Origin of the sequence: Sphingomonas sp. 2SG (assembly GCF_005503285.1) — a bacterium.
Taxonomy (GTDB): Bacteria; Pseudomonadota; Alphaproteobacteria; order Sphingomonadales; family Sphingomonadaceae; genus Sphingomonas; species Sphingomonas taxi.
Genome location: NZ_SCMZ01000027.1, coordinates 1 through 57671, shown reverse-complemented (window position 1 = coordinate 57671; position 57671 = coordinate 1). Strand labels below are relative to the sequence as shown.

The following is a 57671-nucleotide window of genomic DNA, read 5'->3' as shown; positions in this document are numbered from 1 at the left end:
CGGCAATGGCAGGTGGTGGCGATCTGTCGAACGGGAACGGACTTGTCGCTGGACGGTTGACCGCCTAGCTCCATCCTATGACCAGCGTACTCCCCCAATCCGCCGCGGCGCTGGTCGATCCCCAGGGTCGCACCATCCGCTATCTGCGCATCTCGGTCACCGACCGGTGCGACCTGCGCTGCCGCTATTGCATGGCCGAGCAGATGACCTTCCTGCCGCGTGCCAAGTTGCTGAGCCTCGACGAGATCGCGATCATCGCCGAGCGGTTCATCGCGCGCGGCGTGACCAAGATCCGCCTGTCGGGCGGCGAGCCGCTGGTGCGCCGCGACGTCGGCGATCTGGTGCGGCGGCTCGGCCGCCACGTCGGCGCCGGGCTCGACGAGCTGACGATGACGACCAATGCGACGCGGCTCGACCAGCATGCGCAGGAGATGGTCGACGCCGGCATCCGCCGGATCAACGTCAGCCTCGACAGCCTCGACGCCGAGCGCTTCCGCTACATCACCCGCCACGGCGACCTCGACCAGGTGCTGCGCGGTATCGCCGCGGCGAAGGCGGCGGGGCTCGCGGTCAAGATCAACATGGTCGCACTCGCCGGGCTCAACGAGGCCGAAATCCCGGCGATGCTGCGCTGGTGCGTAGAAGAAGGCCACGATCTGTCGCTGATCGAGACGATGCCGCTCGGCGCGATCGACGAGGATCGCACCGATCGCTTCGTGCCGCTGACCCGCGTGCTCGCCGATCTCCAGACGCAATTCGCGCTACACCGCGACTCGCATCGCACCGGCGGCCCCGCGCGCTATTGGCGGGTCGAGGGGACGGCGACGAAGCTCGGCCTGATCTCGCCGCTCACCGCCAATTTCTGCGACGGCTGCAACCGCGTGCGGCTGACCACCGAGGGCAAGCTCTATCTGTGCCTCGGCCATGACGATCAGGTCGATCTCAAGGCGGCGCTGCGCGACGGCGGCATCGACGGGCTCGACGCGGCGATCGATCTCGGCCTCACCCGCAAGCCGGCGAGGCACGATTTCCGCATCGGCCGCGATGCCGCGCCCGCGGTCGCCCGCCACATGAGCGTCACCGGCGGATGAGCTACGAGCGGCGGGCGCTGGTCGCCTCCCCGACGGCCCCCGCGCAGGCCGCGGCGGCGGAGCTTGCCGACGCGCTCGACTGGGTCGATCCCGCCGAGGCCGACGTGATCATCGCGCTGGGCGGCGACGGTTTCATGTTGCAGACGCTGCACGGCCTGCTCGACCGGCGCGCCGCGCCGGTGCCGGTGTTCGGGATGAACCTCGGCACGGTCGGCTTCCTGATGAACGAATGGCGCCGCCACGGCATCGGCGAGCGGCTCGACCGCGCCAAATCGTTCAAGGTGACGCCGCTCGCCGCGACGATCACCGGCATCGACGGCCGCGTCCATCGCGCGCCGGCGATCAACGAGGTGTCGCTGCTGCGCGAGACGCGGCAGACCGCGAAGCTGGAAGTGACCGTCAACGACCGCGTCGTCATGCCCGAACTCGCCTGCGACGGTATCCTCGTCGCGACGCCGGCGGGGTCGACCGCCTACAATCTGTCGGCGCAGGGGCCGATCCTGCCGCTCGGCTCGAACATGCTGGCGCTGACCCCGATCAGCCCGTTCCGGCCGCGGCGCTGGCGCGGCGCGATCCTGCCCGACAAGGCGCGGATCACGCTGCGCGTGCTCGACCCCGCCAAGCGCCCGGTCTCGGCGGTCGCCGACCAGCGCGAGTTCCGCGACGTCGCCGAGGTGGCGATCTGCATGGACCGCGCGCGCGAGCTGACCTTGCTGTTCGACCCCGAGCACGCGCTCGACGACCGCATCACGATGGAGCAGTTCGTCTCCTGACACGAAGCTGTGGAAAAAGGTGACAACGGGGTTGCACTCCGATTTCTGGCGGCTATAGACCCCCTCCACGACGCAACGTTCCCTGATAGCTCAGCGGTAGAGCTCTCGACTGTTAATCGAGCGGCCGTAGGTTCGAATCCTACTCAGGGAGCCATTTCCCCCCATTGCGGGGTCGGCGTCGGTCTAACCCCCTCCCCATTCCGATGCCTCGGCAGTGCACCGGACAGCTGGTCGGACGTCGCTCGCTTGTGCGATGTCGGACGACCGCCATGGCCGCGAGTCGAATTCCCATCAATATAGTATAAGTTTGTTGCTCCCGGCCGACGGATCGACACGATGGCGGCGTGCCGAGGGCGATACGCCCGGGCATCAAGCCATCTAAGGGGGAACGAGATGAGTGCTTCACGTGCGCGGCGACGCGCCTGCATCGCACTGATGCCGATCATGGTGCTGGTGCCGGGCCTGGCGACGGCGCAGAACGGGCGGCCCGAGACGGGACAGGTCGATACGGACCAGCCGCAGGAAGGCGGCGAGATCGTCGTCAGCGGCCGGCGCATCTCACAGGCGACGCAGGCGATCGGCGAGGATCGGACGACCAGCACGGTCGCGGTGACCCGCGACGCGCTGCTTTCGGCACCCTCGGGCATCTCGGGACTGAAGATGCTGGAGGCGCTGCCGGGCTTCAACGTGCAGACCGACGGTGCGCTCGGCCTCTACGAGTTCGGCAACAGCGTGCAGGTGCGCGCCTTCAACCTCGACCAGATCGGTTTCGTCGTGGACGGCATTCCCACCGGGCGCAGCGACGCGTTCGGCGGCAGCCCGGTGTTCCGCTATGTCGACAATGAGAATCTCGCGGTCGTGGAGGCGTCGCCCGGCGCCGGCGGCGTCACCGCGCCGAGTTATGCGTCGCTCGGCCCGATCGTGTCCTATCGCTCGATCGCGCCGCAGGACGAGGCGGGCGCCTTCGCCGCGCAGACGCTCGGCGACTATGGGCTCAAACGCACCTTCGTGCGGCTGAGCAGCGGCCGGATCGGACCGGTCGCGGCGTTCGTCAGCCGGACCAAGCTCGACAGCGACCTGTGGCGCGGCGCGGGCAGCGTCGACCGCGAACATTGGGAGGCGGCGGCGCAGATCGAGCTGGGCGGCGACAGCTGGGCACGGCTGAAGTTCGTCAGCAACGATTTCTTCGACTATGACTCGCCCACCCTGTCGCGTACCGACTATCTGTCGGCGACTCCCGATCTTGGTGGCAAGACCGGCCGCGACCGGGGCTATATCGGCAGCGTGCCGGAGTATGCGCCGGTCACCGGCGGACCGCGCTATTCGAACGCCAATTATACCTACAATTCGCATCTCGCGATCAACGTCCGCCATGACCGGCTCTACGGCGGCACGGCGCATGCCGGCATCGCCGATGGCGTGCAGCTGGAGACGACGGTCTATTGGGAAGACAAATCCGGCTATGGCGTATCGCCCGACAGTTATGCCAACAGCCTGACGCGCTATCGCCAGCAGGCCGCGCTGGGTCAGGCCGTGGTGGCGCCGCGCGGCACGCAATTCGGCTATTCGGGAGTCGGCGGCGACCGCTACGGCATCGTCGAAGCGCTGCATGCCGATCTCGGCGCGCACGCGATCGATCTGGGCATCTGGGCGGAAAGCGATCGCTATCACCGCACGCAGCTGCGCTACAACACGACCGACGGGTCGCCGGCCAGCGCCGCCAATTACGGCGAAGTGGTGTATCGCCGCCGCGACTATCGGTCGCGACGCGAGACGACGCAGGTCTTCCTGCGCGACCGGATCGCCCTCTCGCCCGCGGTCAGCCTCGACCTTGGCATCAAGGGGCTGGACCTCGACTATCAGCAGCGCGGCTATCGCGACTTCAACGATTATGCGCGCGTCGTGGCGGACACGGTGCGACCCGGCTGGGGCCCGCATTACAATCGCGCGCATTATCGCGACGCCTTCCTGCCGACCGCCGGCCTGTTGCTGCGGCTGCCCGACGACCACAGCCAGATGTTCGCCTCATATTCGGAGAATCTCGCGCTGCCCAAGGGCATGGACGATATCTATGCGGTCGCGCTTAACAGCTCGGCGGCGGTGGTGGCGGCGCCCGCGCCCGAACGGTCGCGCAACGCGGAGCTGGGCATCCGCACCAACCAGCGCGAACTCTTCGCATCGCTGACCGGCTATTACACGCGCTTCGACAATCGCATCCAGGCGATCGCCGCTATCCTGCCCGGCACCACCACCGTCACCGAGACCTTCTACCAGAATGTCGGACGGACGCGCGCCTATGGCGTCGAGCTGCTAGGCAATTACCGGCCCGCATGGACCGGCGGTCTTGCCTACGCCAACCTCAACGTCACCTGGAACAACGCCACTTTCCTTGACGATATCGCGGCCAGCCCGACCGCTTTCGCGACCGTCGGCAAGACGATCCCCGACAGTGCGCGCTGGATCGTGTCGGGCGGGCTGACGGTGGAACCGGCGAGCTGGCTGGTGGCGAACCTCTCCGCCAAATATACCAGCCGGCGCCAGTCGACCTTCGTCAACGCGCCCGGATCGCAGGTGCCCGGCTTCACCGTCGTATCCGCCTATGTCGATATCGGCGACGGCATCAGCATCGGGCCGATCCGCACCATCCGCCTGCGGCTGAACGTCGACAATCTGTTCGACAAGGACGCTTTGTCCTTCATCTCGCCGGCGGTGACGGGCGACGGACTGTTCCGGCCGCTCAGCCCGCGGACGGTGCAGGCGACGCTGTCGGTAGGATTATGACCGCCGGACCGCGCGAAAGCGTGAGGCGATGGACTGCCGTCACCTTGGCATGCGGCGGTGTGCCACAGCGCTGACCGGTGCTGCGCCCGATGACAAGGTGACGATCCGCGTCATGCGAGGACCCGCCGGGCGCCGGCGGGTCCCGCCCCCACATCAGAATTTGATCGTCAGGTTGCTGTAGTAATAGCCACCGTTGATGCCGAACGGCGCCCAATTGTTGGTCGTGGCGACGCCGTTGCCGCTCGCGGCCAGCCCGGCGGCGTAAGTGATCGGGTCGACCTTGGTCGGATAGACGTTGAACAGATTGTTCGCGCCGATTGATATGCCGATCGCGCTGGTGATCGCATAGTGAATGTCGAGGTCGACGATCAGCGCCTCGTCGACGACGTTACGAACGAAATTGCTGGTGCCGCCGCCGTCGATCCAGGCCGACGACGGGCCATAGAGCGTACCGCGCAAGTCGATCGCCCAGCCATCCTTACGAAAGACATTGTCGAGCGACAGCTTATAGTCGGGCGCGGCGGTTTCGAGATAGGAGATCGCGGTCAGGTCCAGATAGCGCTGACCCGACGCGGCAATCTGGGGCGACGGGGCGGCCAGCTTCGTCAGGCGGGTCCGGCCGTAATTGCCCATCAAGGTCAGGTCGAGCGTCGCCGACCCGGGCAGCGGCAGATCGTAATTGACGACCAGATCGACGCCTTTGGTCCGGCTGTCCGCGCCATTGACGAAGGTTGAGATCGACGTCGACGTCACGGTCTGGTCGATGACGTTGCCGTTCGCGATGATCGCGTCGGTCACCGCCTGCGAGCGCACCGTCCGGACACCGTTGATCGTCTGCAGGCCGTAGACGGTGCCGGTACTGACGATCCGGTCGCGAAGATCGATCCGGTAGAGGTCCAGCGTGGCGTTGAGCCGGTGGGCCGGACGAAGAACCAGACCGGCGCTGACATTGGTCGACTTCTCCGGTCGCAATCCGGTGATTCCGAGCAACCGCGCCGCGGCGCCGTTCGCGGGCAGATTGACGCCGGCAGAGGTCGGCGACACCTTGGTGGCCGAATAATATTCTTCCGCCAGGGTCGGCGCGCGGAAACCGGTGCTGATCGTGCCGCGCAGCGCGAGGGCGGGCGAGGTATCGTAGCGGGCGGTGAGTTTGCCGACGCGCGTGTCGCCGAAGTCGCTGAAATGCTCGAAGCGTCCGGCGGCATCGAGCTGGAGCCGCGCGACCGGCTCCGCCGCCAGATCGACATAGGCCGCGACGTTGCGCCGCCGGTGCGTGCCGGCGTCGGTCAGCGCGAAACCGGGATAGGCCTGCACGCCGGTCTTGTAGCGCGATGGCGCGTCGCCGGCGCGGATACCATAGCTTTCCTGTCGATATTCCGCGCCGATTGCGACGTTGAGCGGCCCCGCCAGCCCGATCTCGATCGGACGGCTGATATCGAGCGTATTGCTCCATTGGCTGGCGACGAAATCGCCGACGTGAAAGTCGGTCGGGCTGGTGCCGGTGTCCGCGATCAGCGAGCTATTGGCGGAATGAATGTTGCGGATCCGATTGATATCCTTGCCATAGGTAGACGCCAAATCCCAATGCCAGCCGGCCAGTTCGCCGCGCGCCCCGCCGGTGACGGACAGATCGTCCTCGTCGTCGGTCAACACCGGCGTAAAGCCCTGTGGCCAGAGCGTCGGCGCGATATTGGGAAAGCGATAGTTCTGGCGCGACTGGCCGAAGCGATGACCGTAATTGCCGAAGGAATAGAGTTCCACGCTACCCAGATCTAGCCCGGCATTGTAGCTCAACAGCGACAGCTCATATTTGGAGTCGCCGTAGATACGGTTGAGATGCGGATAGCCGGGAATTAACGGCAGCGCCGGATTGGCACGGTTGGCGGCGGTGAAGACCCGCTGATCGGGCCCGCCGCGATCGCTATAATCGTGATAGCGATGCTCGCCGGTCACGTTCAGGAAGGCCGACGACGACCCCAGCCCGATATTGGCTGCGCCGCCCAGCGTCTCGCCATCGCCCTCGCCATAGGCGCCGCCGGTCGCGGTGAGCAGGCCGCCGCGGTGGTTCTTCTTGAGGATGACGTTGATGACGCCGGCAATCGCATCGGTACCATATTGCGCCGCGGCGCCGTCGGTGAGTACCTCGACATGATCGATCGCGCTGACCGGGATGAAGCTGAGGTCTGCTGCCGCCGCACCGACGAAGCCGCCGGTCGTGGCCACCGTGAGGTTGGACGTGCCGTGCCGACGCTTGCCGTCGATCAGGATGAGCGCGTGATTGGCGCTCAACCCGCGCAGTCGCAGCGACAGTTTAAGGTTGCCGGCATCACCGCCAAAGGCCTGCACGTTCAGCGACGGCACGATGCGGTTGAGTGCCTGCACGAGGCCGGGCTGGCCGGTGCGGACGAGACTGCTGCTGTCGACCAACTGGATCGGCGCCGGACTGTCGGCAGCACGGGTGCCGGTCAGCCGCGTACCGGTGACGACGATGTCGTCGCTTCCGTCAGCCGTCGCGGCCGACGCGGTGTCGGACGGCTTGCGATCGGTGGCATGAACGATGGTGGCCGACATTGCCGATGCCAGCAACGCGACGCGCACGATGGTGAAGATGGCCAAAGCTGTTCCCCCTTGTCTGGCCCCCCAGCCGCCGTCTGCCGATCTCGCGGCGCGACGGTGTGGGAGGGCAAAGGGACGATGATCTTTTAAATGCCAGATCAACAAAACAGCAATTCTTCTCCAATATACATTTCGGCTTTACATATCATGACTTGGGAAAAACTGTCTTTTATTGGCAGTTATCGAATATCATATTGTCAGAACACCGTCGAAAACTGTCCGGCTCACCGTACTATGATGAGATTCCCCGACGAACAGCGGGAGGAGAATGGAGTGGCAAATTCCGAAAACGGGCACATCGACCAATGAAGGCGCCGGCGGTCGTATCGTCAGCTCCTGTCCTGATCGCGATAGCTTTCGTGGCAGCCTTTGCAGGTCTTGCCGATCGTCGCGGTCGCGGCGCCGACCGCCGCGACGTCGCCTCTGCCCGTGATCGCGGTATAGCCGGCCGCAGCCCTTAGGAAATCAGCGCGCTTGGCCTCGAAGTCGGCCCGGTTCTGCCAGATGGCGGGCTTTGCCGAGGTCTGCAGTCCCTGCCCGGCCTGCGATCCGGCGGGAAACCAATTCTCCTTGCCTTGCTGTCGCGCCAGCCGCTCGACCACCGGCGCATTGGCCCTGATGACGGCGAGGTCGGGACTGCCGGATTTGAGCTGGTCGTTGATCGCCTTGAACGCCTTGCCGATCTCCCGATAGTGCGCCTGTCGCGTGGCGATCACGTCATTGACGCCGCCCGCCACCGCGGCCGTACCCGCCAGCAGCATGATGATCGTCGGCAGGCCCCGGGTCAGTCGTTTACAGAACATCGTCTCTCTCGCTCGATAAGGGGGGAATGGATGGCGCGGTCAGCCTGTCCGCACGACGGCGAGGACGAGAACCGCGACGACGATCAAAGCCGCAGCGCCGTGCCACCAGCGGTCGAGCCGCAGCGGCTCGACCCGTTCGACCAGATGCTTGCGGCCGGTGAGCATCGGGCCGATCAGATTGTCGCGCCGAACGATCAGATAGAAGAGGATCGCGACGACATGGATCGCGACCAGCGCCTGCAACGCCCTGAAGATGCGGCCATGCCATTCCGACAGCAGCCGACCGGTGTCGAAGCTGACCCAGGCCGATAGTGGCCCCGATTCCAACCCATCGATATCGGTCACGAACAGCCCGATCAGGCATTGCGTCAGCAACAGCGCGAGCAGCAGGACGATGGCGATCGCGCCCAGTGGATTGTGCCCGACCCGGGTCGCGGACGTGCGCCGCAGCAACGTGCGCGCATAGCGGATCGTGGCGGCGGGGCCGGTGACGAAATGGGAGAATCGCGCGGTGGTACTGCCGGCGAAGCCCCAATAGATGCGGAACAGCACCAGCGTGAGCAGCCCATAGCCGGCATAACGGTGCCATTCCAGATTGCCGCCATGTGTGTACCAGGAGACGGCGAAGAGCAGCACGATCAGCCAATGGACCAGGCGTACCCACCCGTCCCATATCACCGCCGTCTCCGCCGGCGGGGCCGCCATGTCGCTGACCGATGCCGTCCGATCACCCCCTTCGGCCAGTACCGGGCCAATCGTTGCCGGGTCGGCGGAGCCTGGATCGCCGCCCATTATCGTAGCTCCTTCAATTGCTCGATGATCGCCGCGCGCTCGGCCGGGTCGGGCGAATGGACGTCCATCTCCGTACCCGGCGCGAAGGCCTGCGGGTCGGCGAGATAGCGATCGAGCATCTCCGGCGACCAGATACCGCCCTTCGCCTTCAACGCCGTGGAATAGGCGTAATCCGATCGACTTGCCGTCGGCCGACCGACGATACCGATCAGCGACGGCGCAAGGCCGCCGTCGCCATCACCCGCCACGCCGTGACACCGCGCGCAGCGATTCTCGAACAGCACCGCGCCGCGCGGTCGCGGATCGACATGCTGGGCATTTGCGGCGGCGACCACGCACAGCACCACCGCGCCGCCGGGCAGCATCAGCGTCCATCCGACCGGCATCGATCCGACCCCACATTGCTTCCGGTGCAATGCAGCGCCGGAACCGGCACAGTCCGCGTCCGCCGCATCACTTCGCCGCGACCCGCACGGCAGACCCAGCGGATGCGACGGCAGGCGCCGGCTCCGCGAGCAACTGCTCGATGCGACCGGTGAAATCCTGCTGGAGCTGGGCGTGATAGCTGCCGCTGGCCGGTGACGCGAAGCCGGAGTGAACCGCCCTCACCTTGCCGTCGCGACCGATGAAGATCGTCGCGGGCCAGGTGTCGAGATGCGCGAGCTGTGGCACCTTCTCCCACATCTGGGCGGGCGATCCCGCCTCCAGATAAGTGTATTTGACGCCATATTGCTTCACGAACGCCTTCTGCCGCTTCAGCGTGTCCTGCTGCTCGGGCTCCTCGAAGTTGAGCGCGACGATCGCCAGCCCGCGATCGCGATATTGCTTATCCAGCTTGACCAGATATTGCGCCTCGTCGTGGCAATTGGGGCACCAGGTGCCAGTAACGACCGCCACCACCACCTTGCCCTTGAAGCGGGGATCCTCGTTGGTGACGATACGGCCGTCATTGTCGGGGAAGGCGAATTTGAACTTCTCGTTCGGATTGGTGACCGTGGTATGGGTGAGGAAGCCATCCGGCTCGGCAAAGCCCTTCGCCCGCGCGACGGCGGGGCGATAGGCGACCAGCGTCTTCGCATAGCGGCCGTCCGGTGCCGCATCCGACGCATAATCGCTGGCGACGGGCGCCGCCTCGCCGGCCGCCGCGACCTTCGGCCGCTCCACTTGCTGCTGGATGTCGAGCGCGCCGTCCACCCTGGGCGTCACGACGATCACGCCGGGGCGGCTGCCGTCGAAATGGCTGAGCACCCATTTGCCGTCGCGGAAGCTGCCCGCATAGGCGCCGGTGTCGCCGTCGATGCGCAGGATCGACGCAGCGACATCCGCCCCCTGTTGCTGCACGACGAAGCGGAATGCCTTCTCGCCCTTCGACGAGGGCGTGGCGAGCGGGATTTCCCAATTGCCCGCGATCGCCGGCGCCTTCACCGCGGCTGGCGGCGCATCGACGTGGCGAACGGCGTGGAAGGCATAGTCGGCGCTCGTCTCGCGATTCTGCGCGACGACGGTGCCGTCCAGATTGCCGCCCTGCAGCTTCGCATCGATGGTGGTAAGATAATGATCGACGTTCAGCACCAGTTTGCCGTCGCGGAAGGTGGCGCTGGTGGTGCCGTCATAGGGCTTGAAGCCATCGTAGAAGACACCCTTCAGCCCCTCCCCGTCCGGCGCGATGTCGAGGCGGAAGGGAATGTCGACACCGTTGCGCGACAGGACCGCGTCCCATCGCCCGATGACGGCGGATGCATTCGGCTCGGCGCCGATCACGGGGGCGCCGGCGAGGAGTGCGGCGGCGAATGCGGTGGCTTTGAAAATCATCGTCATGATGGTCTCCTATCGCGTGGTGGATGATGGATGGGCCGTTACGTCTTCAGGATCGTGCGCACGTTCGACGGGCCGGTGGCGGCGGCGTGGCGGCGCCATGCCGGCGGCAGGTCCGGCTTGGTGTCGATCAGGATCGACAGGATGGCCTCGCGATCCGCCGCCGACAAACTGGCGAAATCGGCGTTCCGGTCGCCGCCGGTCAGGATTTCGAGCAAGCGCCGGTAAACATAACCTTTGGCCGGCTCGGGGATCGCGTCGAACGCGGCGGAATAGATCAGGTAGCTGCACGGATAGTGGAAGATCCGGTCGTGCAGGTCGAAGTCGCGGAGCGAGCGGCCTTTCCGGTCGCGCGGACCTTGCGCTGCGAACGTGCGCGCAAATGCGGAGGCGGCGATCGTCCTGCGCCGGTCCAGCCCGCCGAGCGGCGTCTCGCCCGAGAAGAGCAGATAGCGGATCAGTTGCTCGGCGGGGCGCCGGATCATCTCCTGCGTCGCGGGCGGCAATGATTCGAGCGCCGGCGGGGTCGCTGCGACCTTGCCGCCCGCTGCCAGCATGTGCAGCGCGATCCGTGTCTGGTAGTTGGTCAATGTGATGAGATTGTGCATCTGCGTCTGGTGGCCGAGCACCAGCAGCGCGACCTGATCGCTGGTCGACGTCAGATAGGCGGCGGCGTCGAAGCGGGTGCTAATCGGTCCCAACGCCGGCAAGCGCCGGTCCGCCGGCGTGACTGCCGCAGCGGCCGGCAAGGTCGCGGCATTGGCCATCGTCGCCGACGCCAGCGCGCCGGTCACGTACCAGCCGCCCCAGCGCTCGCCGAGCGGGCTTTTCTGGTCGGTGATATATTGCGGTGCGCGTGGTGTCAGCGTGCCGGTCGGCGCCGGGTAGACCGAGCGTAGCAGCACCCCCGGCACTCCGCGCGTACCGGCGGCGATATGGCATTGGGTACAGTCCAGCTCGGCGCGCTGGAATCGCGGCCGGGCGGTGTCGACATCGTCCAGCAGGTAGAAGATCGCCCCCTGCATCGGATCGAAGGAGATCAGCTCCACCGTTTTTCCCTGATGCACCGAGCCGACATAGACGTCGTCGTTGTAGTAGAGCGCCCGGGGGTGATCGGCGGAGATGCGGGTGAACTGGAAACTGGTTTTCGAAAACACCAGCGTCTGCGAGCTGACCGGGATGCCGAGCAGCTTGAGCACCGCGGGCAGGTAGCCGCGGTCCTTGTCATAGGCGAGCGTCGCCCGGCCCTCGTCGAGCGCCTTCTGCGCCAGCGCGACGGGATCGCGGACCGGATCGCGATAGCGGATCGGCTCATCGCTGAACGGAACATAGCCCTGGTTCTGCACCGCGATCTGCGCGTCGGCGTAACCGATCATATGCCGGGTGGCGACGACGCCACCGAGCGTCAGCGTCGCCACCACGAGCGACAGCGGCCCGATAACCGCGGCCATGGGATCGCGTCGTGCCTCGGCACCGGATCGGGGGGAGCGAACCACGCCTCCCATCGCTCAGGCGACGATCTCGACCGGTGCCGCGATATGCACCGTTCGCGGCGGCAGGCAGATACGGCCGTCGCAGGACTGGTAGCGGATGGTGACCGGTACCTGCTGGCGTCCCGGTGCCAGTCCGGCGCGAAGCCGCACCGGCACGGTCAGGCTGACGGCATGGGCATGCGTCGGCGTGACGAAACCGAAGGCGGGATCGAACGCGTTGATCGAACTGCTGCCGCTGGCCGCACCGTCGGCTCGAGCGACCGCATTCGGGTCGAGCGAGACGCGCAGCGGCGTCGGACCGTTGGCCGCCTGCTTCAGCCCATAGACGTGCCAGCCGTCGCGGATCGTGCCGCGGACGGTGATGACGACGCGGCGCCCGGACCGTGCCGCGACGATCGGCGCCGCGACCCAGTCGACCGTAGCCTCCGCATCGGCGGCGCGAACCGGCGCTCCGCCCTCCGCAGCTAGCCCGAGCATGACCGCGACGAGGCTTATCCCGAACCGCGCCCGGCGGCGAAGGCGTGGCGCGGCACCGACCAGATTTGCCTTCGGCAAGCGAGGGACGTTAATCTCCGTCACGCGAGCACCTCCATTCGCTACGACCGGCCATTCTGACGGAACCGGGACGGAGGGCCTGTCCCGGCCACGCTCCGCCCCCCGCATCCTACGGAGCGTCGCGCCGATCGCCTGATAGAAATTCTATAATTCCTATTAGATCGATAGGGTATCGATGTTTTGTCATGACGAGGGAATGCCTTGGCCCGGCGATCGGGCTTTCCTGAAGGATCGGCAAAGCTGGGCTTTAAGTGCTCCAGACGGAACTATGTTATCATATGGTATTGGTAGGGATTAAGTCAGACGATACCGCCGATGTCGCGGCGAACAATGCGGAGGATATGCGACCACCATGGCCTATCGCCTGAGCATCCTCGACAAGGCCCTGATCCCCGAGGGGGTCGCCGCGCCCGATGCGCTCGACGGCACCGTCAAGCTTGCGGTGCGCGCGGACCAGCTCGGCTATCATCGCTATTGGTTCGCCGAACATCACGGCATGGCGACGCTGGGCAGCTCGGCGCCCGAGACGCTCGCGGCCTTCGTGCTCGCGCGCACGCGGCGGATCCGGGTCGGCTCGGGCGGCGTGATGCTGCAACATTATCCGCCGTACAAGGTCGCCGAGACGTTCAACCTGCTCGCCGCGCTTGCGCCGGGGCGGGTCGATCTGGGGATCGGCAAGGCGCCGGGCGGCCTCCCCAATGCGACGCGGGCGCTCCGCGCCAACCAGCAGGGTGCGGCGGCGCAGGATTTCGCGGCGAAGCTGCGCGACCTCGATGCCTTCGTCACCGGCGCACTGCCCGACGACCATCCCTATGCCGGCGCGATCGCCGCGCCGCGCCCGGAGGAGCCGGCGAACCGCATCCTGCTCGGCGCCAGCGTCGAGAGTGCGGCGCTCGCCGGCGCGCTCGGCTGGGACTTTTGCTATGCCGGCCATTTCGATGGCGATCCCGAACGGATGGGCCGCGCCTTCGACGTGTATCGGGCGGCGACGGGCCGGTCGCCGCTGCTCGCGCTCGTCGCCTTCGCCGCGGAAACCGAGGCGAAGGCCCAGCGCCACGTCGGGCCGCTGCGGCTCTACCGCGTACGGCTCGCCGACGGGCAGACGGTCAACCTGCCCAATCTCGATGCCGCCGCCGAATTCGCGCGGCAGGCGGGCGTCGCCGATTATACGACCGAGGAGATCGTGCCGAACGTGCTGTCGGGCACCGGAGCGCAGATCCGCGCCGAGCTCGACCGGTTGCACGCCGCGTTCGGCGTCGACGAATTCGTCATCGACACGCCGGTCGCCGGGTTCGCGCAGCGGCTCGATTCGATCGAGCGGCTCGCGCCGCTGACCCTGTCCCCCGCCCGCGCCTTCGAAACGCGCGCGGCCTGACCCCCTTCACGCCAGGAGCGAATGCGATGAGCAGCCGGTCTTCGATCCCCTTCGGCCTCATGCTGCACGGTCCCGGCGGCCACATGCATGCCTGGAAGCACCCGAGCAATCCGGCCGACGCCAGCATCAACCTGCCGTTCCTCACCGGACAGGCGCTCAAGGCCGAGGCGAACGGCATCGCTTTCGCCTTCGTCGCCGACGGGCTCTACATCAACGAAAAGTCGATTCCCCACTTCCTCAACCGGTTCGAGCCGCTGACCATCCTGTCCGCATTGGCCACTTCGACCAGCCGGATCGGCCTCGCCGGCACCGTATCGACCTCGTACAGCGATCCGTTCACCGTCGCGCGGCAATTCGCCTCGCTCGATCTCATCAGCGGCGGCCGCGCCGGATGGAACGTCGTCACCTCGCCGCTCGAGGGATCGGGCCGCAATTACGGGCGCGCGCATCCCGATCACGCGCTGCGCTACGAGATCGCCGACGAATATCTCACCGTGGCGCAAGGGCTGTGGGATTCGTGGGACGACGACGCCTTCCCGCGCGACCGGACGAGCGGCACCTATGTCGACAAGGCGCGCTTCCGCCGGCTCGACCACAAGGGGCGGTTCTTCGCGGTCGAGGGGCCGCTCAACATCGGCCGGTCGCCGCAGGGGCAGCCGGTCATCTTCCAGGCGGGATCGTCCGAGGCGGGGATCGGGCTCGCCGGCAAGTTCGCCGATGCGGTGTTCACCGGTCCGGCGACGCACGACGAGGCGACGCGCTTCCGCGCGCAGGTCCGGGCAAGCGCGGTGGTGCATGGCCGATCCGCGGATCACGTCAGGATCTTCCCCGGCATCGCCGTGGTCACCGGCGCGACGGACGCGGCGGCGGAGGCGAAATTCGAGACGATCCGCAACCTGCTGACGATCGAGGATGCACTCGACTATCTCGGCCGCTTCTTCGACCATCATGATTTCAGCGCCTATCCGCTCGACGACCCCTTTCCCGATCTGGGCGAGATCGGCGCGAACAGCTTCCGCTCGACCACCGACCGGATCAAGGCGGAGGCGCGCGCGCTCGGCCTCACGCTGCGCGAGGTGGCGCTGCGCTCGGCGACGCCGCGACCGCATTTCCTCGGCAGCGGCGAAAAGGTCGCCGACGAGATCATCCGCTGGGTCGATACCGGCGCGGCGGACGGCTTCATCCTCGGCTTTCCCGTTGCCGGCGAAGGGCTCGACGATTTCGTGACGCATGTGCTGCCGGCACTCGAAGCGCGCGGACGCTACGACCGGGTGCTGCACGGCACGACGCTGCGCGACCATCTCGGCCTGCCCTATCGCGAAAGCCGCCATGCGGCACCGGCGACGGACGCCACCGATACGCGGCGCAGCGCATGACCGATACCGTGCTTCGCCGCAACGTCGCGCCCGTCCATGCCGCGATCGAGACGTTCATCGACGAATCGATCGCGCTGCGGCACGATTTCCATCGCCACCCCGAACTGGCGTGGGACGAACATCGCACCGGCGGGCGCGTCGCCGAGCTGCTGCGCGGCTGGGGCTATGCGGTCACCACCGGGGTCGGCGGCACCGGGCTGGTCGGAACGCTCACGCGCGGCGACGGGACGCGGTCGCTCGGCATCCGCGCGGACATGGACGCGCTGCCGATCGAGGAGGCGAGCGGGCTCGAGTTCGCCAGCGAGGCACCGGGCCGGATGCACGCCTGCGGCCATGACGGTCATACGACGATCCTGCTCACCGCGGCGCGCTATCTCGCCGAACAGGGCACATTCTCGGGTACGCTGCATCTGATCTTCCAGCCTGCCGAGGAGATCGGCCAGGGCGCGAAGCGGATGATCGCCGACGGCCTGTTCGAGCGGTTTCCCTGCGACGCGGTCTATGGCCTGCACAATTGGCCGGGCCTGCCCGCGGGCAAGCTCGGCTTCGTCGACGGGCCGGCGATGGCCTCGGTCGACTGGATCGGCATCCGCGTCGTCGGCAAGGGCGGCCATGGCGCCGCACCGCACGAGACGGTCGACCCGGTCGTCGCCGCCGCGCATCTGATCACCGCCTTGCAGACGATCGTGTCGCGCAACGTCGCGCCGCTCGACACCGCCGTGGTGACGGTCGGCTCGATCCACGGCGGCGACGCGGCCAATGTCATCCCCGATCACGTCGATCTCAAGCTGACCGTCCGCACCTTCCGCCCCGAGGTGCGCGACGCGTTGCAGGCGCGCATTCCCGAGCTCGCGCGGCAGGTGCTCGCCGGCTTCGGCGCGACCGCCGAGATCGAGCAGCGGCCCGGTTTCCCCAGCGTCATCAACCATCCCGCCGAAACCGCCTTCGCGCGCGATGTCGCGACCGGATTGTTCGGCGCGGAGGGGCTGATCGCCGACCTCGCGCCGCGCACCGCGAGCGAGGATTTCGCCTTCATGCTGCAGGCGCGGCCGGGCAGCTTCCTGTTCGTCGGCACCGGCGACGGCGCGCCGCTGCACAGCCCGCGCTACCGCTTCAACGATGCCGTCATCGCGCCCGCCGCCGCCTTCTGGGCGCGGCTCGCCGAGACCTATCTGTCCTAAATCCGGAGGATCGTCCGATGTCCACCGCCCCTGCCACGTTGCATGCCGGCGCCGCCGCCGCGCCGCCGGGATTTGAACAGGACCGGATCGTCCCATCGTCGCCGCGCGATCCGCTCGCCCACCCACTGCTCGAAGGCTTGCTCGGCGAATACGACCGTCGTTACGGCGACCTGCCCGATCATGCCGGTGCCGCCGAACAGGAGGTCTATCACCGCTATCCGGCGGAGGCGTTCGAGCCACCGCACGGCGCCTTCCTGCTCCTCCTGCGCGACGGCGAGCCCATCGCGGGCGGCGGCTTCATGCGCCACGCCGATCCGCTCACCGCCGAGCTCAAGCGGATCTGGACCGCCGACCGCCACCGGCGGCAGGGGCTGGCGATCCGCATCGTCACCGCGCTGGAGGCGGAGGCGGCACGGCTGGGCTATACGCGCGTCTTCCTCACCACCGGCTTCCGCCAGCCCGAGGCGGCGGCGCTCTACCACCGGCTCGGCTATACGCCGCTCTACGATCCGCAGGCCGATCTCGCCGTGCTGTTCAAGCTGCCCTTCGAAAAGGCGCTGGCGAAGACGGTGCGCGACGCATGACCGCCGCCGTGCTGCCGTCCGATCACCACGCCGCGACCGGCCGCTACGACCATCTGCGCATCGTCCCGGCGCGCTATCCGGCGCGGACTGCAGGAACGGTCATCGCGGTGATCCTGATCGCGTCGATCGCCGCGTCGATCCTCGGCAATCCGCGCTGGGGCTGGCCGGTGTTCGCGCAATGGTTTCTGTCGGAACCGGTGATCGCCGGGCTGGGGCGGACGCTGCTGCTGACGGTGCTCGGCACGCTGTTCGGGTCGCTGCTCGGCACCACGCTGGCACTGGCGCGCGTGTCGGGATCGCCGCTGCTCGCCGGCGTGGCGTGGGGCTATATCTGGCTGTTCCGCTCGATCCCGCTGATCGTGTTGCTGCTGTTGCTCAACAATCTCGGCTATCTCTATGCGACGATCGGCCTCGGCGTCCCGCTGACCGGGATCACCTTCGCGTCCTGGTCGACGACCGCGCTGATCAGCCCGTTCAGCGCCGCGGTGATCGGGCTGACGCTCAACCAGGCGGCCTTTTCGTCGGAGATCATCCGCGGCGGCATCCTGTCGGTCGATCATGGCCAGCGCGAGGCCGCCGCCGCGCTCGGCCTGCCGCGCCGCCGTCAGATCTTCGGCATCGTGCTGCCGCAGGCGATGCGCAGCATCCTGCCGCCCGCGTTCAACGAGATCATCAATCTCGCGAAGGGGACGTCGGTCGTCTACATCCTCGCGCTGCCCGAATTGTTCTACACGGTGCAGGTCATCTACCGGCGCAACCTCGACGTCGTGCCGCTGCTGATGGTGGCAACGGTCTGGTATCTCATCATCCTCACCGCGCTGTCGGTGGTGCAGCGGCGGATCGAGCGGCGGTTCGCGCGCGGGGCCGCCGGCACGACAGCGCGCGTGTCCTCACCCTCGCCCGCCCGCCCGCAGGCGGCAACGCCGCGGGTGCCGCTGCCGTTCGTGCGCGGCGGCACGGTGGTGGTAGAGCGCGTCGCCAAGAGCTTCGGCGCGTTGCGCGTGCTCGACGACGTGTCGTTCACCGCGCCATCGGGCAGCGTCACCGTCATCCTCGGCCGCTCGGGTTCGGGCAAGTCGACGCTGCTGCGAACGATCAACCATCTCGAACGCGTCGACGAGGGGTTCATCGCGGTCGACGGCGCGCTGATTGGCTACCGCCAGCAGGGCGAGCTGCTGTTCGAGCTCAAGGAGCCCGAGATTCTGCGCCGCCGTGTCGACGTCGGCATGGTGTTCCAAGGCTTCAACCTGTTTCCGCATCTTACCGTGCTGGAGAATGTGATCGAGGCCCCGGTCAGCGCGCGCGGCCGCCCGCGTGCCGAGGTCGAGGTGGAGGCGCGCGAATGGCTCGCGCGCGTCGGCCTGTCCGAGAAGGCGGACGCCTATCCGCGCCACCTGTCGGGCGGCCAGCAGCAACGCGTCGCGATCGCCCGCGCGCTCGCGCTCAAACCCAAGGTATTGCTGTTCGACGAGCCGACCTCGGCGCTCGACCCCGAACTGGTCGGCGAGGTGCTCGACGTCATCAAGGAGCTGGCGCGATCGGGCACGACGCTGATCATCGTCACGCACGAGATCGGGTTCGCACGCGAGGTCGCCGATACGATCGTGTTCATGGACGCCGGCCGCATCGTCGAGACCGGCCGGCCCGACCAGATCCTCACCCGGCCGCGCGAGGCGCGGACCGCCGAATTCCTCTCCAAGGTCCTCTGAATGCGGCTGATCCTCACCACGATCCTTGCGCTGACGCTCGTCTCGCCGGGCTGCAAGCCGCCGCCCGATGCGGCAGGGCCGCAGGACGCACCACCGATCCGCGCGAAGAAGGTCGATGCGGTGATCGCGCGGCTGCCCAAGCCGCTGCGTCTCGCCGAACCGGGGACGCTGACCGTCGCGATGACGGTCGGGCAATTGCCGCTCGCCGATTTCGCCGCCGACGGCACCACGGTGATCGGCACCGAGCCCGACACCGCGCGACTGATCGCCGACAGCCTCGGATTGAAACTGCATGTCGTCCCGGTCGCCTGGGCGGATTGGCCGCTCGGGCTGGAATCGGGCAAATATGACGCGGTGCTGTCGAACGTGACGGTGACCGAGGAGCGCAAGGCCAAGTTCGATTTCTCGACCTATCGCAACGACCTGCTCGGCATCTACACGCGCAGCGACGGGCCGGTGAAGGCGGTCAACGCGCCGCGGGACATCGCCGGCCTGTCGGTCGCGGTGGGCGCGAGCACCAACCAGTCGCAGATCCTCGATCGCTGGAACGCGCAGAATATCGCCGCCGGGCTGAAGCCTGCGAAACCGCAATATTATGACGATACCGGGATCATGCGGCTGGCGTTGCTGTCTGGCCGCGTCGACGTGTCGTTCGACCCGAACTCCACCTCCGCCTGGGCGGCGCGCGACGGCAAGACGCGCAAGGTCGGCAGCTTTTCGGGCGGCTGGCCGCTGGCCGCGCAGGTCGCGGTGGCCACGCGCAAGGGATCGGGACTCGCCGAGCCGATCACCGCGGCGCTCAACGCGCAGATCGCCAACGGCACCTACGCGCGGCTGCTCAAACGCTGGGGCCTCGAGGCGGAAGCGATCGACCGGTCGCAGACGAACCCGCCCGGGCTGCCGAAGAGCTGAACGACAGGATCGCGGCTCGCCTAAAGCCGTCCGGCGCCCCACGCGGCGTTCGTCAGTGGACGCATGCGCCCTCGCGAGCGTCGCGGCGCGCGGCGTAGCGGTGCAGGATCCACCGTGCGACCAGACCGATGACGATCGTACCGAAGCTGGTCAGCGCGCCGATCGGGCCGACATGGACGACGCTGGCGCGAAGGATGTAGAGCGCGACTCCGGCGAAGATCGCCGACAACAATAGCGCGAACGGCATGCGATACGGCCGCACCGCCGCCGGGCGCTTGCGGCGCAGGATCGGCACGGCGAGCGCGCTGAGCGTCAGGAACAGCCAATAGACCGGCGACATATAGTCGACCATCGTCGCAAAGCCGGTCGGCGTCAGGGCACCCCACACGATCAGCAGCAGCGTGATGACGGTCTGGAGCAGGATCGCCGCGCGCGGCACGCCGCGCGACAGGTCCCAGCCGGCGAGCCGTTCCAGCCCGGGCGTGTCGGCGGCCGCGGCATAAAGCGTGCGCCCCCCGACGATGAGCAGCGCGTTGAGCACCGCCATCGTCGCCAGTCCGACCGCGGCGACCATGATCGTTTCGCCCGTGCGCCCGAATACGGCGAGCATCACCGCGGCGGCAGGCGCGTCGCTGGTCGCGAGACCGGCGCTGCCCAGGACCTGCAGATAGGCCCAGTTGGCGACGAGGTAGAGTGCGGTGACCGCGCTCATCCCACCGATCAGCGCGCGGGTCATGTCGCGCGGCCGTCGCACCTCGGCCGAGAGCGTCGCGGCGTCGTTGAAGCCGCCATAAGCCAGCATGACATAGACCATCGCCACGCCGAAATCGGGTGTGCGATACGAGCCGGAGGCCGGATGATGCCCCACGCCGCCCTGCAACGTCAGCCACAATGCGGCGCCGCCGACCGCGAGCAGCGCGACGACGTCGAGCAGGACGAACACCACTTCGCTGCGCGCACTCGTCCGTAACCCACGCAGGTTGATCGCGCTGAGCGCAACGACGAGGGTGCCCGCGAGGATCGCGCGCGCAGTGCCGTCCATCGGGATCATCTCGCCGAGATAATCGGTCCCGACGAAGGCGAGCATCGCGGCCGAGGCGGTGAAGATCACCGCAAAGCGCGACCAGGCGAACAGGAACGCGATGGTGTCGCCATAGGCCTCCTTGAGGAAGCGATAATCGCCACCGGGATGCGGAAAGGCCGAACTCAGTTCGGCGTAACACAGCGCCCCGATCAGCGCGACGATGCCGCCGATCGTCCAGGCGGCATAGACGGCGGATGCGGATCCCAGTGCGCTGCCGACGAACGACGCCGAGCGGAAGATACCGGCGCCGACGACCATGCCCATCACCACCGACGACGCCTGCCAGGGGCCGATCAACCGGCGCAGCGGCATGTCGCGCTCGGCGCCGGTCGGCAAGAAAGACCCGGATTCCGTCATGTACGTCCCCGTTCAGCCCCAGCCGAAGGGCCGGGAAGTTTTTGTTACGGGTCCGTTATCAATCCTTGCCAATTCCGACCAGTCAAATGGGATATCGGATTGCAAGACGACGATGGGGGACATGATGAGGATGATGCGGCAGCGGCTGCTCGTCGGGGTCGCGGCCATATGGCTGGTCGCCGGCGGCAGCGCACGGGCGCAGGAAGCGCACCCGGATGACGACGGCGAGGCTGCCCGGGCGGATATCACCGTCATCGGCACGCGCGCCGCGGGACGCGGCACCACCGACAGCCCGGTTCCGATCGATGTGATCCGCGGCGACGCGATCCGTCAGGCCGGCGCGAACGGCGAACTCGCCCAATCGCTCGCCACGTTGCTGCCCGCGTTCAACTTCCCGCGCCAGTCGAATTCGGGCGTCGGCGACACCGTGCGCGCGGCGCAGTTGCGCGGTCTTTCGCCCGATCAGATCCTCGTGCTGGTCAACGGCAAACGCTATCATCCCACCGCGACGACGGCGCTCGACGCCAAGATCGGCCGCGGCACGGCGCCAGTGGATTTCAACACGCTACCCGTCGGCGGCGTCGCGAGGCTCGACGTGCTGCGCGACGGGGCGGGCGCGCAATATGGCTCGGATGCGATCGCCGGCGTCGTCGATATCGGTCTCGACCGGCTCGACCATGGCGCCGCCGCCGGCATCACATATGGCGGAAACGTCACCCGGCCCGATGCGCTCGACCGGACGCTGCACGACGGGCGCACCGCCGTCATCGACCTGAAGGCCGGCACGCGGCTCGGCGAGACCGGCTTTCTTACCCTCGGCGGCGATTATGGCCGGCAGCAAGGCACCAACCGCGCCGGCTATGATCGCGGCGGCCAATATCTGTCGAACGGCAGCTATGCCGATCCGCGCAATGACGCATTTTTCGGGCGGCGGCTGTTCAAGGTCGGCGATCCGCGGGTCGACAGCGGCCATCTGTGGTTCAATGCCGAAAGCGCGGGCGACGACGGCGTGACGCTCTACAGCTTCGGCATCCTGCATCTGCGCGAAGCGGCCGGCGCCAATTTCTTCCGCTGGCCGGTCATCGTCGACGGCAAGGGCGACGATTATGTCGCGCCCGGCCAGCCGGGCAACGGGTTCCTCCCGCAAAGCCTCGTCCGCAACGGCGACCTTTCGGTCACCGCTGGCGTGCGCGGCATATTCGGCGGGTGGAAGGTCGATGGCAGCGTCACCTATGGCGGCAACTGGATCCGCTATCGGCTGCGCGACTCGCTCAATTATTCGCTCGGTGCCGCCAGCCCGACCGCCTTCCTGCTGTCCCGAACCCGCTCGGATCAGCTCGTCGGCAATCTCGACGTGTCGCGGGACTATGACCTCGGGCTGGCCTCGCCCGTCACGCTGGCGGCGGGCCTCGAATATCGGCATGAGCGCTGGCGCTCCCGCCCCGGGGATGCCGCCTCCTATGCGGTCGGACCGCTCGCCGATCCGGCGTCGCTGGGATTGCAGCCGGGGGCCCAGGCCGGTCCGGGGTTGACCCCGGACGATGCCCGCTCGCTGGGGCGCGACGTCGTGGCCGGCTATGCCGAAGCCTCCGCCGACCTGCTGCCGGGCGTGCTGGCGGATGTGGCGGGACGGATCGAACATTATTCGGATGCGGGCACCGCGGTGGCGGGGAAGGCCGCCGTGCGCTGGGCGATCGCACCCGGCCTCGCGGTGCGCGGATCGGTGTCGAACAGCTTCCGCGCGCCGGGCCTCGCGCAGCTCGGCACCTCTGCCACCTCGCTCAGTTTCGGCGAGGGCGGGCAGCTGCGCCGCGTCTCGACGCTGCCGGTGGACAGTCCGGCGGCGCGCGGACTGGGCGCGCGCGACCTGCGACCCGAGCGCAGCGTCAACCTGTCGGGCGGGATCACCACCACGCCGGTGCCGGGACTGCGGCTGTCGGTCGATGTCTTCCAGATCCTGATCGACGATCGCATCACACTGTCGGAACGCTTCGATCTGTCCGCCGTGACGCCGTCGCGGCGCAGCGCGCTCGGCCTCGCCACCTATGATGCGATCAATTTCTTCACCAACGCGGTCGACCTGAAGACGCGCGGGATCGATGCGGTCGCGGACTATCGCCGCACCTACGGCGGCACCACGATCGGACTAAGCGCAGCCTATAGCTATGCCAGGAACACGATCCGTCGCGTCACCGCGCCGCCGGCGCAACTCGCCGCCAACGGCATCGGCGGCGGGCTGATCGGGCTGGAGGAGACCAATACGCTGGAGACCGCCGCACCACGCGACAAGATCATCCTGTCGGCGGATGCGGCCCGTGGCGCGGTCTCCGGTCTCGTGCGCGGCGTCCGCTTTGGATCCGTCGAACACGTCTTCGATTTCGGCGGCGGCTTCACGCCGCGGCAGCGGTTCGGGGCGGCATGGTCGCTCGATGCCGAGCTGTCGCTGGCCGTGCGCCGCGGACTGACCGTGAGCGTCGGGGGAAACAACCTGCTCGACCGCTATCCCGATCGGTCGATCGACGATTTCAACGGCGCGGGCAATCTGGCGTACGACCCCTTGTCGCCGATCGGGATCAACGGCCGCTTCCTCTATGTACGCGCGCGGGTGACCTTATGATCCTCCCGAGCCTCGTCGCGGCGATCACTGGTCGCGGCGCAGATTGCGCCGGACGGAGCGCAGGACCGTGCCGCCCATCTGCTGGTGGACCTCGTGGCGATCCCGTCAGTCAACGGCAAGCCCGCCGTAAGGGCAGTCGCCGAGAGGCACGCGCATAAATCCTGCAAGCCGGCTTCACACCGACGGGAGTCCCGTTCCTGTTCTATAGGCAAACGATCGCGCCCATCTTGCGCCCGCGTGCCGAACGGCCATGCGGGGGTGTGATCTTGTTGCCCGGTCATTTGGACGTGGTCTGGCGCATCGCGCGGAACCTGCTGCAGATATGATCTTCCGATTAACCTTATGGATTATGGATCAGCGCAGCGTTTTCTCCGGAGCGCGTTGTCCATCGGCTTGCTCAGGCGACCGACCGGCAGGCTGTCGGCGCGCGTCTCGACGCGCGTCACGCCAAGAACGAGGCGGCGATATCCGCGTCGCCATGCCCGGCCGCGATCACCCGGCGAAAGCGTTCCAGCCCCGCCGCCGCCAGATCGACCTGCACCCCGGTCGCCGTCGCCGCATCGATAACGAGCTGCGCATCCTTGGCGCCATTCTCGACCGAGAAGCTCGGCGCGAAATCGCCCGCCAGCATCGCCTTGCCCTTGGCGTGGAGATAGCCATAGTCGAGCGGCCCGCCCGCCACCGCCTCGAACAGCAAGGCCGGGTCGACGCCCGCCGCGATGCTCGACGCGACGCCGGAGGGCTATTGAGGACATGACCATGCACAAGGGCTTGATCGCACTCACCATTCCGTTGCTAGCCGCCGCAGCTGAGCCGCCCCGCGACTGGTCGGCAACGCTGCGGGCCGATGCGATCGCGTTCCACGACGCGATAGCGGCGAACCATCCGGGCCCGGTCAATCGCCTCGACCCCCGTTTCACCGAGCGCAATGATGCCGGGCTCGCACTGGCGCTGCGCCGGGCGGCGAACGCACGCGACTATCCTGCCTATCTGTGGGCGATGCGCGCTTATGTCGCTGGCTTCGACGACGGCCATGTCGCGTTCGATGTCAACCAGCCGGTGCCGCTGCCGCTGCGCTGGCCGGGTTTCCTCACCACGGTCGACGGTGCCGAGCGGGCGGTGGTTGTCACCCGCGCCGACGACGTTGCCCTGCCGCTTGGCGCCGAGCTGGTAAGCTGCGACGGCATCCCCGCGAAGACCCTCGCCATGCGGAACGTCGGCGATTTCCGCGGCCGCTGGAGTCTTTTCAGCCAGCGGGCCTCAACCGCGGGCCGCCTGTTCATCGACGCGGGCAACCCGTACGTCCGTCGCCCCGCACGCTGCCGCTTCACGGTAGACGGCAGATCGCGCGAGGTCGTGTTGCAATGGCGCGACCTGCCCGACGCTGAGTTCGACACCCGCTTCGCGGCGGCGAGCCCGCGCGCGCATCCCGAGATCGGCGGGACGACGCTGCCCGATGGCACTCGCTGGTTCACGCTCTCAGGTTTTGACAGCGACCCTATGAGTAAGGATGCCAAAGCTCTGGTGCCGCTAATCGCCAGCATGAAGGTCGATGCCGCAGGGCTCGCGGCGGCGCCGCGCATCGTGCTCGACCTGCGCGGCAACAATGGCGGCTCGTCCGACTGGTCGAGACAGGTCGCGACGATCCTATGGGGCGCCGCTGCGATTCGGAGGCTGCCATCGGATAGCGACGCGGTCGACTGGCGCGTGTCGCCAGGCAATCTTGCGACGATCGACGGCTATCGCTCCGCCTGGCGAGCGGCGCCGGACGCTTCGCCCGAGGCGATGCGCTGGGGGGATCGTGTCTCTGCGGGGCTCAACAGCGCGCTCGCGCGCGGCGACACGCTGTGGCGGGAGGCCGACGAGGAGGCCGCGGCGCCGGCCACCGATATTGGGGCTCCCGTGCTGCCGCCGAAGGGCCGGGTGTACGTGCTGACCGACCTCGGCTGCGCGTCCGCCTGCCTCGACGCGGTTGACCTGTGGACTGCGCTCGGCGCGGTGCAGATCGGGCAGGAGACGGGCGCCGACTCGCTCTATATGGACATCCGCCGCGTCCCCCTGCCGAGCGGCTTCGCGCAGGCGATCGTGCCGATGAAGGTCTATCGCGGCCGCAAGCGCGGATCGAACGTCCCTGCGGTGCCGGTTCACCGTTACACCGGCGACATGCGCGACACTCCCGCGCTGCAACGATGGGTCGCGAGCCTCTCGTGAGCGCACTGGACTGGGGCGCCAGGGAAAGGCGGATCCGAGCGCTGCGAATGCCATAATTTGCCCGGGCGAGGTGGCGCGCGGTCGACAGATCGGTGCGCGATCGCCAAGTGTAGCCGAGCTGGAGCGCTCGGTCGCTCTCTACGCAGTCTTGCCCTATCGGAATGGCCGGCCCGACGAGCGGCAAAGCGAGGGCTGCTCTCCCGCACTCGCCGCCACTGCGCTATCCTGCGGCAATGGCTAGGAAGAAGCGCTACCTGACCGCGACGATGGCCGACGGCTATGTAAAGACGATCGGCCCCACGGCTGCGCCTTTCACCCATTACTGGCGTATCGTCGCGCATCTTCACAATGGCAGGACCGAGGTGTTCTGGGGTCACACAGCATCCGCAAAGGAGGCGGCCAGCAAGAAGGCCTTACTGGAAGAAGCGGCGAAGCGGCACGGATGGAGGCGTTTCGACTTTGAGGTCGTCGAACTTGAAGAGCATTCCCGCCTCAAGCTTCGCGGTTCAGCTTAATTACAGTGAACGGCGCTCGGTCGAGCAGGCTGAGCAGCCGGGCACGGCGATCTCATTCAAGCTGTCAGATGTGCCCGCTGACGAGTACGATCCGCCTAATCGTGACGAGTGACCACAGCGCCTCGCGGGTTACTGTCCGCCCCCGCCTTTCGACGGGAGCCGACAGCCGTGTTCAGAAGCGCGCCGGCTGCGCATAGCGGGTACGCTCCTCGCGCACCTGATCGAGCGTATAGGCAGGAGCATCCGGGTCGAACGAGTTCCAACCGTTCTCGCGATAGCTGGCGCCGCGAGTCGCTGCCGTCACCGAGCCGTTCCGGTCGAGCACGGCTTCGGCTTCGCCGACCAGCGCGTCCGGCACTTTGGCGCTGACCAGCGAACCGCCGCGACGAACCCCCTCGGCATAGACGTGAGCGTCGTTCTCGTCATGCCCGGCGTCCTTGAGCGCGCCGACGATGGTGCCCGTCGCCGCGCCACCCGCCGCGCCGATGCCGGCTCCGGCGGCCGTTGCCGCAAGCCAACCGGCAGCGACGATCGGCCCGAGCCCCGGGATGGCGAGAAGCCCGAGGCCTGCGAGCAGACCGCCCGCGCCACCAAGCATCGCGCCGGTCGATGCGCCGCGGCTGACATCGCCGTGATCGTTGACTCCCTCATCATCATGCGTGGCATGGTCGGCATGATGCCCGTCGGCGTTGCTGGCAACGATGCTCAGATCATCGTGCGCAATCCCGAGTTGCTCCAGATCGCGGACTGCGGCAGTGGCATCCGCATAATGGTCGAACAGGCGCGTAACGGTCTGTGACATAACATCTCTCCTCATCAATTCGGTCAGCGCGTCGTGATGTTGCCCTTGTAGTCCAGCATCACCGTGAGCTGCTTTCCGCCCTTCGTCGCCGCACCCTGCCAAAGGCCATTCTGCTTGGTCAGCTTCGAAGCGAGCTTGTAGCCCGCTTTCGCAAAGCGACCGCGCGCCTGATCCTCAGTAAACGAATTGGCGCCCTTGGCAGGCGCTGCGACGCTATGCGGCGCGCCGTTCTTTACCGCCGGGTTATGGGAGCCGGCCTGGGTCTGCGCCGGCGCGGCGCTGGCGAACAGGGCGACGGCCGAGGCGGCCACCAGATATCGAACCATAAACTCTCCTGGGTTGATGTTGTGGTCTTCATGCGGGGTCTGCGACCGGCCCGCGTTCGGGGGACCGATCGACGGTTCCGCACGGGCGTCGGCCCGACCGTGTCGCCCGCCCCTTTCGGGCGGGACGCACGGCCGGGCTGTCGCTCAGCGCACCGCGCCGCGGCGAAAGAGATTGATGATCGCCAGCAGCACCACCGCGCCCAACAGCGACACCACCACGGACTGGATGCTGATCACGCCGCTGGTGATCGGTGCGCCGCCGATCAGCGGCGTAATCAGGAAGCCCGCGAGCATGGCGCCGACGATGCCGACGACGATGTTGAGGAATATCCCCTGCTGGCCGTCGGTGCGCATGATCATGCTCGCCACCCAGCCGATCAATCCGCCGACGATAAGAAGTACAATCAGTCCCATGGTGGTTCCTTCACATCATGATTTCGTGGTCGCTCAACGGGCGACGGCACGATGATGTTCAGATCGGCACCGGATCGCAGGCCGGGGCTATTGGTGCGCCAGCACTAATCGGACTAGTGCCGATCGGGAACGTCGACGCTGCCCGAGCGCTTGTAAGACCATGGCTTCACCCGCATCCTCGCCGACGTTCCGCCACCTCAAACAGCTTATGGCGCAATTGCTGGACGGCGTGATCCTGCTCGATGCCACCGGCGTGATCCTGAGTGCCAACGCCGCGGCACTGCGCATGCACGGGATCGAAAAGCTCGAAGATCTGGGTATGACCGCCGAGGGCTATGCCGAACGCTTCACGCTCCGCTCCGGCACTGGCCGGCGGCTCAAGCGCCGCGAGTATCCGCTGTTCCGGCTGCTCGCCGGGGAAAGCTTTCCGGACGAAATCGTCGAGGTGATGCCGGCCGGCGAAGACGAGGTGCGCTGGGTGCATCAGGTTCGCGATGTCACGATGGATGTGGATGGGGGAGAGCCGGACTATCTCGCGCTCGTTCTCTGCGATGTCTCCGCACGATTCGATGCCGAAGCACGGTTCAAGGCGATGTTCCAGGCGAACCCGGCACCGGCGCTGGTCGTGCGCCTGTCCGATCTGCGCGTGATGCGGGCCAATCAGGGATTCCAGTCGCTGACAGGGTTCAGGGAGGACGACCTTAGGGGCAAGGCGCTGTTCGGCCTGGAGCTGCTCGACGGCCTCGCGGACGCAAAAGAGGTCAGGGCGTTGATCGAGGAGGGACGGGTCGTACCCCAGGCCGAAGCCGAATTGCTCACGGCGGATGGATCGCGGCGGCTGGTCTTGTTCGCCGGCCAACCGATCGACGTCACGCAAGAGGACGCGCTGCTGCTCACCTTCGCCGACCTTCAGCCGCGACGCGAGGCGGAACAGGCGCTCGCCGCCAGCGAACGACATCTTCTGACCGTGTTCGAGATGGCCCCCGTCGCCATGGCGGTCACGCAAGGCGCCGACGGGTCGATCACCCGCGTCAACGCGGCGTTCCGGGCACTGACGGGATATGACAGCGCAGAGCTGACCGCGCTGACGACGGATGGCCAGGGCGTGTGGGACGTGCGCGACGCCTATCACGCAGCGGACCGGCTCGTCGCGGAACACGGCACGCTGCGACATTACGAAGCGCGTCTGCGGTCACGTGCGGGCGGATTGATCGACTGCCTCGTTTCGGGCGAATCCATCAACGTCGATGGCACGGATTGCGTGCTGTGGGTCTATCAGGACGTGACCGAGCGCCGCCGCGACGAACTCGAACTGGCCAGAGCCATCGACGAGGTGATGCAGGATACGAGCTGGTTGAGCCGATCGATCCTCGACAAGCTCGCCACCCTCCGCCGCCCACAGACGCAATCCCCCGCCGAAGATCTTAGTTCCCGCGAGCGGGAGGTGCTCGGCCTGATCTGCGACGATCTGGACGATAGCGCCATTGCCGAGCGCCTGAGCCTGTCGCGCAACACCGTGCGCAACCACGTCGCGAGGATCTACTCCAAATTGGGGGTGAGCCGGCGCAGCGGCGCCGTCATCTGGGGCCGGGAACGCGGAATGGGCTCCCACGGCTCATAGCGGCAGGCTGGAGATGACGTCCGCATCACCGCCGACATAGAAGATCGAACCCCGCATTACCTGCGGCAGCGCGCCAAGGTCGATCCGTTCTTGTCAGCGGGCACGATGTCGGCGGTCCCATGGGCAAAGACGATGACGGGGTGGCGGAACCCGTCCGCCATCCGCCTTAACGGATTGATGCCTAAAGTTGATGGATACCAGATGTCGCAGACGTTGCCCTCACGGTCGCACGCACTGTTCGACACGGTGGTTGTCGTCGCCCATGGACCATCCGCGGCGTAGCGCCGCTCAATCGGCCCGTTCGGCTGGTACGTCGCCGCTGTGACCGGCTGGATCAGGGCCACCGCAATCAACGCACCTATCAATGACCAACGCATTGTCCCGTCTCCTTGTCAGGGAGTTATCCTCTCAGCCAGCCTCTCCGGGCCGTTCCTATTGTTTCGTGAGCCAGCCGTGCGCGCCGAGCCAGCCGAGCAGCGCCTGGTTCCAGCCGACGCTGGTCGTGCCGGCCTTGCCGTCGAAGCCGAAGCCGTGGCCGCCATGTTCGTAGACGTGCAACTCGACCAGGCGTCCTGCGCGGCGCCAGCTGTCGGGCAGGCCGTAGCCCTGCTTTCCAAAAAGCTCGTCGTCGCTCGCCACCGCAACGAACAGCGGCGGTGCGTTCGGGGATACGGTGGTCGGCGCCATGGAGGGATAGATGGCGGCGAACAGGTCCGGAGCCGTTCCGGGGGCAGCGGCCCTTACCAGATCCACGCCCATGATCGCTCCCGCCGAAAAGCCAACATACGCGACGCGCTTGGGGTCGATGCCCCATTGCGCGGCGCGGGTTCGCACCAGTCCCATCGCCGCCTGTGCATCGGCGAGTGCCGGCGCGGGCGCGCGGATGTCCGCCCCCCCTTTCGCGCCCGCCATAGCGGCGGCCGCGAAACGGGCGAGTGCCGCCTGCTTGAACGCCTCCATCGCCGCGGGCGTGGGATCCAGACGATATTTGAGGACGAAAGCGGCGATACCGTGATCCGCGAACCAGCGCGCGGGCTTCATCGCTTCCGCTTCCATCGACTCCATCACGAAGCCGCCACCAGGCGCGATAACGACCGCGGCGCCCGTCGCCTTGTCCTTGGCGGGCAGAACGGGCAGCAGCGTCGCGGTCGACACGTTGCGCACGGTCGGACGGCCGGCGAGCGTGAACCAGCTTTCCGCCGGCATGCCGGGCACCCCGCCGGTGCCGAGCGGAATAGCGCCGGACTGCGCCGGTGTCGCCATCGGCGCGACCGGAATGCCCTGCGCAGAGGCGGACATCGGACAAACGAGCGCGACCAAAGCGCTGACGATGCGGTTACACAACATCGGATAATCCTTTGCTAAAGAGGGTTAGCGCCACTGCCGCGCTGGAAGGGTCACGGTGACGGCAGGGCCGAGATCCGTGGCGGACCGGCCAAGCGCGAAGCGATAGGTTCCCGCGGCCATACTCCAGCGGCCGCCCTTACTATCGGCGAGCAGGCGCAGTTCGATGGGGATGGTTGCAGTTGCGATCGCGCCTGACCCGACAGCCACCTTGGCAAACCCGGCAAGGCGCAGCGTACGTCCGGCGGGCGTGGAAACGAGGTAGAGCTGGGCCACGTCGCTGCCTGCGCGCATCCCCGTATTGCGGATCGTCGCGGTCGCTCGGGGGTTCGCACCACCGACGATCTTTACCGCGCCGTGCTCGAAGGTCGTATAGCCGAGGCCAAACCCGAACGGGAACAGCGGCACCGCCCCCTTGCGTGCGAACCAGCGATAGCCGACGTCCGCGCCCTCGATGTTGTAATCGATCGGATAGCTCTTGCCCGCCGCTAACCCGGCGGCGAAATCGCGGTCGATCATCCCCGCATAAGGTAGCGCCGGCCGCGGCAGCTGCTCGATCGAGGCCGGGAACGTTACCGGCAACCGACCCGACGGGTTCACGTCGCCGAACAGCGTCGCCGCGATCGCATCGCCGCCCTTCGCGCCGCCATACCACGCCTCGAGCACTGCCCCCGTCCGCTCGAGCCAGGGCATCAACACCGGGCCGCCGGTTTCTAGCACGACGATCGTCTTGGGATTGGCAGCGGCGACCACGGCGATCGTCGTGTCCTGCCCCCCAGGCAGCGACAGATCGGGCACGTCGGCACCCTCGCTCATCCACTGCGTTGCGAAGACGATGGCGACGTCGGCGCGGCGCGCGACCGCGGCGGCCTCAGCAGGATAACGCCCATCGACGAACGTCACCTTCGCCTTGGGCGCCAGCGCACGGATCGCTGCGAGCGGCGCGGTGCCGTGGAAGGTCTGGTTGTTGTATTTGGCGAGGGGGCCTTCGCCGCCCATCGGCAATGATACCGCCGGCCCTCCGACGGGCTGGACCTGCGTTGATCCGCCGCCCGACAGAACGCCGGCATCGGCATAGCCACCGATCACCACGATCGAGCCCACGTCCTTCGACAGCGGCAACAGCGCGTTCCGGTTGCGCAGCAGCACGATGCCCTCGTCCTCGACCGCACGGGCGATCGCGGCGTTTGCGGCAAAATCGATCGGCGCCTTCACCGGCGGGTTAGCATCCAGCCCGATCGCATAAATCGAGCGCAGGATGCGCCTGTTCATGTCGGCGACGCGACCGGCGTAGGCGGGATCGCGCGCCGCGGCCGCCGCCAGCGGCGCGCCGAAGAACACCTGCTTGTCGATTTGCGCACCCGATTGCTGGTCGAGTCCGGCGAGCGCGAAATCGGTGGCGCCGACGGCGCCCCAGTCCGACATCACGAAGCCGGGATAGCGCCAATCCCGCTTCAGCACGCGGTTGAGCAGATAGTCGCTGCCGCACGCCGGCGCGCCCTCAACGCGGTTGTAGGCGCACATGACCGCACCGGGCTTACCCTGGTCAATCGCGATCTCGAAGGCGAGCAGGTCGCTCATGCGAAAGGCATCGTCGGCGATCCTGCCGTCCACCGCATGCCGCCCGGTCTCCTGCGCATTGAGGGCGAAATGCTTGACCGTGGAAAGGACGTGTTGCGACTGCACGCCGTCGATCGCTGCGCCGCCCAGCACGCCGGAATGCAGCGGATCCTCACCGAAATATTCGAACGTTCGCCCGTTGCGCGGATCGCGCATCAGGTTAATCCCGCCGCCCAGCAGCACGTTGAAGCCCTTCGCACGCGCCTCGCCCGCGATCATCGCGCCGCCACGACGGATCAAATCGGGGTTCCACGTAGACCCCATCGCCGTCGCCGACGGCAATGCCGTCGCGCCGTCCTTGCGCAGTCCCGCGATGTACGACACGCCCAGGCTCGCATCGGTTTCAACCAGTGCCGGCACGTCGAGCCGCGGGATGCCGGTGACATAGCCCGCGCCCAGCACTGCCTCGGCTGGTATCGTCACGTTCGGGATCAGCGGGATTGCCCACAGGCCGCGGGTCAGCACCGTCCGTTCATCGGGCTGCATGCGCCGTTCGGTTTCGGCTGCACGTCGATCGGCGTTCGCTTCGCTGGTTTGCGGGGACCGGGCGGTTTGCGCGCCCGCCGATCCGGCGGAGCCCAGCAGGACGGCAAGCGCCACTGCGCGGGTGTACCGAAATGTCATCATACCTACTCCCGATCGCGCGGTCACTTGCATACGCGCTTGACAGTATGTTTCAGACAGACAATGCTTGTTGTCAAGCGGCACGGACCGCGAATTGGGTGAGGAAAAGACGATGCGTGGATTGGCGCTGCTGATTGGTTCAAGCGTGCTGGCATGGGCCGGTAGTGCGCAGGCACAGACCGCTCCGGCGACCGATGCTCAGGCTACGGCGCCGCAGGCCGACGCGAGCTCTGCCGACGGCGACATCGTCGTCACCGCACAGCGCCGCACGGAAAACCTGCGCGACGTCCCCATCGCAATCACCGTCGTCAACGGCCAATCGCTGCGCGAAACCGGTGCCAACCAGCTGGCCGACATCACCCAGCGCGCCCCTAGCCTCAACTTCACCGCCACCCCTGGGGTGCCTAATTTCGCGATCCGCGGCGTCGGCACCAACTCTTTCGACTATGGCATCGAGTCCGCGGTCGGTATCGCCGTCGACGACGTCAACATCACGCTACCGCGCTACGTCCCGCTCAATTCGCTGGCGGATGTCGAGCGCGTTGAGGTGCTGCGCGGGCCGCAGGGGCTGCTGTTTGGAAAGAACACCACCGCCGGCCTTATTTCGATCACCACCGCGCGGCCAGAGCTCGGCACGTGGAGCAGCAGCGGCCGCGTGCAGGCCGGCAGTCGCGACCAGGTTCAGTCACAGGCAGTGGTGAACGTGCCGATCGGCGATACCATGGCGTTGCGCGTTGTCGGCGGATATCAGTATCAGAAGCCCTCGACGCAATTGGTCGGCCCTGGCCGGCTCGACCCGGTGCGGCGCTGGTTTGGCACCGGCAAATTGCTGTGGAAGCCGACCGACCGACTGACTCTTTACGCGATCGTCGACAACCAGAACAACAGCGGGATCGAAGCCTATTCGACGATCCGCAAATTCGGCGGCAACGACCCGACGCCAATTCCCGCCGCGTTCCGCCCGCTGGCGCCTGCCAATTTCGTCTTCGCGCGAAACACTGCGCTAGGCGTCGTCGCCTCCCCTACAAACAACAAGACCGCGATCGGCAGCACCAACGTCGTGCGCGACGAGAAGAGCTTCGGCGCACAGCTGTCAGTCAATTACGATGCGGGTCCAGTGGCGATCACGTCGGTCACCGCCTATCGAAACCTGAAGGCGCGTGCGAACAACGATGTCGATCAGACGCCGGTACCTTTCTTCGACACCAACATCGCCAATTCGCAGTCCTATCAGCTGTCGGAGGAGCTCCGCCTTTCCAATGCGGGCCATGGGTTCGTCGACTATACCGCAGGCCTCTATTTCTTCCGCCAGCATATCGACGCGCAGATTTTGCAGGATGGTACGTTCGGCGTTTTCCCCGCCAGCTTCCCCGTGCGCCTGTCGCCGGTCAATGGGCAATCGAACTTCAACTACACGACAAAAAGCTATGCCGGCTTCGCGCAGCTGACCTTCAACCTGACCTCGCAGCTCCGTCTGATTGCCGGCGGTCGCTACACGCGCGACGAGATCGACTCGACGACCACCGTCACCGCGGTACCGGGCGTGTGTAACCTCGTCACCTTCCTGCTCAGCGGCGGCCGGCGCTGCATCGGCGCCCTCGCCGCGCCCATTTTGGCGGGTCGCAACGCCAACGGCTTCTCAGGGCGCGCGGGCATCGAATATGCGATAGCGCCAACGGCCAATCTCTACGCCACCTACACGGGCGGCTATAAGGGGCCGGCAATCAGCTCTGCGGCAGGGGTCGCATTCAACGTCGACCCGGAAAAGGTCGACGCTTACGAGATCGGCGGGAAATTTGACCTGCTCGACCGCAAGCTGAGCCTCAACGTCGCCGGCTTCATCAACAACTTTCGCGATTTTCAAGCGCAAGTCTTTGATCCTACGCTAAATGGCGGCCTGGGCTCATTCCGCACCGGCAACGCGAGCGAACTGAAGACCCGCGGCGTCGAGGCGGAGGCGATCGTCCGACCCGCGCGCGGCATCAGCTTCAACGGCGGCATCACCTATCTCGACGCGCAATACGGCAATTATAACGTCGCCTGCTTCTCCGGACAGACCGCCGCGCAAGGCTGCACACTCGCTGGCCCCAGTTTCAATGCCGCGGGCACGCCACTGGTCGGCGCCTCGAAGTGGACAACAAGCCTCGCCGCCAACATCGATCAGCCGATCGGAAACGACCTGAAGGTCTTTGTGACCGCCGACTGGCGGTATCGCAGCCGCTTCTTTTACGCCATCAACGATCCCAATACGATCCAGTCGGGCTATTCACTGGTCAACGGGACGATCGGTATCGGCGACATCGGCGATCACGCCCGCTTCAGTGCGTTCGTCCGGAACCTGTTCGACAAGCGCTACGCCGCTGCCATCTTCCCCGGCAACTTCTCCGCCGGACAATATGTACAGACTTTGCCTGACAATGCCTTCCGCCGGATCGGTGGCGCATTCGAGTGGCGCTTCTGATACGTAAGGCCTTGTCTCGTGCAGCGTGACCGGCTCATGCTTTTATGAAATGAGACGATGATGATGAGCGAAACGAGGCCTAAGCGACGGACGCAGGAACAGCGAACGGCGGAAACCCGCGCGGCGCTCTTCGAGGCAGCAGTGCGCGCGATCAGCCGGCTAGGATACACGCGCGCCAGCAACGCGATCATTGCCGACGAGGCTGGGATTAGCCGCGGCGCAATAACCCATCATTTCGCGTCCCGCGCCGCTTTCATCGCCGAGGTGGTGCGTTGGGTCTTTGACGCAGAGGTGGTCGCCTATCGAGAACTGCAACGCGAGCGGCAGATCGGATCGCGCGTTTCGGATTGGCCGCGCATTTCCTGGGAGGTGTTGTCGCGGCCATCGGGCATGGCGGTCCTCGAGATCTTCGTCGCCTCGCGCAGCGACCCCGATTTGGCGACGCTCATCAAGCCCGTGCAAAGCGCGATTGAAGAGTTGGCAGCAAAGGCATTCCGCGACCGGCTCGGAACCACCGTCGTTGATAATTCGGCGATCCGCCTAGTCGTCTGGGCGATGCGCGGGATGTCACTGGGGCGCGAGTTCATCGATGATCCCCAGGCAATGCAGGAGTCGGTGAACTTGCTCGCGTCGCTGCTGGAGCGAGCGGCCCCCAACGGCACGCTGGAGGAGCTGCTGCCGTTGCCAAGGGGCTGACGCTGGATCAACCGCGACGGCGACCAATGATGTGCCAATAGCCCACCGGCATGAGACGTTCGATCACAGCGACCAATTTGGCATCCTGCCCGACCAGAATACGTGGCTGGCGCCGTTCGATACCGCGCACGATGATCTCTCCCGCCTGATCTGCATCGAGGCGCAACACCTTCTGGAAATGCGCCTGTTGCCTGGCGGCCTCGACCGCATCTACCGCCGCGGCCGCACGGGCATTCGTCGCGATGCCGGTCCGCACGCCACCGGGATGAACGACGCTCACCCCGACCGGCGACCCCGCCGCCTCCAATTCATGGCGCAGCGCCTCCGAAAATCCGCGTACCGCGAATTTTGCTGCAGCATAGGCGCTTTGACCCGGGGGTGCGATCAGGCCGAACAGGCTCGACAGGTTGACGATCTGCGCCTGCGGCCGCCGCTCGAGCACAGGCAGGAACGCCCGGGTCATCCGCACCACACCCTGAAGATTGATTTCAAGCAGCCAGTCGAACTCCGCCTCGGTCAACTGGGCAAACGTCCCTGCCAACGCTACGCCGGCGTTATTGATTACGACATCGACCACGCCATGCGCTGCCGCGACCTCGTCGGGAAAGCGCGCGACGGCGCTCCGATCTGCCACGTCGACCCGATGGCAGGTCACGCGAACGGCATCGCCGATCAGCCCCGCAGTTTCGGCAAGGCCGGCCTCGTTGATATCTGCGATGGCAACATCGCAGCCCCGAGCCGCCATTGATCGCGCGATCGCACGCCCGATCCCGCTTGCCGCACCGGTGACGACCGCTACCTTGCCGTCCAGCATCAGTCGAGCGCTCATACCGCCACCCCCGTTGGCGTCGTTCGCGCATAGCTAAAGCGCAACACGCCATCGTCCATTTGCCCCGTGCGCAGCGCCCAAAGATCTTGCACGTAGTTCTGCTGCACCCGCCAAGGCGCACGAGCGCCCTGGCGCGGAAGCAGCGCGGCGGCACGCTGGACGTAACCGGAAGTCAGGTCGAGGATCGGCGGCTCGTCGGTTGGCGCTGCGGGCGCAACTGGTACCACGCTCGTCGCACCGCGGGCCGCCATATGATCCAGTAGACGGCGGACGAACTGCGAAGTCAGGTCGCACTTCAGCGTCCATGATGCGTTGGTATAACCGATTGCGAAGGCAAGGTTCGGCACCCCGTCCAGCATCGCGCCCTTGTAGAGCAGCCGGCGTCCCGGATCGACGACCTCGCCATCGACCGTGATCCGCGCCCCTCCCATGAGCTGAACCTTCAAGCCGGTGGCGGTGACGACGATGTCCGCCTCCACCGCCCCGCCCGACGCGAGGCGCAGGCCGCCCGGTTCGAACGCCGCGACCTCGTCGGTCACGATCGACGCTTGTCCCTTGCGGAGCACCTTGAACAGATCCCCATCCGGCACCAGGCACAGCCGCTGATCCCAAGGATCGTAGCGTGGTGTCAGATGCGTCTCTATGTCGAAATCGGGACCCAGCATCGCGCGCTGATGCTGCGCGATCTTCTGCTTCAACACATGCGGCTTGCGACGCGCCATTGTGTAGACGAAGCTGCCGTAGAGGATATTCTTCCAGCGAATTGCCGCCTCCGCCGCGCGTGCAGGCAGCCAACGTCGCATGGTTCGTGCATGCATGTCTCGCGACGAGCGCGAGACGATATATGTCGGCGACCGCTGTACCATGGTGACGTGCGCGGCCCCCATTTCTGCAAGCGCCGGCACCAACGTAACCGCGGTTGCACCAGATCCGATCACGACGATGCGGCGATCTGCGATGGTGAGCGCGTTGGGCCAGAATTGCGGATGAACGATCTGTCCCGCAAACGTCGCCATACCCGGCCACGTCGGCGCATGTCCGGCGGCATAATCGTAATAGCCTGAACACAAGAACAGGAACCGGCAGGCAACCTGCCGCACGTCGCCCGCCGCTTCGTACGTCACCGTCCATACAGCGTCCGCCGACGACCAGTCGGCTGCGGTAACGCGATGCTTCAGGCGGATGCCCCGATCTATGCCGTACTCGGCGGCAGTATCGCAGATATAATCGCGGATGTCGGCGCCGGCAGCGATCGAGCGGTCGCGCGTCCATGGCCGAAACGGAAACCCCAGCGTCGCCATGTCTGAGTCAGATCTCAGGCCGGGGTAGCGGAACAGATCCCATGTGCCGCCGATCGCATCACGCGCTTCGAAGATCGCCCAGCGACGATGCGCTTTGCCCTTCGAGATCCAATAAGCGGCGTCGATGCCGGACAGTCCCGCCCCTACGATCAGAACGTCAAGTCGCTCCATATCCGTCTCCGCTCATCCTCGCGGCATATAAGTGACAATGCTGGTTGTCATTGTCAATTGGACTATGGAAGGAGCATGACGACAACGACTGTAAAACGCTGGACCGGCAGATCGCTTGATGCGCGCCGGGCCGAACGACGCGAAATGCTGATCGCGGCAGGCGTGCGCCTCTACGGAACGCAAGGGTTCCACGGCACCGGTGTCCGGGCGATCTGCCGCGAGGCCGGCCTGACCGAGCGTTATTTCTACGAAAGCTTCGCGAATGGCGAGGAACTGCTGCTGGCGGCTTTCAGCGAGGTGATCCAGGCGCTCCTCACCCAAATAGTTGAAGCCGACGAACCGGGCAAATCTGCCGAGCATCGCGTCCGGCGGATGCTAGGCGCCTATTATGCCGCCCTGCGCGCGCATCCGGCGGCCGCGCGGGTGTTTCTGATCGAGATTGTCGGGGTGTCGCCCGAAATCGACGATGCGATCCGCCAGTCCATGCATGATCTGTCGTCCCCGCTGTTCGCTGCGCTGGCCTCAGATCAGAACGGCCATTGGCGTGGGGACCCCTTATTACGGCGTGGGATTGAGGGCGGTCTTCTCCATATCGCGTTGGACTGGGGAGCTAACAACTATATTCACTCCGTAGATACCGTGATCAACGCCGCTTGGCCACTTTGTCTGGCCGCTACGTCTAGGCTCGACGACGAGCCAGATATGTCTGGGTGACCCATTTCCGGCCGTTCAGTCTCCCTGGCTCATTTCCCAATTTCGGCCATTCGTTAAGCTGAATGACGCAGCAACTCGCTCGGCATGTCGAACCGGTCGATCAAGCCTTCGGCTCTTGCGTCGCTGGCGCCGCAGGCAGGTGGCGGCTCACCTTGGCTTTCAATAGCCGGACGAGTTCAGGCTGCATGAAGTCGTATTCGTCAGGTATATCAAGACAGACCACGCGCTTGCCCCCCAGTGCCGCCCGAAAGCGCCGCTGCAGCTTGCTGCGGTGCGCCTTCTCCATGACGAAGATCACGTCGGCCGACGCGACCATCTCGGCCGTGAGCGGGTTGTCGGCGTCGTGATTAGTGCCGGCAGAGTCCACCTCCAAGTCCTCCCGGCGCGAGAACACCTGCTCGGCGGTGGGGCTGCGCAGCCTGTTCTGGCTGCACACGAACAGCACCGTGCGAGTGCGGGGATGCCTCAACCCTGGCGCCTACATGCCGCGCCAGGCGAGCGGACCTGGGGCCGCGTCAGCCGAGAAGTCGATCTGGAGGACGCGGCGCCGTCGCGGCGGATCGGCTGCAAGCGAGCCGTGAACGATCGATGTGGCGTAGAGCCAAACATCACCCCGTTCGGCAAGGCAGAGACGCTCGCCGAAGGTAGTCACAACACGCCCGATCTCGGCTTCGGGCAGGCGGCCCAGCCGGTGCGAGCCGGGCACGATGCGTAAGGGGGCGTTGCGCTCGTCAACCGCATCCAAGTGTATGCGCAGCGTCACCATGCGCTCGATGATCTCAAACGGCGGCTCCACCTGGATCAGCCCGGACTTAACCGTCCACGGCCCGTACCCGTCCGTGTCGATACGCTTCTCAACCACGATCGTGCGATCCTGGTGCCAGCCGAGCGCCCAATTCCGCTCCGCGGTTTTGTCGAACAGGATCGCACGTACAGGGCGAGCCTGTTCCCCGAGCACCGACGTCGCGATCGCGCCGACCGGTCCGGCGTCATCGAGGAAGGGCTGCAGTTGCCGCCCCTCCCCTATCCGCACACCCGGCCTGCTCGTCGGCAGCGCGGCCAAAGCAGTCTCGAGGCGATCGCACGCCGCTTCGTCCAGAGCTTGCGCGAACAGCTGGGCTCCATCATCGTTGAGGGTAAGGTTAGCAGATCGACAGACGGTTGAGAGCATGAGGCTGAGGCTAGCGCGACCGACCCTCGGCGTCGACCCGGACCCAGATGCGGCTATTCACACGGTTATTTGCCTTCCCAACTCCCGCCATTCGTTCATGTCGGCAAATGCCTGGTTTCGGGCATGCAAATTCGGCAGTTGAATGGTGCGACCTAGTGGCATCGCGGCGCGGCCAATCTCTCTGTTGACATGTTCCGGCAGACAAAGCAGCAAAACGGCTCGGACACCGCTCCATAACCGGCACGCGCACCGCCGCCCCTGCCCGACAAGGAAGAGACGATGGCGGACTCCGCTGTGGCCGAGATCAGCTTCGGCCGTGTTGCGCCTGGCATCTGTGTCCGCGACATTCAGGCCGCGCAGGATTTTTATGCGCGTGTGCTGGGCTTCCGGAAGGTGTTTGAAAACGGCGATCCGGTCGGCTTCATGGTAATGGAAAAGGATCGCGCCGAAATCCATTTGAGCCAAAAGCCAGACCACAAAGCCTCAACCGTCAATGTCATGCACATGTTCGTCAGCGACGTGGCGGCGCTCTATGCCATCTGTGAGGTTGAGGGTGTGCGGATCATAAAGGGTCTTGCCGACAAGGCTTACGGACAACGTGCCTTCGTTTTCGCCGACCCGGATGGCAATCGGATCGATGTAGGCGAACGACGATCCTGACCCTGCTTGCTGCCCAAGGGCCGCCTCCGGGCGGCTCTTACGAGGATCACGAGACTGGCATGGGCGGCAGCCGCTCGGCGGCTTTGAGGCGGACGGGACCCACTTCCCGCCATCCAGCGCCCTACATGCGCTTCCCAACTGCGCCCGTTCGTTCATGTAGTTTGCTCAAGCACTCAATGAGCCGCGGAGGCCGGTCCGAACCGACATGAAGTAGTATAAGACTGCCGATCACCATCGCTGCTGAGAACGACCGGTAGCGCTGAAACTGTCCATTCTTGATGTAGCGAAGAGCCTGCGCGGCGATCCGGTTCGGCCTGAACAGCAGAAGAAGGCTGGCGGCTCGGGTCCCAAATTCAGCGTACGCTCCGAGCGGATGTCGGCCCTAACCACCGATCGCGCGATCGACGCCAGATGGGGATGGCGGGCGCGACGAGGATTTTTTCTGATCCCGCCACGGCCTGCAAAAACAACGACTTAGCCTTCTGCTTGGTGACCAATGCGTCACATGATTGTGTCAAACGCAAGTGATCTGGAGCATGCCATCTGATCGCACTGGCGTCATCGCACGACGCATCCAACCTCAGGTGTCAGGCGGTCTGCGCCGAATAACGGCATTGGGCTCTTAGCGGCCGCGCAAGACCACAATGAACGAATGTCCGAGTTTGGGAAGTAGGGAGCGCGATCCAAACGTCCGCAATCGGGTCCTTCCCGACGTTTGACCCAATGGGAATGCCCCGGCCGTCTTGCGAACCGTTCCCAATCGGGAAGCGTTTTCGTGTCAGGTCAACGGGATGCCATAAGCGCAGAATTTGTCGTCGCGTGTCCACCCGGCCTTTTCATAAAGCGACTGGGCGATCGTGTTGGTGACGGCGGTAGAGAGCGAAAGCCGCGCTGCGCCAACGTTCCGGCCATATTCACATGCCCCGTCCAGCAATATGCGTGCCGCCCCCATACCGCGCGCGTCAGGGGAGACGAACAGGTCATTGAGGATGAACGTGCGGGCGAGCCTTGCTGACGAGAAAGAAGGAAATAGTTGTACGAAACCAACCGCCCGGCCTCCTTCACAAGCCAGCAGGATGATGGACTGCTGATGTTCGAAGCGGTCGAACAGGAACGATCGCACGCCGATCAGGTCGGACGGCTGCTCATAAAATTGGCGATAGGCGTCGAACAACGGCACCAGTGTGTCCAGATCGGCAATGGTGGCCTGGCGAACGGTCAACGACGGCGACTCCCACAACGATTTATTCGTCCGACGGCGAGCGGAACGGCGACAGCACGATAATCGATAATCCGCGTCGGCGATTGCCGCCAGCTTTCCCGAAACTCGCTTCCGGCGGAACGGCGTCCGACCCCTCGATCACCAGTCCTTTTTAGGGAGCTGCGGTATCAACGCGCCACCCCCGCAGCGCCGCTCGTCGTCCTGATCCGAACTAATTTGGCCGTGTTCGCGGCGCTTCCAGCTTCTCCAGGTGCTCGGTCGCATTGCCGTTGCCGGGGTTAAGGATCAGCGATCGTTTGAAATGCTCGATCGCACCGGCGCGGTCGCCCGTCGCCTCCAGCGCTTCGGCCAGGCTGTCATGCGCGTTCCAGCTTCCGGGGTTATTGGCCGCGTTTAGCCTGAAGATGGCAAGAGCCTGATCCGGCTGCTCCTGCTCGCGCAGCTTGTAGCCCCAGGCGTTCAGTTCGGCCTCGCTCGGCTTTGCCTGCATCGAACGCAATATGCGCGGTGCCTGCTGGAAACCACGGCGAAGCAGTTCGGCACGAAATGCCTTCACGGCCCGCGGCAGGCCGAAGCCGTCGGCCTCGTGCATCCCGGGAATATAATAGGCGGCAACCTCATCGATGAAATATTCGGGGTTGGCGCCCTGAAGGTTGGTCAGCACGACGACGGACAGGTCATCTTTCGGATAGACGAAGAAAGCCGATCGCATCCCGCCGATCGGGCCGGCCGCAGGATGGTCGGTCCGCATCGTCACCGGCCAGCCCAGCCCCGATCCGTTGAGCAGCGCGTTGGTCCCCGCCGTGGTGCCGTCGTTCAGCACGATCGGCGTCCATAAGGCGGTGACGCTGGCCTTGTCCTTCAGGAGCTTGCCGGACTGGAGCGCGATCAGCCATTTCGCCACATCGTCGGCCGTGGAGAGGATGCCTGCCCCTGTCCTGAAATAGCCCGGAAAGGTCGCGTAGGTCGCCAACAGCCGGTCGCCTTTCCGCCAGACGCCATCGGTGTTGGCGAGATAGGAATAGCTGCGCGCCGTCTGGGGCACGACGTCGGAGGAATCGCCAAACCGGGTATGCACCATCCCGGCAGGCGCGAACTGCTGTTTCGCGATGAACGCCGCAAACGGCATGCCACTCAGCTTGTCGATGATCCGGCCCAGCATGACGTAGCCGGTCTGGTTATAGCTGTATCGTGCCCCCGCCTTGAACTCGAGCGGCAGCGTCTTCACCGCCGCCCATGCCGACGCCTCCGTGCCGTCACCGATCAGATGTTCCTTGTCATCGATGATGTTCGGCAACCCCGACACGTGCGAAAGGACTTGCCGGATCGTGATCGCCCGCCACGCCGGCGGCAGGTCATCGAGATATTTGGAAACCGGATCGTCGACCCGCAGCTTGCCTGCCTCGGAGAGCTGCATGATCGCGACGCCCGTGAACGCCTTGGTGCAGGAATTGATCGAGAAGATGCTGGACGTGGTAGCGGGCACGTCATGCTCAACATCGGCGATGCCATAGGCTGCCGATGCCACGATCGTCCCATGCTGTACGACGGCGACCTGAAGCGCCGGTATGTGCTCCTTCCGCATCTTCGCCTTGAGGAACGCCGCCAACCCTTCGCCCGGGACCTGGGCACAAGCAGGCGTCGCGAACAGGAGGAAAGCCGCCAGAACCAGCGTGTTCATGCGATGACCCCGAAGGAGAAAGCCTGCCGTCATCCTCGCATATGTGTATTACTATGACAACACGGTTCGACGTATTGAGGATCGCTACGATGGCAAACCCGTCTCATGGTCTGATCGCGCTGGTTGAAAGGGCATCTGACGCTTGCCATAGTGTATTGGTGATGTAATACAGTGGTGACGACGGCATCAGGGAACTATCGTCATACGAAGCAACCTCGCCAAGCTACCCATCATCGTCGCTCTCATGATGATCGCGACGGCGGCACATGCGTCCGATGCCAAGCGTCCCGCGCCGAGCTTCGAGAAAGCCGAATGCGCCGTGAAGGTGATGCCCGGCGAGCGGATCGAATGTGGCGTCCTGTATGTGCCGGAGAACCGGCGAAAGGTGCGCACTCGCACGATCAGCCTGCCGGTGATGATCTTTCGCAGCACCTCCGCCACCCCCGCGGCCGATCCGGTCGTCTATCTCCCCGGCGGGCCGGGCCTGAGCAGCATCGACGGGCGCACGACGGGCAAAGGCAATCCGTTCCTGATGGAACGCGACCTGATCCTACTCGAAGGACGGGGCAACGCATTTGCTCGCCCGTCGCTGGCGTGTCCCGATATCAACGTCCTCCGCGCGCAGAACGCGGATCCTGCCAGGCAGACCGAGGCGGTCGCACGGTGTCGGGCGGCACTGGTCGCATCCGGGGTCGACCTCGATGGCTATACCTCGGCCGAAGCCGCCGACGACCTCGATGCTCTCCGCCGGCTGCTGGGTATCCGGCAATGGAATTTGATCGGCTTTTCGTACGGCACGCGCCTCGCGCAGACGGTGCTGCAACGCCATCCCGAGGGGCTGCGGAGCGTCGTGCTGGATTCGGTCCTGCCGATCGACGTCAACTACGACGAAACCGCCGCGTCTTCGCTGCGACGGGCGATCGACGCCTTGCTGGCCGCGTGCGCGAACGACCCGGCGTGCGACACCCGATATCCTGACCTTCGCGCTCGCTTCGCGACGCTAGTTGCCGACGCCGATCGGAGCGGGGTAGCGACGCCGGACCGTATGTTGCGTGGTCGCGATATCGTCGAAGCCGTCGGCGCGGGTCTGCAGCAGCCCGCCACCATCCCTGCGCTGCCGGGGATCGTCAGCGAGGCGACAGAAGGACGGCTGGCCGGATTGCTGCCGCTGACCCGACAGACTCCATCAAGTTTCAACTGGGGGTTGCGCCTGTCGATCTGGTGCGGCGAGGAGATGCCGTTCGAGACGGTTTCGCGGATGGCCTCGCAGTCGTCCCCGTCGCTGGGCCTGGGTGACGTGGATAATCGTACCGCCACGCCCGAAATGTGTGCCGCATGGCGCGTGTCACCCGCTGACGCGAAGGCGAACGAGCCGGTGAAAAGCGACGTTTCGGTTCTCGTTCTCGCCGGAGAGTTCGATCCCGTCACCCCTCCCGCCTGGGGGCGTCGCCTGCTCCGCACCATGCCGAACGCGCGGTTCGTGCAGATACCCGGTCAGTCGCATGGGGCGATGTTCAACCGGTGCGGCGGCCAGATGACTCTGGCGTTCCTTCGTGATTCTGGCGCGCGCCTGAGCGGGGACTGTATCGCGAAACTGCCGGGAACCGTCTTCGGTCCCGATGCGGGGCCGCACCGCCGCCCATGAAGCGAGCGCGACCGCACCGGCGACGAGGGTTCAGACGCCGAGGCGATCAAGCGCCGCATGGACGGCGGCCACGGCCGGAGCCGGTGCCCTCATGAGCGGCAGCGGTGGGTCACCGACGGACAGCGCGAGTCGGTCTGCGATCGCGTACATGAGACGCATGCTCCCATGTGCCTTGAACAGCGCCCACAGCGGAGCGAATGCCGCGTCCATCGCTTCGGCTTCGTCCCGGCGTCCCGCCTGAGCTGCTCGCGTCAGACGGAGGGCCGGTTCGGGCAGCAGACCGGCAACGACGCTGTACCAGGCTGCGCCCCCGGCCAGTAGCGACGCGGTCGCGCCCCAATCACCGCTGTAGCTGATCGCAAACGTCTCCGGCGTCATCGCCCGCAGTCTGGCCAGTTCGGCGACATAGTCCGCATCCGCCGGCAGCGGCATCTTGATCGCGGCTATGCCCGTCACGCTGCCAGATCGGCAATCAGTGCATCGGAGAAGGTAAAGCCGGCCGTGCCGGGATTGTTGTAGATGCAAAGCGGCAGCGCGGTCGCTCCGGCGACCGCGCGGTAGTGGGCCGCTGCCTCGTCCTGCTTCAAAGGGAAATAGGACATGGGTGCGAGCAGCAGCCCGCTTGCGCCCGCGCGCTCCGCGTTGCGGGCCAGTTCGACCGCCCAGCCTGTCCGCAGCGCCCCGACGCCAACGATGACAGGCACACGTCCGCCCGCAGCTTCGATGCCGGCCGCAATCGCACGGATGCGCTCGGCACGATCGAGATAAGCGTAACTCCCCGTGCTGCCGAGCAGGCCGATCGAGTCGACACCAGCGTTCGCGAGACGATCGACCAATATCCCCAGCGCGTCCGTATCGACGACGCCATCGGCATTGGCGGGCGTGAGCGGAAAGGCCGATAGGCCGGTAAACAGCGGGGACATGGACGAGCCTTCAGTAACGAACGATGCGGTTCAGGTTCGTGCATACAATGACCAGCATCATCTTCGTTATTCCCGTTTTACCATTTCAGATGGGCCGTGGTCGCGCCGCACGCCGCGGCGGCTCCATTGCCACCGGTGCAGGCTGTCGGTGACCGGCAGTGCAAGGTGTTTGGCAATCAGAGCAGTGGCCGCGTGACCCTATTTTTGAAACAGATGATTTTGCCGTGATCACCTTGCCTACACGCAACGGGGTATCCGCTTCGTCGAGGAACCTCGATCATAACCTTATGGCATCGTGGCCGTCTTCAGAGACTTTTATGGCAATCGCTGGGACCTGATCGAGCCTGTCGCCGTCAAAGGATGATTCCCGTTTTCCGATCGTTTTCCGGACAGGCCTGTGCTGGCAGACAGGAAGGAGTATTTCCGGCATCACCCTTCCCTTGGTCCTGAATGAATGACCGGAGGTGGGAAACAGGCGGACGGCCTTGGTCACCGGAAATGGCAATCGACAAGGACGTACTGGACCAGCTTCTGGCAGGTCGTGATCCGCAGGAGTTGTTCGCCAAAGACGGTCTGCTCGACGAGCTGAAAAAGGCGCTGTCGGAGCGGATGCTGTCAGCGGAGCTCGACGATCATCTGAAAAACGAAGGCGCCACAGGCAGCAGCAACCGGCGCAACGGGTCGTCGAGGAAGACGATGCTGACGGGCACGTCGAAGGTGACGCTGGACGTGCCGCGCGACCGGGCGGGGACGTTCGACCCCAAGCTTATCGCCAAGTACCAACGCCGTTTCCCCGACTTCGACGACAGCGCGCCGGACAGGGCATGATCCGGGGGATCATGCCCCGGCAAGCCGTCTCGCTGTACGCACGTCGCATGACGGTGCGCGAGATCCGGGGACAACTTAAGGAACTGTACGGGATCGATGTCTCGCCCGACCTGATCTCCAGCGTCACCGATGCGGTGCTGGAGGCGGTTGCCGAATGGCAGGGCCAGCCGCTCGACACCTGCTATCCGCTGGTGTTCTTCGACGCGATCCGGGTGAAGATCCGGGACAAAAGGTTCGTCCGGAACAAGGCGGTGTACATCGCGCTGGGCATTCAGCCAGACGACACGAAACCAGACGGCACGAAAGAGGTGCTCGGCATCTGGATCGAACAGACCGAGGGTGCCAAATTCTGGCTACGCGTCATGAACGAGCTCAAGAACCGCGGCGTCGCCGACATCCTGATCGCCGTCGTTGACGGCCTGAAGGGGTTCCCCGAGGCGATCAACGTCGTCTTCCCCGAAACCGTCGTCCAGACCTGCATCGTCCATCTGATCCGCAACAGCATGAGCTTTGCGTCCTGGAAGGAGCGCAAATTCATCGCCCAAGCGCTGCGCGGCGTCTAGCGGGCCGAGCGCCGGAAGCCGGCATGGCGGCGCTGGAGGCGTTCGAGGAAGGCCCCTGGGGCCACAAACACCCGGCCATCGCCATGAGCCGGCGGCGGACTGGGACCAAGTCATCCCGTTCTTCGCATTTCCCGAGGGCGTTCGCCGGATCATCTACACGACGAACGCCATCGAGGCCCTGAATTCGAAGGTTCGCCGTGCCGTCCGCACCCGCGGCCATTTCCCCGGTGACGATGCCGCGATGAAACTGCTATATCTCGTGCTCCATCACGCGGCGGATGAATGGAAACGTCCACCGCGCGAATGGGGTGAGGCCAAAAGCCAGTTCGCCGTGATCTTCGAAGAGCGCTTCGTCATCTGATGACGATAACCGGCCTCCCGCACAAAATTCCTGACAGTCCCGGCGACAAGCCCACTTATACCGGAACAATCGTGCCGATACACGTGAAAGCCGCAGGAAAGCGTGCTTTTTACCAGGCCAGTACCGGTTGCGAGGACCGGATCGGATGCCGCCAGTCCACCCCTTCGAGCAGCATCGACAACTGCGCCGGGGTCAGTACCGCGACACCGTCCGCGGTCGCCGGCCAGAGGAACCGGCCCCGCTCCAGGCGCTTGGCATGGAGCACCAGCCTCTAGCCGTCCACCACAGCAGCTTGACCAGATCACCGCGCCTGCCCCGGAAGGCGTACACCGCACCACCAAACGGATCCTGGCGCAGCCGCTGCTGCACCAGCGCGACCAGCCCGTCGAACCCCTTACGCATGTCCGTGACCCCGGCCGCCAGATACACCCGGACGCCGCTAGGCGGCCCGATCAAGCAAAACCGGCCAGCACGGCCTTCAGCACCCGCGCGTCGATGGGAGGGGCCAGGCGGATGCGCTGCCCGGCCGGGCCGACCACTTCCACCACACCCGGTCCAAGCGGTTCCGGCTGCGGCGCCATAGGTACGTTCGCCACTTCGACCGGCACGAACGCCGCGCCCGGCAAGGGCAATGCTTCGCTCGCGACCCCGTCGCGCAGCAGCGTGCGTCGCCAGCGGTACACCAGCGACGTGCACACCCGGTGTCGCCGCGCCACGTCCAGCACGCTTGCCCCCGGGCATCATCGCCTCCGACACAATCCGCGCCTTGTCATCGTCGCTGAACCGTCGTCGCGGCTCAGGCCCATTCATCTCGATAATTCGCGTTGCCATGATGCCGCACCGGTGTCTGCCACAGTGCCGCACCTGTGGCTTGCGCATCACCTCGTCAGCAAGGCGGAGAAGACCGGACGCTTACGATGATCGTCGAGCTCTGCTGACAGCATCCGCTCCGACAGCGCCTTCTTCAGCTTGTCGAGCCTTCTGATGCCGTGGAATGCCGACCGCCCAGCATAACCCCCGCGCGCTCAGGCCCTGCCGGAACGATGCCGACAGACCAATGCGTCCGCCTGCCGCCACGAGATCGCCTCCAGCGGCGCACGATCCCAGAGAGCCGCGCCGATGAAATGGTGCAGCCGGCCATAGTTCAAGCCGTCGGCCCGCGCCGCCATGGGCTGGATGCTCTTGCGATCCCCGGGGCCGATCAATCCAGAGATATAGGCCGGACACATCCATCGCCGCGTCCTGTTGCCCGAGGCAGCGAGGTACGGCTCAATCCAGCACTCCAGATCGTCCCGCCAGTCCCCATCCCCAGTCCCCATCCATCGCCAGCCTCCAATACAGGCGGCTACCTACGAATCATGCATCTCCCCCTCTGGCAATCCCGAAACCTATTCTTCTGCCAAAGCAGTGCCAGCCAAGGAAGCACCTATCGCCGCTTCAAAGCGCCCCCGTCGCCTTTGTCGTGTTAAAGTAACCATCACGTCGCAAGGCTCGGATGGCGAACCGGACCGTTGAAGATAGCGATGGCATTGCCCCTTCGACAACATTCTGTAATTGCGAAACTATTACATCGATAAAGGTTCAACTACTCAATCCAATAAACACTTCCATACTTCAATTGACAGATGCCCGACTCATGTAGTATCTGCCAAGATATCAGTTCAAGTCAGTTTCCCCTATGGTAACTGCTTGTTTATGATAGAATATTTAAAATGGAGTCTTTGATGGCCGCGGAAGTTTCTATACCTACCGCGCTCGGGGACGTGGCGGCGCGGCAATTGGCCAATGCGACCAAAACGACCGCGCAGCTCTCCACGATCTCCCCACGCTGGCTGGTTCACTTCCTCGAATGGGTGCCGGTCGAGGCGGGCATCTTTCGCCTGAACAAGGTTAAGGAAGAAAGCGCGATCGAGGTCGAGTGTTCGGCACGGGATGAGCGGATACTGCCCAAGACGTTCGTGGATTATGATGAAAATCCGCGCGAGATCCTGTTGAGTGCGGTCAACTCGGTGGTCGAGGTCCATACGCGCGTCGCTGATCTCTACAGCGCTCCTTATCACCAGACCGCGGAACAATTGCGTCTGACGATCGAAACGATCAAGGAACGTCAGGAATCGGAGCTGATCAACAATCCGGAATACGGCCTGATCGCCAACACCAATTCAGCCAACCGGCTGAAGACGCGCAACGGCCGCCCGACGCCGGACGATCTGGACGAGATACTGGCGCGCGTTTGGAAGCAACCGGCCTTCTTCCTGGCGCATCCGCTTGCCATCGCAGCCTTCGGGCGTGAATGCACCCGTCGTGGCGTGCCGCCGCCCACGGTCAACATCTTCGGATCGCCGTTTCTGACGTGGCGCGGTATCCCGCTCGTCCCGTCGGACAAGATCCGTATCGAAGGCGGCAAGACCAAGATCCTGCTGCTCCGCACCGGCCAGGCCAAGCAGGGCGTGATCGGCCTCTATCAGCCGAACCTGCCCGGCGAACAAAGCATCGGCCTTTCGGTGCGCTTCATGGGGATCAACAGCAAGGCGATCTCGTCCTACCTGATCTCGCTCTATTGCTCGCTGGCCGTCCTCACCGACGACGCGGTCGCCGTGCTGGACGACGTGGATGTGGGACTTTACCATGAATATCAGTACAACTGATCGGCCCGACGCGTCGATGTCCGTGCCTTCGGCGGGCGAGGACGAGCGGGTGCTCGCCCGGATCGCCAGCGCGCTGTTCTCCGCGCTGCCCGGGCAGACTGCGGCGGTCGGCGCGCCCGGTGGCGAAGGGTGGCCCGACGCCGCTCCCGACGGCGTCGGGCCACAACCCGTCGCCGTTCCGCCCGCCGCGCTCGGCGGCGCGGACGTTCGTGACCTGGATCAGGCATTGCCGACCTATGCGCGCGCGCCGACCATGGACGCGCCGCTCCTGTCTGCTCCGCCTGCGCTGGGCGGGTTCGGCCGCGTCGGAGCACCGGATTATGGCAGCCTGTCGTTCGCCGATCAGCATGGCGTGGCGGGCGGGCTGGATCCGGCGGACGTGCCGCTTGCCTTGGCTGCGAATCCGTCGCTGACGGGCGGCTACGGATATTCCGCGGCGACGATCCAGGGCGGCGACGAATTCTATTTCCTCCGCGCGGACCCGGCGGCGCCCGCACCGGTCGCGCAGCCGGCATTCGAACCGCTGCCGGTCGCAGCGTCCAAGCCGGACGCCGCACCGGCGGGGGGCTTCTACGACGCAAAGCGCATTCGCGAAGACTTTCCCATCCTTCGCGAACGGGTCGGCGGCAAGCCGCTCGTCTGGCTCGACAATGGCGCCACCACCCAGAAGCCGAAGGCGGTCATCGACCGGATCGCCTGGTTCTACGCGCACGAGAATTCGAACATCCATCGTGCGGCGCACGAACTGGCGGCCCGGGCGACCGACGCCTATGAAGATGCCCGCGCCACCGTAGCCCGGTTCCTGGGCGCGCCGTCGCCCGACACGATCGTCTTCACGCGCGGCACCACCGAGGCGATCAACCTCGTCGCGCAGACCTGGGGTCGCCAGAACCTGCGCCGTGGGGACGCGATCATCCTGTCGCGACTGGAACATCATGCCAATATCGTCCCCTGGGTGCGATTGGCGGAGGAACTGGGCTTTTCGATCCGCATCGCGCCGGTCGACGACCGCGGTGACATCATCGTCGAGGATTATGCCCGCCTGCTCGACGGCGACGTCAAGCTCGTCGCCTTCACCCAGGTGTCGAATGCGCTGGGTACGGTGACGCCGGCGAAGATTATGACCGAACTGGCCCATGCCGCAGGTGCGCTGGTGCTGCTGGACGGCGCGCAGAGCGTCTCGCACATGCCGGTCGACGTGAAGGCGCTGAACCCCGATTTTCTGGTATTCTCGGGGCATAAAATCTATGGTCCGACCGGCATCGGTGCGCTGTACGGGCGCAAGGAACTGCTGGATGCGATGCCGCCGTGGCAGGGCGGCGGCAATATGATCGAGGACGTCACCTTCGAACATATCCGCTACCATGGCGCGCCGATGCGGTTCGAGGCGGGGACCGGCAACATCGCCGACGCGGCCGGCCTGGCCTCGGCGCTCGACTATGTCCTCGCACTCGGCCGCGAGGCGATCTGCGCGCATGAGCATATGTTGATCGCTTATGCCGAGCATCAGTTGCGCGCCCAGCCGGGCGTGAGGATCATCGGCGAGCCAGCCCAACGTGCCGGCGTAATCTCGTTCGTGGTCGACGGGCATGACGTTCCCCATGTCGGCCGCGCCCTGAGCCGGGAGGGGATCGCAGTGCGCGCCGGGCATCATTGCGCGCAGCCGATCCTGCGGCGGATGGGCGTGGAGGCGACGGTGCGCCCCTCGTTCGGCGTCTACAACACGATCGAGGATGTCGATGCGCTCGTTCGCGTGCTCAAGGCGCTTTGAGGCGGTGAACGCCGCGATCGGTGCGGCGCGGTCGCACGTCATGGGCGCCCGCGCTGGCCGTTCGCCGCGCGGGGGCCGGTTCGCCATAAGGAGAGCGCAACGCGAGCGCGCCGGTCGTTGCGGACAATGAGCGGGATGTTGCGCGCCGGCCCGGATGACCAAAGCCCCGACGCGGCCTGGTCGATCGATGCGATCGGACGGGAATTGCGCGATGCCCGCGAAGAATGGCGCGCGCGCCACCGGCGTGACCCGCAATCGGGCTTTCCGTCGCGCCGGGCGGTGCGGGCGATCGTCGACGACCTGTCGGCGGCACTGTTCCCGTCGCGGCTGGGACAGGACGACGACGGCGCGCGCGACGAAGACGGCTATGTCCACGATATGCTGGAGCGCGCGCTGGGCCGCCTGACCACGCAGGTTCGTCGCGAGTGGATCTACGAGGCCGGGCCGGATGCGGACGACACGGCGCCGGCGCGTGCGATCGTCGGCCGCTTTGCCCGACGGCTGCCGGCGATCAGGCGGCTGCTCGACAGCGATGTCGAGGCGGCGTTTGCCGGCGATCCGGCGGCGCGCAGCGTTGACGAGATCCTGCTCTGTTACCCCGGTATGACGGCGACAATCTACTACCGGCTGGCGCACGAACTGCATCGTGGCGGCGCGCCGCTGATCGCGCGGATCATCGCGGACATCGCGCATTCCGACACGGCGATCGATATCCATCCGGGCGCGACGATCAGCGACCGCTTCTTCATCGATCACGGCACCGGCGTGGTCATCGGCGAAACCGCGGTGATCGGCCGGGGCGTGCGCATCTATCAGGCGGTCACGCTGGGCGCGCGCAGCTTCCCGCGCGATGAAAATGGGGCGCTGAGCAAGGGAATCGCGCGCCATCCGCTGATCGGTGACGATGTCATCATCTATGCCGGCGCGACGATCCTTGGGCGGGTAACGATCGGCGCGGGGTCGGTGATCGGTGGCAATGTCTGGCTGACCGAGGATGTGGCGCCGGGCAGCGTGATCCATCAGGCGCTGGCGGAGCGCGAACGGGGCGGTGCGGCGATCCCGAACGGCCGTGTCCTGCCGGAACGCGTCGCACCCGTACGCCGCGCCGATGCCGGGGTGCCCGGCTGATCGCGACAAGTTCGCGTTTGGTCGCGGCAAATTAAGCTGGCGTGTAGCGCAGCGCGTTCCTGTCATATTCATATAAGGTATACGACGACAGGGATGACGGCGATCGTGATGTCCAGGTTTTCGAGGCGCGGCGGTACGATAGCCGCGAAGTTCGCTATTGCGCTTGGCGTGCTGGGCCACGGCGGGGCGGCGCAGGCGACCGACGGTTACTTCCTGAGCGGCGTAGGCACCAAGGCAAAGGGCGAAGCGGGCGTCGCGATCGCACTGCCGCAAGACGCACTGTCGATCGCCGCCAATCCTGCCGCTGCGACCGAGCTGGGTGATCGCCTGGATGGCGGGATCGAGCTGTTCATTCCCGATCGTGGTGCGACGATCCGCGGCAACGGCGCGGGGGCGGACGGAAATTTTAGCGGGAACGGTGCCAATCCGTTCGTGCTGCCCGAGGTCGGCTATGTCCGTCAGCTGTCGGAAAAGGTCGCCATCGGTATTGCTCTGTATGGCGGCGGCGGCATGAACACGACCTATGCGCGCAATCCCTTCGCCAGCTTCGGCGCGAAGGGGGCAGCGGGGGTCGATCTGAAACAGATGCTGGTCGCGCCGACGCTCGCGGTGAAAGCACTGCCCGGCCAGAGCATCGGGGTGCCGCCGCTGCTGGCGGTGCAGATCTTCAGCGCGACGGGGTTGCAGCCGTTTGCCGCACAGTCGCTCGATCCTGCACGGTTTACCGACAAGGGCGCCAATTGGGCGGTGGCGACCGGAGTCCGGTTGGGCTGGCTGGGGCATTTTGGCAGCCGGGTCACGCTCGGCGCCTTCTATCAGTCGAAGCTGCGCTCGCGCCGCTTCGACGATTATGCCGGCCTGTTTCCCGGGCATGGCCGCTTCGACGTTCCGGCTTCTTACGGCGCCGGGCTGTCGATACGGCCCATCCGGGCGCTGACGTTGTCGGGCGACGTGAAGCGGATCGATTATGCCGGCGTCGCCGCAGTCGGCAACCCGCTGTCGCGGCTGTTTGCGGGCAATCTGTTCGGCAGCGACGATGGTCCGGGGTTCGGCTGGCGCGACATCACCGTCTACAAGGCGGGGATCGGCTATACGATTGATTCGCACTGGACGGTGCGGGCCGGCTATGGGCGCTCCGGCAATCCGGTGCCGGCGTCGCAGACCTTGCTGAACATCCTCGCGCCCGGGGTCGTGCAGTCGCATTACACGGCTGGTGCGACCTGGACGTCGCGATCGGGAGTCGAGGTCACCGGCTATGTCATGCGCGCGCCGCGCAACCGGGTCGCGGGCAGCGGGTCGATCCCGATCCCGTTCGGCGGTGGCGAGGCGGATATCGATCTTGCCGAAACGTCGCTGGGCCTGTCCTTCGGCAAGCGGTTCTGAGCATCGCACGCCAATGCTTTATTCGCTTCTGTATCCCATCGCGGGTGGTGTGTTGATCGGCCTTGCCGCGGGCGGCTTCATGCTGGCGTCGGGTGAGATAGCCGGGATCAGCGGCATCGCCCGACACGCGCTCGTCGGACCCGGGCGGGGCTGGCGGCTGGCGTTCGTCGCCGGGCTGGTCGCGGCAGGCGAGATGCTGGCCTGGTACGCCCCCGATGCGGCGAGCGCGTCATTCGCTGCGCTGTCGCTATCCAGGGCGTTGCTCGCCGGCCTGCTGGTCGGGGCGGGCGCGGGCCTTGCGAACGGCTGCACCAGCGGTCACGGTATCTGCGGTCTGGCACGGATGTCGCCGCGCTCGCTGGTGGCGGTGCCGGTCTTCATGGCGACCGCCGCGCTGACGGTCTGGCTGATCCGGCATGGCGGTATGCGATGAAATTGGTGCCGGCGGCGCTCTTCGGGCTGCTTTTCGGCTTGGGCCTCGCTTTGTCGGGCATGGCTGACCCGGCGCGTGTTCTGGGCTTTCTCGATGTGGCGGGTGCCTGGGATCCCGGGCTCGCCTTCGTGATGGCCGCGGCGGTATCGACCGCCGCGCCCCTGTTCGCGCTGGCGGGACGTCGCTATGGCATCGCGGCAAGCGCACCGGCCACGCGGATGGATTTCCGACTGATCGGGGGGGCGGCGATCTTCGGCATCGGCTGGGGCCTTGCCGGCATCTGTCCCGGTCCGGCGCTCGTCGATCTGGCGCTCGCGCCATGGCGGCTGCTCCCGTTCCTAGGCGCAATGATCCTGGGCCTGCTGCTCGCCCGGCGTTGAGCAGATCGCAAGCCCTGCGGCGGGAACTCGCTGCCGCTTGCGGCGGCGTATCGGGGTCGGTGCATAGAATGGACCCGGATTGATCTTCCCCCGGTTCGCCATAGACACTGATGGACGAGTTCGACCTTCAGGCGACGGAAGAAACCCTTCATCGCGACACTATCGTAGCAAGTGCCGGTGCGGCTCATCGAAAGCGTCGCGCTGCGCAATCGACCACCACTGGCGATCGAGGGTGGATTTCACCGCTGGCCGGTATAGCGCGGCGTCGCCGATGAGCTATATCGCGCCGAAATCGGGCAGCCAGGATGTGCCGATCGCCCCGGGAAATCATGCCGAACTCGGTGGTTCCGAAACGCAGGCGATGACCACAAGCTTGTCCGACGTCGATAGTACCGCCACCCACCCGACCGAACCACGCACGATCCCACCCGCTGCATGGTTGCTGGCGGTAACGACCTTCGCGATCATCAGTTCGGAATTCATGGTTGCTGGGATGCTGCCGACGCTGGCGCGGGCATTCCAGGTTTCGATCGGAGCGATCGGTTTTCTGATTTCGCTTTATGCGGTCGGCATGGCGGTTGGCGGACCGTTGGTCACCGCGCTGCTGCTCCACCGCAAGGTTCCGCACAAGCGCGGGCTGGTATGGCTGCTGGCCCTGTTCCTCGGCGGCAGCCTGATAGCGGCGACCGCACAGGGCTATACGGCGATGGCCCTCGGCGGGATCATCCAGGGGGTGGCCAGCGCCGGCTATTTCGGCGTTGCCCTGACGATCTGCGCCGAACTGGTCGCCCCTGATCGGCGCGGCCGGGCGTCATCCTAAGTGCTGGCGGGGCTGATGCTCTCGCCGGTGGCGGGCGTACCGACGCTGGCGCTGATCGCCGAGGCGGCGGGATGGCAGGCGGCGTTCTGGACGATCGTCGCGATCACGCTCGTCTGCATCGCCTTGATCGCCACCGGCCTCCCCGCCTCGCCCCCCGACGCGTTGCGCAGCCTGATTGGGCGTGTGAGCCTGCTTCCCGGAACGCGACGCGGCGAAATGAACGCAACGCTCCACGGTGAGTTCGGCGCAATCCCGGCCGCGTCGAGGCGCGACAGCAGGCTGAAAACGACGAAACGCCCGGAGCGGCGCTCACGGGCGTTTCGAGAAGAGAACTTGATCGAAGCCGACATTCGACCTTGCCTCGAATGTCGGTGACGGTGGTTGCGGGGACAGGATTTGAACCTGTGACCTTCAGGTTATGAGCCTGACGAGCTACCGGGCTGCTCCACCCCGCGACAGGGTTGTGACGCGAACGCCCCCGCTGTTTGGGC

Annotated in this window: 50 protein-coding genes, 2 tRNA genes and 3 pseudogenes; 28 read left to right on the top strand and 27 right to left on the bottom strand. The window is 65.9% G+C overall.

Annotation, left to right across the window (positions count from 1 at the left end; genetic code table 11):
- The first annotated feature begins 77 nt into the window (after nt 1–77).
- The 4 genes from moaA (at nt 78) to FFS23_RS12390 (ending at nt 4645) form a co-directional block, all read left to right on the top strand.
- The gene (moaA, locus tag FFS23_RS12405; protein ID WP_137898832.1) at nt 78–1091 is read left to right on the top strand and encodes a GTP 3',8-cyclase MoaA; all 1014 of its coding nucleotides are present in this window, start codon (nt 78–80) and stop codon (nt 1089–1091) included.
- Nucleotides 1088–1864: an NAD kinase gene (locus tag FFS23_RS12400; RefSeq protein WP_038658258.1), complete on the top strand. Its 777-nt coding sequence runs from the start codon at nt 1088–1090 to the stop codon at nt 1862–1864. The genes moaA and FFS23_RS12400 overlap by 4 nt, the downstream gene beginning before the upstream one ends.
- 79 nt (nt 1865–1943) lie before the next feature.
- Nucleotides 1944–2018 (top strand) — tRNA-Asn (locus FFS23_RS12395).
- A gap of 239 nt (nt 2019–2257) precedes the next feature.
- Nucleotides 2258–4645 (top strand): TonB-dependent receptor, encoded by a 2388-nt coding sequence (locus FFS23_RS12390; protein WP_249340658.1) that lies wholly within the window; start codon nt 2258–2260, stop codon nt 4643–4645.
- Between the two features lie 153 nt (nt 4646–4798).
- Here the strand turns inward: FFS23_RS12390 and FFS23_RS12385 are convergent, their stop codons facing one another.
- The 7 genes from FFS23_RS12385 to FFS23_RS12355 form a co-directional block, all read right to left on the bottom strand.
- Nucleotides 4799–7261, bottom strand: a complete 2463-nt coding sequence (locus tag FFS23_RS12385; RefSeq protein ID WP_212742961.1) for a TonB-dependent receptor plug domain-containing protein — start codon at nt 7259–7261, stop codon at nt 4799–4801.
- A 329-nt stretch (nt 7262–7590) separates the two neighbouring features.
- A complete protein-coding gene (locus FFS23_RS12380; RefSeq protein ID WP_137898831.1) occupies nt 7591–8064 on the bottom strand; it encodes a c-type cytochrome in 474 nt (157 codons plus the stop codon).
- A gap of 39 nt (nt 8065–8103) precedes the next feature.
- Nucleotides 8104–8856, bottom strand: coding sequence for a cytochrome b/b6 domain-containing protein (locus FFS23_RS12375; protein ID WP_212742960.1), 753 nt, complete (start codon nt 8854–8856; stop codon nt 8104–8106).
- Complete coding sequence (locus FFS23_RS12370) at nt 8856–9242, bottom strand: c-type cytochrome (RefSeq protein WP_137898830.1); 387 nt, start codon at nt 9240–9242, stop codon at nt 8856–8858. Before FFS23_RS12370 ends, FFS23_RS12375 begins: the two co-directional genes overlap by 1 nt.
- Nucleotides 9243–9309: 67 nt before the next feature.
- Nucleotides 9310–10674, bottom strand: coding sequence for a peroxiredoxin family protein (locus tag FFS23_RS12365; protein ID WP_038658256.1), 1365 nt, complete (start codon nt 10672–10674; stop codon nt 9310–9312).
- A gap of 38 nt (nt 10675–10712) precedes the next feature.
- Nucleotides 10713–12122: a hypothetical protein gene (locus FFS23_RS12360; protein WP_137898829.1), complete on the bottom strand. Its 1410-nt coding sequence runs from the start codon at nt 12120–12122 to the stop codon at nt 10713–10715.
- A 57-nt stretch (nt 12123–12179) separates the two neighbouring features.
- Nucleotides 12180–12719, bottom strand: a complete 540-nt coding sequence (locus FFS23_RS12355; protein WP_171009470.1) for a protein-disulfide reductase DsbD domain-containing protein — start codon at nt 12717–12719, stop codon at nt 12180–12182.
- A gap of 352 nt (nt 12720–13071) precedes the next feature.
- On the opposite strand from FFS23_RS12355, the gene FFS23_RS12350 reads away from it, so the two are divergent.
- Genes FFS23_RS12350 through FFS23_RS12325 form a run of 6 tightly spaced genes read left to right on the top strand, consistent with a single transcriptional unit; the run spans nt 13072 to nt 19856 of the window.
- Complete coding sequence (locus FFS23_RS12350; protein ID WP_137898827.1) at nt 13072–14094, top strand: LLM class flavin-dependent oxidoreductase; 1023 nt, start codon at nt 13072–13074, stop codon at nt 14092–14094.
- A gap of 26 nt (nt 14095–14120) precedes the next feature.
- The gene (locus tag FFS23_RS12345) at nt 14121–15470 is read left to right on the top strand and encodes an LLM class flavin-dependent oxidoreductase (protein ID WP_137898826.1); all 1350 of its coding nucleotides are present in this window, start codon (nt 14121–14123) and stop codon (nt 15468–15470) included.
- Nucleotides 15467–16651, top strand: a complete 1185-nt coding sequence (locus FFS23_RS12340) for a M20 aminoacylase family protein (RefSeq protein ID WP_137898825.1) — start codon at nt 15467–15469, stop codon at nt 16649–16651. Before FFS23_RS12345 ends, FFS23_RS12340 begins: the two co-directional genes overlap by 4 nt.
- Nucleotides 16652–16668: 17 nt before the next feature.
- Complete coding sequence (locus FFS23_RS12335) at nt 16669–17235, top strand: GNAT family N-acetyltransferase (protein WP_137898824.1); 567 nt, start codon at nt 16669–16671, stop codon at nt 17233–17235.
- Nucleotides 17232–18944 carry an amino acid ABC transporter permease/ATP-binding protein gene (locus tag FFS23_RS20720; protein ID WP_137898823.1) on the top strand — a complete coding sequence of 571 codons (1713 nt, stop codon included), beginning with the start codon at nt 17232–17234 and terminating at the stop codon, nt 18942–18944. Before FFS23_RS12335 ends, FFS23_RS20720 begins: the two co-directional genes overlap by 4 nt.
- The gene (locus tag FFS23_RS12325) at nt 18945–19856 is read left to right on the top strand and encodes an ABC transporter substrate-binding protein (protein WP_137898822.1); all 912 of its coding nucleotides are present in this window, start codon (nt 18945–18947) and stop codon (nt 19854–19856) included.
- A 52-nt stretch (nt 19857–19908) separates the two neighbouring features.
- On the opposite strand, the gene FFS23_RS12320 is transcribed toward FFS23_RS12325, so the two are convergent.
- Complete coding sequence (locus tag FFS23_RS12320; RefSeq protein ID WP_137898821.1) at nt 19909–21297, bottom strand: APC family permease; 1389 nt, start codon at nt 21295–21297, stop codon at nt 19909–19911.
- 121 nt (nt 21298–21418) lie between these two features.
- Between FFS23_RS12320 and FFS23_RS12315 the strand changes: the two genes are divergently transcribed.
- Nucleotides 21419–23914 carry a TonB-dependent receptor plug domain-containing protein gene (locus FFS23_RS12315; RefSeq protein ID WP_171009469.1) on the top strand — a complete coding sequence of 832 codons (2496 nt, stop codon included), beginning with the start codon at nt 21419–21421 and terminating at the stop codon, nt 23912–23914.
- A gap of 442 nt (nt 23915–24356) precedes the next feature.
- Here the strand turns inward: FFS23_RS12315 and FFS23_RS12310 are convergent, their stop codons facing one another.
- Nucleotides 24357–24635 (bottom strand): NAD-binding protein, encoded by a 279-nt coding sequence (locus FFS23_RS12310; RefSeq protein WP_137898819.1) that lies wholly within the window; start codon nt 24633–24635, stop codon nt 24357–24359.
- 32 nt (nt 24636–24667) lie between these two features.
- On the opposite strand from FFS23_RS12310, the gene FFS23_RS12305 reads away from it, so the two are divergent.
- Entirely contained in the window at nt 24668–26125 is a 1458-nt protein-coding gene (locus tag FFS23_RS12305) for a S41 family peptidase (protein ID WP_249340657.1), read from the top strand.
- 233 nt (nt 26126–26358) lie between these two features.
- Nucleotides 26359–26640 (top strand): hypothetical protein, encoded by a 282-nt coding sequence (locus tag FFS23_RS12300; RefSeq protein ID WP_038658237.1) that lies wholly within the window; start codon nt 26359–26361, stop codon nt 26638–26640.
- A gap of 172 nt (nt 26641–26812) precedes the next feature.
- On the opposite strand, the gene FFS23_RS12295 is transcribed toward FFS23_RS12300, so the two are convergent.
- The 3 genes from FFS23_RS12295 to FFS23_RS12285 all read right to left on the bottom strand — a co-directional run bounded on the left by FFS23_RS12295 (nt 26813) and on the right by FFS23_RS12285 (nt 28182).
- A complete protein-coding gene (locus tag FFS23_RS12295) occupies nt 26813–27442 on the bottom strand; it encodes a hypothetical protein (protein ID WP_137898818.1) in 630 nt (209 codons plus the stop codon).
- A 23-nt stretch (nt 27443–27465) separates the two neighbouring features.
- Nucleotides 27466–27768 (bottom strand): hypothetical protein, encoded by a 303-nt coding sequence (locus FFS23_RS12290; protein ID WP_137898817.1) that lies wholly within the window; start codon nt 27766–27768, stop codon nt 27466–27468.
- Between the two features lie 144 nt (nt 27769–27912).
- Nucleotides 27913–28182 (bottom strand): GlsB/YeaQ/YmgE family stress response membrane protein, encoded by a 270-nt coding sequence (locus FFS23_RS12285; protein WP_038658230.1) that lies wholly within the window; start codon nt 28180–28182, stop codon nt 27913–27915.
- Between the two features lie 160 nt (nt 28183–28342).
- Between FFS23_RS12285 and FFS23_RS12280 the strand changes: the two genes are divergently transcribed.
- On the top strand, nt 28343–29803 hold the full coding sequence (locus tag FFS23_RS12280; protein WP_137898816.1) for a PAS domain S-box protein: 1461 nt from the start codon (nt 28343–28345) through the stop codon (nt 29801–29803).
- A 56-nt stretch (nt 29804–29859) separates the two neighbouring features.
- Here FFS23_RS12280 and FFS23_RS12275 read toward each other — a convergent pair whose 3' ends face one another.
- The 3 genes from FFS23_RS12275 to FFS23_RS12265 are packed head-to-tail and all read right to left on the bottom strand — an operon-like array spanning nt 29860 to nt 33475.
- Nucleotides 29860–30180 carry an alpha/beta hydrolase gene (locus tag FFS23_RS12275; RefSeq protein WP_137898815.1) on the bottom strand — a complete coding sequence of 107 codons (321 nt, stop codon included), beginning with the start codon at nt 30178–30180 and terminating at the stop codon, nt 29860–29862.
- Nucleotides 30181–30235: 55 nt separating this feature from the next.
- On the bottom strand, nt 30236–31150 hold the full coding sequence (locus FFS23_RS12270) for an alpha/beta hydrolase (RefSeq protein WP_137898814.1): 915 nt from the start codon (nt 31148–31150) through the stop codon (nt 30236–30238).
- Between the two features lie 24 nt (nt 31151–31174).
- The gene (locus FFS23_RS12265; protein ID WP_249340656.1) at nt 31175–33475 is read right to left on the bottom strand and encodes a beta-glucosidase family protein; all 2301 of its coding nucleotides are present in this window, start codon (nt 33473–33475) and stop codon (nt 31175–31177) included.
- Between the two features lie 28 nt (nt 33476–33503).
- Here FFS23_RS12265 and FFS23_RS12260 point away from each other — a divergent pair, with 28 nt between their 5' ends.
- Both FFS23_RS12260 and FFS23_RS12255 read left to right on the top strand, forming a co-directional pair.
- Nucleotides 33504–35852, top strand: coding sequence for a TonB-dependent receptor (locus FFS23_RS12260; protein WP_137898813.1), 2349 nt, complete (start codon nt 33504–33506; stop codon nt 35850–35852).
- 57 nt (nt 35853–35909) lie between these two features.
- Entirely contained in the window at nt 35910–36548 is a 639-nt protein-coding gene (locus FFS23_RS12255; RefSeq protein ID WP_137898812.1) for a TetR/AcrR family transcriptional regulator, read from the top strand.
- A 7-nt stretch (nt 36549–36555) separates the two neighbouring features.
- On the opposite strand, the gene FFS23_RS12250 is transcribed toward FFS23_RS12255, so the two are convergent.
- Both FFS23_RS12250 and FFS23_RS12245 read right to left on the bottom strand, forming a co-directional pair.
- Nucleotides 36556–37362, bottom strand: a complete 807-nt coding sequence (locus FFS23_RS12250) for an SDR family NAD(P)-dependent oxidoreductase (RefSeq protein WP_212742958.1) — start codon at nt 37360–37362, stop codon at nt 36556–36558.
- Between the two features lie 11 nt (nt 37363–37373).
- Complete coding sequence (locus tag FFS23_RS12245) at nt 37374–38849, bottom strand: flavin-containing monooxygenase (RefSeq protein WP_137898810.1); 1476 nt, start codon at nt 38847–38849, stop codon at nt 37374–37376.
- A 75-nt stretch (nt 38850–38924) separates the two neighbouring features.
- On the opposite strand from FFS23_RS12245, the gene FFS23_RS12240 reads away from it, so the two are divergent.
- Nucleotides 38925–39563, top strand: coding sequence for a TetR/AcrR family transcriptional regulator (locus FFS23_RS12240; protein WP_171009467.1), 639 nt, complete (start codon nt 38925–38927; stop codon nt 39561–39563).
- A 100-nt stretch (nt 39564–39663) separates the two neighbouring features.
- On the opposite strand, the gene FFS23_RS12235 is transcribed toward FFS23_RS12240, so the two are convergent.
- Together FFS23_RS12235 and FFS23_RS12230 are read right to left on the bottom strand one after the other, a co-directional pair.
- Nucleotides 39664–40032 carry a low molecular weight protein tyrosine phosphatase family protein gene (locus FFS23_RS12235; protein WP_212742957.1) on the bottom strand — a complete coding sequence of 123 codons (369 nt, stop codon included), beginning with the start codon at nt 40030–40032 and terminating at the stop codon, nt 39664–39666.
- A 9-nt stretch (nt 40033–40041) separates the two neighbouring features.
- Nucleotides 40042–40734 (bottom strand): phytanoyl-CoA dioxygenase family protein, encoded by a 693-nt coding sequence (locus FFS23_RS12230; protein ID WP_137898808.1) that lies wholly within the window; start codon nt 40732–40734, stop codon nt 40042–40044.
- A gap of 279 nt (nt 40735–41013) precedes the next feature.
- Between FFS23_RS12230 and FFS23_RS12225 the strand changes: the two genes are divergently transcribed.
- Nucleotides 41014–41394 (top strand): glyoxalase superfamily protein, encoded by a 381-nt coding sequence (locus tag FFS23_RS12225; protein ID WP_038658204.1) that lies wholly within the window; start codon nt 41014–41016, stop codon nt 41392–41394.
- Nucleotides 41395–42172: 778 nt separating this feature from the next.
- Here the strand turns inward: FFS23_RS12225 and FFS23_RS12220 are convergent.
- Together FFS23_RS12220 and FFS23_RS12215 are read right to left on the bottom strand one after the other, a co-directional pair.
- Entirely contained in the window at nt 42173–42616 is a 444-nt protein-coding gene (locus tag FFS23_RS12220) for a GNAT family N-acetyltransferase (protein WP_212742956.1), read from the bottom strand.
- 211 nt (nt 42617–42827) lie between these two features.
- Nucleotides 42828–44297 (bottom strand): serine hydrolase, encoded by a 1470-nt coding sequence (locus FFS23_RS12215; RefSeq protein WP_171009466.1) that lies wholly within the window; start codon nt 44295–44297, stop codon nt 42828–42830.
- Nucleotides 44298–44541: 244 nt separating this feature from the next.
- Here FFS23_RS12215 and FFS23_RS12210 point away from each other — a divergent pair, with 244 nt between their 5' ends.
- Nucleotides 44542–45942: an alpha/beta hydrolase gene (locus tag FFS23_RS12210; protein WP_137898805.1), complete on the top strand. Its 1401-nt coding sequence runs from the start codon at nt 44542–44544 to the stop codon at nt 45940–45942.
- A gap of 30 nt (nt 45943–45972) precedes the next feature.
- Here FFS23_RS12210 and FFS23_RS20285 read toward each other — a convergent pair whose 3' ends face one another.
- On the bottom strand, nt 45973–46398 hold the full coding sequence (locus FFS23_RS20285; protein WP_212742955.1) for a dihydrodipicolinate synthase family protein: 426 nt from the start codon (nt 46396–46398) through the stop codon (nt 45973–45975).
- Nucleotides 46395–46865: a dihydrodipicolinate synthase family protein gene (locus FFS23_RS20280; RefSeq protein WP_212742954.1), complete on the bottom strand. Its 471-nt coding sequence runs from the start codon at nt 46863–46865 to the stop codon at nt 46395–46397. The genes FFS23_RS20285 and FFS23_RS20280 overlap by 4 nt, the downstream gene beginning before the upstream one ends.
- A gap of 498 nt (nt 46866–47363) precedes the next feature.
- On the opposite strand from FFS23_RS20280, the pseudogene FFS23_RS20605 reads away from it, so the two are divergent.
- Nucleotides 47364–48617 (top strand): annotated as a pseudogene (locus tag FFS23_RS20605) (IS256 family transposase).
- A 109-nt stretch (nt 48618–48726) separates the two neighbouring features.
- On the opposite strand, the pseudogene tnpB reads toward FFS23_RS20605, so the two are convergent.
- From tnpB to FFS23_RS20600, 3 genes and pseudogenes are all read right to left on the bottom strand, one after another.
- Nucleotides 48727–49019 (bottom strand): annotated as a pseudogene (gene tnpB, locus FFS23_RS12190) (IS66 family insertion sequence element accessory protein TnpB).
- 50 nt (nt 49020–49069) lie between these two features.
- Nucleotides 49070–49342: a hypothetical protein gene (locus FFS23_RS12185; RefSeq protein WP_137898804.1), complete on the bottom strand. Its 273-nt coding sequence runs from the start codon at nt 49340–49342 to the stop codon at nt 49070–49072.
- Between the two features lie 327 nt (nt 49343–49669).
- Nucleotides 49670–49936 (bottom strand): annotated as a pseudogene (locus FFS23_RS20600) (transposase); the annotation flags it as partial.
- A 405-nt stretch (nt 49937–50341) separates the two neighbouring features.
- On the opposite strand from FFS23_RS20600, the gene FFS23_RS12175 reads away from it, so the two are divergent.
- The 8 genes from FFS23_RS12175 (at nt 50342) to FFS23_RS12140 (ending at nt 57555) form a co-directional block, all read left to right on the top strand.
- Nucleotides 50342–51265, top strand: coding sequence for a family 2A encapsulin nanocompartment shell protein (locus FFS23_RS12175; RefSeq protein ID WP_137898803.1), 924 nt, complete (start codon nt 50342–50344; stop codon nt 51263–51265).
- A 16-nt stretch (nt 51266–51281) separates the two neighbouring features.
- Nucleotides 51282–53036, top strand: a complete 1755-nt coding sequence (locus FFS23_RS12170; RefSeq protein WP_249340653.1) for a cysteine desulfurase — start codon at nt 51282–51284, stop codon at nt 53034–53036.
- Between the two features lie 126 nt (nt 53037–53162).
- Nucleotides 53163–54164: a serine O-acetyltransferase EpsC gene (epsC, locus tag FFS23_RS12165; protein ID WP_249340652.1), complete on the top strand. Its 1002-nt coding sequence runs from the start codon at nt 53163–53165 to the stop codon at nt 54162–54164.
- A gap of 168 nt (nt 54165–54332) precedes the next feature.
- Entirely contained in the window at nt 54333–55547 is a 1215-nt protein-coding gene (locus FFS23_RS12160; RefSeq protein WP_249340651.1) for an OmpP1/FadL family transporter, read from the top strand.
- A gap of 13 nt (nt 55548–55560) precedes the next feature.
- Nucleotides 55561–55980, top strand: a complete 420-nt coding sequence (locus FFS23_RS12155; protein WP_137898800.1) for a YeeE/YedE family protein — start codon at nt 55561–55563, stop codon at nt 55978–55980.
- Nucleotides 55977–56360, top strand: coding sequence for a DUF6691 family protein (locus tag FFS23_RS12150; RefSeq protein WP_137898799.1), 384 nt, complete (start codon nt 55977–55979; stop codon nt 56358–56360). Before FFS23_RS12155 ends, FFS23_RS12150 begins: the two co-directional genes overlap by 4 nt.
- Before the next feature lie 271 nt (nt 56361–56631).
- On the top strand, nt 56632–57180 hold the full coding sequence (locus FFS23_RS12145) for an MFS transporter (protein ID WP_137898798.1): 549 nt from the start codon (nt 56632–56634) through the stop codon (nt 57178–57180).
- On the top strand, nt 57181–57555 hold the full coding sequence (locus tag FFS23_RS12140; protein WP_137898797.1) for an MFS transporter: 375 nt from the start codon (nt 57181–57183) through the stop codon (nt 57553–57555).
- A gap of 3 nt (nt 57556–57558) precedes the next feature.
- Here the strand turns inward: FFS23_RS12140 and FFS23_RS12135 are convergent.
- Nucleotides 57559–57635 (bottom strand) — tRNA-Met (locus FFS23_RS12135).
- Nucleotides 57636–57671 lie beyond the last annotated feature (36 nt).

Coding starts and splice junctions, on each gene's coding strand:
- FFS23_RS12370 (WP_137898830.1), bottom strand. CDS start 9,242: ATGCCGGTCGGATGGACGCTGATGCTGCCCGGCGGCGCGGTGGTGCTG.
- FFS23_RS20280 (WP_212742954.1), bottom strand. CDS start 46,865: ATGTCCCCGCTGTTTACCGGCCTATCGGCCTTTCCGCTCACGCCCGCC.
- FFS23_RS12335 (WP_137898824.1), top strand. CDS start 16,669: ATGTCCACCGCCCCTGCCACGTTGCATGCCGGCGCCGCCGCCGCGCCG.
- FFS23_RS12255 (WP_137898812.1), top strand. CDS start 35,910: ATGATGATGAGCGAAACGAGGCCTAAGCGACGGACGCAGGAACAGCGA.
- FFS23_RS12150 (WP_137898799.1), top strand. CDS start 55,977: ATGAAATTGGTGCCGGCGGCGCTCTTCGGGCTGCTTTTCGGCTTGGGC.
- FFS23_RS12300 (WP_038658237.1), top strand. CDS start 26,359: ATGGCTAGGAAGAAGCGCTACCTGACCGCGACGATGGCCGACGGCTAT.
- FFS23_RS12375 (WP_212742960.1), bottom strand. CDS start 8,856: ATGGGCGGCGATCCAGGCTCCGCCGACCCGGCAACGATTGGCCCGGTA.
- FFS23_RS12315 (WP_171009469.1), top strand. CDS start 21,419: ATGATGAGGATGATGCGGCAGCGGCTGCTCGTCGGGGTCGCGGCCATA.
- FFS23_RS12230 (WP_137898808.1), bottom strand. CDS start 40,734: ATGCTCTCAACCGTCTGTCGATCTGCTAACCTTACCCTCAACGATGAT.
- FFS23_RS12275 (WP_137898815.1), bottom strand. CDS start 30,180: ATGCGTTGGTCATTGATAGGTGCGTTGATTGCGGTGGCCCTGATCCAG.
- FFS23_RS12260 (WP_137898813.1), top strand. CDS start 33,504: ATGCGTGGATTGGCGCTGCTGATTGGTTCAAGCGTGCTGGCATGGGCC.
- FFS23_RS12225 (WP_038658204.1), top strand. CDS start 41,014: ATGGCGGACTCCGCTGTGGCCGAGATCAGCTTCGGCCGTGTTGCGCCT.
- FFS23_RS12245 (WP_137898810.1), bottom strand. CDS start 38,849: ATGGAGCGACTTGACGTTCTGATCGTAGGGGCGGGACTGTCCGGCATC.
- FFS23_RS12155 (WP_137898800.1), top strand. CDS start 55,561: ATGCTTTATTCGCTTCTGTATCCCATCGCGGGTGGTGTGTTGATCGGC.
- FFS23_RS12240 (WP_171009467.1), top strand. CDS start 38,925: ATGACGACAACGACTGTAAAACGCTGGACCGGCAGATCGCTTGATGCG.
- FFS23_RS12215 (WP_171009466.1), bottom strand. CDS start 44,297: ATGAACACGCTGGTTCTGGCGGCTTTCCTCCTGTTCGCGACGCCTGCT.
- FFS23_RS12170 (WP_249340653.1), top strand. CDS start 51,282: ATGTCCGTGCCTTCGGCGGGCGAGGACGAGCGGGTGCTCGCCCGGATC.
- FFS23_RS12400 (WP_038658258.1), top strand. CDS start 1,088: ATGAGCTACGAGCGGCGGGCGCTGGTCGCCTCCCCGACGGCCCCCGCG.
- FFS23_RS12270 (WP_137898814.1), bottom strand. CDS start 31,150: ATGTTGTGTAACCGCATCGTCAGCGCTTTGGTCGCGCTCGTTTGTCCG.
- FFS23_RS12325 (WP_137898822.1), top strand. CDS start 18,945: ATGCGGCTGATCCTCACCACGATCCTTGCGCTGACGCTCGTCTCGCCG.
- FFS23_RS12350 (WP_137898827.1), top strand. CDS start 13,072: ATGGCCTATCGCCTGAGCATCCTCGACAAGGCCCTGATCCCCGAGGGG.
- FFS23_RS12305 (WP_249340657.1), top strand. CDS start 24,668: ATGACCATGCACAAGGGCTTGATCGCACTCACCATTCCGTTGCTAGCC.
- FFS23_RS12320 (WP_137898821.1), bottom strand. CDS start 21,297: ATGACGGAATCCGGGTCTTTCTTGCCGACCGGCGCCGAGCGCGACATG.
- FFS23_RS20720 (WP_137898823.1), top strand. CDS start 17,232: ATGACCGCCGCCGTGCTGCCGTCCGATCACCACGCCGCGACCGGCCGC.
- FFS23_RS12295 (WP_137898818.1), bottom strand. CDS start 27,442: ATGTCACAGACCGTTACGCGCCTGTTCGACCATTATGCGGATGCCACT.
- FFS23_RS12380 (WP_137898831.1), bottom strand. CDS start 8,064: ATGTTCTGTAAACGACTGACCCGGGGCCTGCCGACGATCATCATGCTG.
- FFS23_RS12285 (WP_038658230.1), bottom strand. CDS start 28,182: ATGGGACTGATTGTACTTCTTATCGTCGGCGGATTGATCGGCTGGGTG.
- FFS23_RS12250 (WP_212742958.1), bottom strand. CDS start 37,362: ATGCTGGACGGCAAGGTAGCGGTCGTCACCGGTGCGGCAAGCGGGATC.
- FFS23_RS12210 (WP_137898805.1), top strand. CDS start 44,542: ATGATGATCGCGACGGCGGCACATGCGTCCGATGCCAAGCGTCCCGCG.
- FFS23_RS12175 (WP_137898803.1), top strand. CDS start 50,342: ATGGCCGCGGAAGTTTCTATACCTACCGCGCTCGGGGACGTGGCGGCG.
- FFS23_RS12365 (WP_038658256.1), bottom strand. CDS start 10,674: ATGACGATGATTTTCAAAGCCACCGCATTCGCCGCCGCACTCCTCGCC.
- FFS23_RS12360 (WP_137898829.1), bottom strand. CDS start 12,122: ATGGCCGCGGTTATCGGGCCGCTGTCGCTCGTGGTGGCGACGCTGACG.
- moaA (WP_137898832.1), top strand. CDS start 78: ATGACCAGCGTACTCCCCCAATCCGCCGCGGCGCTGGTCGATCCCCAG.
- FFS23_RS12390 (WP_249340658.1), top strand. CDS start 2,258: ATGAGTGCTTCACGTGCGCGGCGACGCGCCTGCATCGCACTGATGCCG.
- FFS23_RS12290 (WP_137898817.1), bottom strand. CDS start 27,768: ATGGTTCGATATCTGGTGGCCGCCTCGGCCGTCGCCCTGTTCGCCAGC.
- FFS23_RS12145 (WP_137898798.1), top strand. CDS start 56,632: ATGAGCTATATCGCGCCGAAATCGGGCAGCCAGGATGTGCCGATCGCC.
- FFS23_RS12340 (WP_137898825.1), top strand. CDS start 15,467: ATGACCGATACCGTGCTTCGCCGCAACGTCGCGCCCGTCCATGCCGCG.
- FFS23_RS12345 (WP_137898826.1), top strand. CDS start 14,121: ATGAGCAGCCGGTCTTCGATCCCCTTCGGCCTCATGCTGCACGGTCCC.
- epsC (WP_249340652.1), top strand. CDS start 53,163: ATGAGCGGGATGTTGCGCGCCGGCCCGGATGACCAAAGCCCCGACGCG.
- FFS23_RS12280 (WP_137898816.1), top strand. CDS start 28,343: ATGGCTTCACCCGCATCCTCGCCGACGTTCCGCCACCTCAAACAGCTT.